This is a genomic window from Aliiroseovarius conchicola, from assembly GCF_041403445.1.
Classification (GTDB): domain Bacteria; phylum Pseudomonadota; class Alphaproteobacteria; order Rhodobacterales; family Rhodobacteraceae; genus Aliiroseovarius; species Aliiroseovarius conchicola.
On record NZ_JBGEHL010000001.1, the window covers coordinates 115343 to 171763 of the forward strand.

The 56421-nt window shown below is 55.7% G+C and carries 60 protein-coding genes, 2 tRNA genes and 1 pseudogene (2 of these 63 only partly in view); 36 read left to right on the plus strand and 27 right to left on the minus strand.

The window, feature by feature from the left end:
* Positions 1–442 carry the 3' portion of an amino acid ABC transporter permease gene (locus V6N04_RS00515; protein ID WP_371168154.1) on the plus strand. It extends 389 nt beyond the left edge of the window, so the window shows 442 of its 831 coding nt (coding positions 390–831); its start codon lies beyond the left edge, outside the window; it ends in the stop codon at positions 440–442.
* Complete coding sequence (locus tag V6N04_RS00520; RefSeq protein ID WP_371168155.1) at positions 442–1170, plus strand: amino acid ABC transporter ATP-binding protein; 729 nt, start codon at positions 442–444, stop codon at positions 1168–1170. The genes V6N04_RS00515 and V6N04_RS00520 overlap by 1 nt, the downstream gene beginning before the upstream one ends.
* An 86-nt stretch (positions 1171–1256) precedes the next feature.
* On the opposite strand, the gene V6N04_RS00525 is transcribed toward V6N04_RS00520, so the two are convergent.
* The 9 genes from V6N04_RS00525 to V6N04_RS00565 form a co-directional block, all read right to left on the minus strand.
* Complete coding sequence (locus tag V6N04_RS00525; RefSeq protein WP_371168157.1) at positions 1257–2546, minus strand: L-fuconate dehydratase; 1290 nt, start codon at positions 2544–2546, stop codon at positions 1257–1259.
* Complete coding sequence (locus tag V6N04_RS00530; RefSeq protein ID WP_371168158.1) at positions 2546–3388, minus strand: fumarylacetoacetate hydrolase family protein; 843 nt, start codon at positions 3386–3388, stop codon at positions 2546–2548. Before V6N04_RS00530 ends, V6N04_RS00525 begins: the two co-directional genes overlap by 1 nt.
* A 20-nt stretch (positions 3389–3408) precedes the next feature.
* Entirely contained in the window at positions 3409–4158 is a 750-nt protein-coding gene (locus V6N04_RS00535) for an SDR family oxidoreductase (protein WP_371168159.1), read from the minus strand.
* A 5-nt stretch (positions 4159–4163) separates the two neighbouring features.
* Positions 4164–4493 carry an L-rhamnose mutarotase gene (locus V6N04_RS00540; protein ID WP_371168160.1) on the minus strand — a complete coding sequence of 110 codons (330 nt, stop codon included), beginning with the start codon at positions 4491–4493 and terminating at the stop codon, positions 4164–4166.
* Positions 4493–5605 carry a mandelate racemase/muconate lactonizing enzyme family protein gene (locus tag V6N04_RS00545; protein WP_371168161.1) on the minus strand — a complete coding sequence of 371 codons (1113 nt, stop codon included), beginning with the start codon at positions 5603–5605 and terminating at the stop codon, positions 4493–4495. Before V6N04_RS00545 ends, V6N04_RS00540 begins: the two co-directional genes overlap by 1 nt.
* 3 nt (positions 5606–5608) lie before the next feature.
* Complete coding sequence (locus tag V6N04_RS00550; RefSeq protein ID WP_371168162.1) at positions 5609–6703, minus strand: ABC transporter ATP-binding protein; 1095 nt, start codon at positions 6701–6703, stop codon at positions 5609–5611.
* Between the two features lie 3 nt (positions 6704–6706).
* Positions 6707–7570 carry a carbohydrate ABC transporter permease gene (locus V6N04_RS00555; RefSeq protein WP_371168163.1) on the minus strand — a complete coding sequence of 288 codons (864 nt, stop codon included), beginning with the start codon at positions 7568–7570 and terminating at the stop codon, positions 6707–6709.
* Positions 7571–7575: 5 nt separating this feature from the next.
* A complete protein-coding gene (locus tag V6N04_RS00560) occupies positions 7576–8469 on the minus strand; it encodes a carbohydrate ABC transporter permease (protein WP_371168164.1) in 894 nt (297 codons plus the stop codon).
* Between the two features lie 67 nt (positions 8470–8536).
* Positions 8537–9859 carry an extracellular solute-binding protein gene (locus tag V6N04_RS00565; RefSeq protein ID WP_371168165.1) on the minus strand — a complete coding sequence of 441 codons (1323 nt, stop codon included), beginning with the start codon at positions 9857–9859 and terminating at the stop codon, positions 8537–8539.
* 148 nt (positions 9860–10007) lie between these two features.
* On the opposite strand from V6N04_RS00565, the gene V6N04_RS00570 reads away from it, so the two are divergent.
* Genes V6N04_RS00570 through V6N04_RS00580 form a run of 3 tightly spaced genes read left to right on the plus strand, consistent with a single transcriptional unit; the run spans position 10008 to position 12686 of the window.
* Positions 10008–10802, plus strand: coding sequence for an IclR family transcriptional regulator (locus V6N04_RS00570; protein ID WP_371168166.1), 795 nt, complete (start codon positions 10008–10010; stop codon positions 10800–10802).
* Between the two features lie 4 nt (positions 10803–10806).
* The gene (locus V6N04_RS00575; protein WP_371168168.1) at positions 10807–11826 is read left to right on the plus strand and encodes an aldo/keto reductase; all 1020 of its coding nucleotides are present in this window, start codon (positions 10807–10809) and stop codon (positions 11824–11826) included.
* Positions 11823–12686, plus strand: coding sequence for an amidohydrolase family protein (locus tag V6N04_RS00580; protein WP_371168169.1), 864 nt, complete (start codon positions 11823–11825; stop codon positions 12684–12686). The genes V6N04_RS00575 and V6N04_RS00580 overlap by 4 nt, the downstream gene beginning before the upstream one ends.
* Before the next feature lie 15 nt (positions 12687–12701).
* On the opposite strand, the gene V6N04_RS00585 is transcribed toward V6N04_RS00580, so the two are convergent.
* Positions 12702–12791 (minus strand) — tRNA-Ser (locus V6N04_RS00585).
* A gap of 198 nt (positions 12792–12989) precedes the next feature.
* Between V6N04_RS00585 and V6N04_RS00590 the strand changes: the two genes are divergently transcribed.
* The 17 genes and pseudogenes from V6N04_RS00590 to V6N04_RS00670 form a co-directional block, all read left to right on the plus strand.
* Positions 12990–13898 (plus strand): SPOR domain-containing protein, encoded by a 909-nt coding sequence (locus V6N04_RS00590; RefSeq protein ID WP_371168170.1) that lies wholly within the window; start codon positions 12990–12992, stop codon positions 13896–13898.
* A gap of 48 nt (positions 13899–13946) precedes the next feature.
* The gene (locus V6N04_RS00595; protein ID WP_371168171.1) at positions 13947–15140 is read left to right on the plus strand and encodes a D-alanyl-D-alanine carboxypeptidase family protein; all 1194 of its coding nucleotides are present in this window, start codon (positions 13947–13949) and stop codon (positions 15138–15140) included.
* Between the two features lie 7 nt (positions 15141–15147).
* Positions 15148–15768 (plus strand): dTMP kinase, encoded by a 621-nt coding sequence (gene tmk / locus V6N04_RS00600; RefSeq protein ID WP_371168172.1) that lies wholly within the window; start codon positions 15148–15150, stop codon positions 15766–15768.
* Entirely contained in the window at positions 15765–16895 is a 1131-nt protein-coding gene (locus V6N04_RS00605) for a DNA polymerase III subunit delta' (protein ID WP_371168173.1), read from the plus strand. The genes tmk and V6N04_RS00605 overlap by 4 nt, the downstream gene beginning before the upstream one ends.
* Before the next feature lie 15 nt (positions 16896–16910).
* Complete coding sequence (locus tag V6N04_RS00610; RefSeq protein WP_371168175.1) at positions 16911–17726, plus strand: TatD family hydrolase; 816 nt, start codon at positions 16911–16913, stop codon at positions 17724–17726.
* Positions 17726–18526: an MBL fold metallo-hydrolase gene (locus V6N04_RS00615; RefSeq protein WP_371168176.1), complete on the plus strand. Its 801-nt coding sequence runs from the start codon at positions 17726–17728 to the stop codon at positions 18524–18526. Before V6N04_RS00610 ends, V6N04_RS00615 begins: the two co-directional genes overlap by 1 nt.
* Entirely contained in the window at positions 18527–19468 is a 942-nt protein-coding gene (locus V6N04_RS00620; protein ID WP_371168177.1) for an AEC family transporter, read from the plus strand.
* 175 nt (positions 19469–19643) lie between these two features.
* Complete coding sequence (gene pcaF / locus V6N04_RS00625) at positions 19644–20846, plus strand: 3-oxoadipyl-CoA thiolase (protein ID WP_371168178.1); 1203 nt, start codon at positions 19644–19646, stop codon at positions 20844–20846.
* A 2-nt stretch (positions 20847–20848) separates the two neighbouring features.
* Positions 20849–21841, plus strand: a complete 993-nt coding sequence (paaA, locus tag V6N04_RS00630; RefSeq protein ID WP_371168179.1) for a 1,2-phenylacetyl-CoA epoxidase subunit PaaA — start codon at positions 20849–20851, stop codon at positions 21839–21841.
* 11 nt (positions 21842–21852) lie between these two features.
* Positions 21853–22137 (plus strand): 1,2-phenylacetyl-CoA epoxidase subunit PaaB, encoded by a 285-nt coding sequence (gene paaB / locus V6N04_RS00635; protein WP_371168180.1) that lies wholly within the window; start codon positions 21853–21855, stop codon positions 22135–22137.
* Positions 22137–22898 (plus strand): 1,2-phenylacetyl-CoA epoxidase subunit PaaC, encoded by a 762-nt coding sequence (paaC, locus tag V6N04_RS00640; RefSeq protein WP_371168181.1) that lies wholly within the window; start codon positions 22137–22139, stop codon positions 22896–22898. The genes paaB and paaC overlap by 1 nt, the downstream gene beginning before the upstream one ends.
* A 1-nt stretch (position 22899) precedes the next feature.
* Positions 22900–23361 (plus strand): 1,2-phenylacetyl-CoA epoxidase subunit PaaD, encoded by a 462-nt coding sequence (paaD, locus tag V6N04_RS00645; protein ID WP_371168182.1) that lies wholly within the window; start codon positions 22900–22902, stop codon positions 23359–23361.
* A gap of 9 nt (positions 23362–23370) precedes the next feature.
* Complete coding sequence (locus tag V6N04_RS00650) at positions 23371–24435, plus strand: 2Fe-2S iron-sulfur cluster-binding protein (RefSeq protein ID WP_371168183.1); 1065 nt, start codon at positions 23371–23373, stop codon at positions 24433–24435.
* Between the two features lie 10 nt (positions 24436–24445).
* Positions 24446–25204: a Phenylacetic acid catabolic protein gene (locus V6N04_RS00655; protein ID WP_371168184.1), complete on the plus strand. Its 759-nt coding sequence runs from the start codon at positions 24446–24448 to the stop codon at positions 25202–25204.
* Positions 25205–25238: 34 nt separating this feature from the next.
* Entirely contained in the window at positions 25239–27266 is a 2028-nt protein-coding gene (gene paaZ, locus V6N04_RS00660; protein WP_371168185.1) for a phenylacetic acid degradation bifunctional protein PaaZ, read from the plus strand.
* Between the two features lie 2 nt (positions 27267–27268).
* Positions 27269–28018, plus strand: coding sequence for a PaaX family transcriptional regulator (locus V6N04_RS00665; RefSeq protein ID WP_371168618.1), 750 nt, complete (start codon positions 27269–27271; stop codon positions 28016–28018).
* Between the two features lie 191 nt (positions 28019–28209).
* Positions 28210–28451, plus strand: a pseudogene (locus V6N04_RS00670) (transposase); the annotation flags it as partial.
* 242 nt (positions 28452–28693) lie between these two features.
* Here the strand turns inward: V6N04_RS00670 and V6N04_RS00675 are convergent.
* Positions 28694–29047, minus strand: coding sequence for a hypothetical protein (locus V6N04_RS00675; RefSeq protein WP_371168186.1), 354 nt, complete (start codon positions 29045–29047; stop codon positions 28694–28696).
* A 14-nt stretch (positions 29048–29061) separates the two neighbouring features.
* On the opposite strand from V6N04_RS00675, the gene V6N04_RS00680 reads away from it, so the two are divergent.
* Positions 29062–29580, plus strand: coding sequence for a histidine phosphatase family protein (locus V6N04_RS00680; protein ID WP_371168187.1), 519 nt, complete (start codon positions 29062–29064; stop codon positions 29578–29580).
* Positions 29581–29692: 112 nt separating this feature from the next.
* Positions 29693–30475, plus strand: coding sequence for an inositol monophosphatase family protein (locus tag V6N04_RS00685; RefSeq protein WP_371168188.1), 783 nt, complete (start codon positions 29693–29695; stop codon positions 30473–30475).
* Here V6N04_RS00685 and V6N04_RS00690 read toward each other — a convergent pair.
* Genes V6N04_RS00690 through V6N04_RS00700 form a run of 3 tightly spaced genes read right to left on the minus strand, consistent with a single transcriptional unit; the run spans position 30472 to position 34790 of the window.
* Positions 30472–31536, minus strand: a complete 1065-nt coding sequence (locus V6N04_RS00690; protein ID WP_371168189.1) for an ABC transporter ATP-binding protein — start codon at positions 31534–31536, stop codon at positions 30472–30474. The genes V6N04_RS00685 and V6N04_RS00690 overlap by 4 nt on opposite strands.
* 12 nt (positions 31537–31548) lie before the next feature.
* Entirely contained in the window at positions 31549–33762 is a 2214-nt protein-coding gene (locus V6N04_RS00695; RefSeq protein WP_371168190.1) for an ABC transporter permease, read from the minus strand.
* Between the two features lie 2 nt (positions 33763–33764).
* Positions 33765–34790 (minus strand): ABC transporter substrate-binding protein, encoded by a 1026-nt coding sequence (locus V6N04_RS00700; RefSeq protein WP_371168191.1) that lies wholly within the window; start codon positions 34788–34790, stop codon positions 33765–33767.
* Positions 34791–35167: 377 nt separating this feature from the next.
* On the opposite strand from V6N04_RS00700, the gene V6N04_RS00705 reads away from it, so the two are divergent.
* Positions 35168–35803 (plus strand): HAD family hydrolase, encoded by a 636-nt coding sequence (locus V6N04_RS00705; RefSeq protein ID WP_371168619.1) that lies wholly within the window; start codon positions 35168–35170, stop codon positions 35801–35803.
* 457 nt (positions 35804–36260) lie between these two features.
* Here the strand turns inward: V6N04_RS00705 and V6N04_RS00710 are convergent.
* Positions 36261–36336, minus strand: a tRNA-Ala gene (locus V6N04_RS00710).
* Positions 36337–36434: 98 nt separating this feature from the next.
* Positions 36435–36758 (minus strand): TIGR02300 family protein, encoded by a 324-nt coding sequence (locus V6N04_RS00715; protein WP_371168192.1) that lies wholly within the window; start codon positions 36756–36758, stop codon positions 36435–36437.
* A 129-nt stretch (positions 36759–36887) separates the two neighbouring features.
* Here V6N04_RS00715 and V6N04_RS00720 point away from each other — a divergent pair, with 129 nt between their 5' ends.
* The 3 genes from V6N04_RS00720 to V6N04_RS00730 all read left to right on the plus strand — a co-directional run bounded on the left by V6N04_RS00720 (position 36888) and on the right by V6N04_RS00730 (position 38847).
* Positions 36888–37619, plus strand: coding sequence for a M48 family metallopeptidase (locus V6N04_RS00720; RefSeq protein ID WP_371168193.1), 732 nt, complete (start codon positions 36888–36890; stop codon positions 37617–37619).
* Between the two features lie 48 nt (positions 37620–37667).
* The gene (locus V6N04_RS00725) at positions 37668–38318 is read left to right on the plus strand and encodes a GntR family transcriptional regulator (RefSeq protein ID WP_371168194.1); all 651 of its coding nucleotides are present in this window, start codon (positions 37668–37670) and stop codon (positions 38316–38318) included.
* Positions 38319–38379: 61 nt separating this feature from the next.
* Positions 38380–38847 carry a hypothetical protein gene (locus tag V6N04_RS00730; RefSeq protein WP_371168195.1) on the plus strand — a complete coding sequence of 156 codons (468 nt, stop codon included), beginning with the start codon at positions 38380–38382 and terminating at the stop codon, positions 38845–38847.
* Positions 38848–38943: 96 nt separating this feature from the next.
* On the opposite strand, the gene V6N04_RS00735 is transcribed toward V6N04_RS00730, so the two are convergent.
* The 10 genes from V6N04_RS00735 to mdh all read right to left on the minus strand — a co-directional run bounded on the left by V6N04_RS00735 (position 38944) and on the right by mdh (position 50035).
* Complete coding sequence (locus V6N04_RS00735; protein WP_371168196.1) at positions 38944–39435, minus strand: GNAT family N-acetyltransferase; 492 nt, start codon at positions 39433–39435, stop codon at positions 38944–38946.
* 84 nt (positions 39436–39519) lie between these two features.
* Entirely contained in the window at positions 39520–40905 is a 1386-nt protein-coding gene (lpdA, locus tag V6N04_RS00740) for a dihydrolipoyl dehydrogenase (protein ID WP_371168197.1), read from the minus strand.
* Positions 40906–40976: 71 nt separating this feature from the next.
* Positions 40977–41315, minus strand: coding sequence for a hypothetical protein (locus tag V6N04_RS00745; protein WP_371168198.1), 339 nt, complete (start codon positions 41313–41315; stop codon positions 40977–40979).
* 11 nt (positions 41316–41326) lie between these two features.
* The gene (gene odhB / locus V6N04_RS00750; RefSeq protein ID WP_371168199.1) at positions 41327–42817 is read right to left on the minus strand and encodes a 2-oxoglutarate dehydrogenase complex dihydrolipoyllysine-residue succinyltransferase; all 1491 of its coding nucleotides are present in this window, start codon (positions 42815–42817) and stop codon (positions 41327–41329) included.
* Positions 42818–42820: 3 nt separating this feature from the next.
* Positions 42821–45787, minus strand: a complete 2967-nt coding sequence (locus V6N04_RS00755; RefSeq protein WP_371168200.1) for a 2-oxoglutarate dehydrogenase E1 component — start codon at positions 45785–45787, stop codon at positions 42821–42823.
* Positions 45784–46242 carry a DUF805 domain-containing protein gene (locus tag V6N04_RS00760; protein ID WP_371168201.1) on the minus strand — a complete coding sequence of 153 codons (459 nt, stop codon included), beginning with the start codon at positions 46240–46242 and terminating at the stop codon, positions 45784–45786. Before V6N04_RS00760 ends, V6N04_RS00755 begins: the two co-directional genes overlap by 4 nt.
* Complete coding sequence (gene sucD / locus V6N04_RS00765; protein ID WP_371168202.1) at positions 46239–47123, minus strand: succinate--CoA ligase subunit alpha; 885 nt, start codon at positions 47121–47123, stop codon at positions 46239–46241. The genes V6N04_RS00760 and sucD overlap by 4 nt, the downstream gene beginning before the upstream one ends.
* A 12-nt stretch (positions 47124–47135) precedes the next feature.
* Entirely contained in the window at positions 47136–47624 is a 489-nt protein-coding gene (locus tag V6N04_RS00770; RefSeq protein WP_371168203.1) for a hypothetical protein, read from the minus strand.
* Complete coding sequence (sucC, locus tag V6N04_RS00775; RefSeq protein ID WP_371168204.1) at positions 47621–48814, minus strand: ADP-forming succinate--CoA ligase subunit beta; 1194 nt, start codon at positions 48812–48814, stop codon at positions 47621–47623. Before sucC ends, V6N04_RS00770 begins: the two co-directional genes overlap by 4 nt.
* A 258-nt stretch (positions 48815–49072) precedes the next feature.
* A complete protein-coding gene (gene mdh / locus V6N04_RS00780; protein ID WP_371168205.1) occupies positions 49073–50035 on the minus strand; it encodes a malate dehydrogenase in 963 nt (320 codons plus the stop codon).
* A gap of 157 nt (positions 50036–50192) precedes the next feature.
* Here mdh and V6N04_RS00785 point away from each other — a divergent pair, with 157 nt between their 5' ends.
* A complete protein-coding gene (locus tag V6N04_RS00785) occupies positions 50193–50951 on the plus strand; it encodes a sulfite exporter TauE/SafE family protein (RefSeq protein ID WP_371168206.1) in 759 nt (252 codons plus the stop codon).
* 17 nt (positions 50952–50968) lie between these two features.
* Here the strand turns inward: V6N04_RS00785 and V6N04_RS00790 are convergent, their stop codons facing one another.
* Positions 50969–51289, minus strand: a complete 321-nt coding sequence (locus tag V6N04_RS00790) for a hypothetical protein (RefSeq protein ID WP_371168207.1) — start codon at positions 51287–51289, stop codon at positions 50969–50971.
* Between the two features lie 244 nt (positions 51290–51533).
* Between V6N04_RS00790 and V6N04_RS00795 the strand changes: the two genes are divergently transcribed.
* The 7 genes from V6N04_RS00795 to sdhA all read left to right on the plus strand — a co-directional run.
* Complete coding sequence (locus V6N04_RS00795) at positions 51534–52394, plus strand: HpcH/HpaI aldolase/citrate lyase family protein (protein ID WP_371168208.1); 861 nt, start codon at positions 51534–51536, stop codon at positions 52392–52394.
* 23 nt (positions 52395–52417) lie between these two features.
* Positions 52418–52966 (plus strand): NnrU family protein, encoded by a 549-nt coding sequence (locus V6N04_RS00800; RefSeq protein WP_371168209.1) that lies wholly within the window; start codon positions 52418–52420, stop codon positions 52964–52966.
* 3 nt (positions 52967–52969) lie between these two features.
* Entirely contained in the window at positions 52970–53173 is a 204-nt protein-coding gene (locus tag V6N04_RS00805) for a DUF1737 domain-containing protein (RefSeq protein WP_371168210.1), read from the plus strand.
* On the plus strand, positions 53173–54216 hold the full coding sequence (locus tag V6N04_RS00810) for a MaoC family dehydratase (RefSeq protein ID WP_371168211.1): 1044 nt from the start codon (positions 53173–53175) through the stop codon (positions 54214–54216). The genes V6N04_RS00805 and V6N04_RS00810 overlap by 1 nt, the downstream gene beginning before the upstream one ends.
* Before the next feature lie 227 nt (positions 54217–54443).
* Positions 54444–54827, plus strand: coding sequence for a succinate dehydrogenase, cytochrome b556 subunit (gene sdhC / locus V6N04_RS00815; protein WP_371168212.1), 384 nt, complete (start codon positions 54444–54446; stop codon positions 54825–54827).
* Positions 54828–54838: 11 nt separating this feature from the next.
* The gene (sdhD, locus tag V6N04_RS00820; RefSeq protein WP_371168213.1) at positions 54839–55210 is read left to right on the plus strand and encodes a succinate dehydrogenase, hydrophobic membrane anchor protein; all 372 of its coding nucleotides are present in this window, start codon (positions 54839–54841) and stop codon (positions 55208–55210) included.
* 18 nt (positions 55211–55228) lie between these two features.
* A protein-coding gene (gene sdhA / locus V6N04_RS00825; RefSeq protein WP_371168214.1) for a succinate dehydrogenase flavoprotein subunit crosses the window boundary here: on the plus strand, positions 55229–56421 show its 5' portion. 613 nt of this gene lie beyond the right edge of the window; the window shows 1193 of its 1806 coding nt (coding positions 1–1193); it begins with the start codon at positions 55229–55231; its stop codon lies off the right edge, out of view.

Sequence of the window (56421 nt, forward strand, 5' to 3'; positions counted from 1 at the left end):
CTTCGGCATTCCCGGCCTCGGTCTTCAACGGCCATGGAACAGCCCCTACATCTGGGGGTCGCTCGCGCTGATCCTGACCTACTCCGCATACGTGGCCGAGATCTTTCGCGCTGGCATCGAAAGCGTACATGAAAGCCAGCGAGCCGCCGCTAAATCGCTTGGTTTATCGCATTTCGACATCATGCGGTATGTGGTTTTGCCGCAAGCCATTCGCCGCGTTGTGCCCGCAAATATGAACATGTTGGTCGCGTTGCAGAAAGACGTAGCCTTGCTGTCCTTCATCGGCCCGGTCGAGTTGTTGCGCCAAGCCGGCGTGCACAAATCCCTTCTGGCAAATTTCACCCCTTATGTCGGAGCAGCGATCATCTTCTTGGCGGTTACGATCCCGGTCACACGCTTTGCTGACTACTTGATCGCCAAACAAAACAAGGCCCGCAGTTGATGTCGATTCTCAAACTCGCGAACATTACAAAATCCTTTGGTGATGCGGATGTGCTGCGCGGCATCGATCTTGAGGTCGAAGAAGGCGAAATGATCTGCTTGATCGGCGCCTCCGGCTCGGGGAAATCCACGCTTCTGCGCACGATCAACCTGCTTGAGCCAATTGACGATGGCGAGATCTGGTTCGAGGGCAGTGATATTTCGCTTCCCGAAGTCGCGCCGCAACCCGTTCGCCGCAAAATAGGGTTGGTGTTTCAAAGCTTCAACTTGTTCCCGCATATGACAGCGCTTGAAAACGTCCTGCTCGCCCCTTCGCGCGTCTTTCGAAAATCCCGCAAATCGCTGCTGCCCGAAATCACGCGGTTGTTTGAGAGGTTCAATCTGGAGCACCGGAGGGACGCCTACCCCGATCAATTGTCAGGCGGCCAACAGCAACGTGTCGCGATCATACGTGCATTGGCGATGCAACCCAAGATTATGCTATTTGACGAAGTGACGTCCGCTCTGGATCCTGAACTGGTCAGCGAAGTGTTGGATGTTTTGTTGAAGCTTAAAGAGCAAAAAATGACCATGATACTCGCCACCCACGAAATGGGCTTCGCCAAAGAAGCCGCCGATCGTGTTTGCGTTCTGGATGGTGGCAATATCATCGAAATGGGCCCACCAGAACAGATATTTAACGCCCCCAAGACCGACCGGGCACGTGCTTTCTTGGCGTCTGTTTTGTAAGGCCCTCGCCTCTGGCGCCTGCCGTGCCTAGCCCCATTGTTGACGTCCAGCACATCCACCCAGACGCGTATCAAGATACCTGTGCATTACTCAGCTGCGACCGATGGATCGAATTGATAGTCTCGGAGAGTGTCAGCTTTCATTTGGATTGAGAACCCTGCCGCGGTGGGAGCTTGATAGACTCCGTGTCGAACAACACATGGATCTACAAAATGCTCATGTAGGTGATCCACGAACTCGATTCTCTTGCTGTTCTTCTCTCCGGTAATCGCGACATAGTCGATCATTGAAAGGTGCTGGACGTATTCACATAATCCAACGCCACCCGCATGGGGCCAGACGGGCAGGTCGAACTTGGCAGCCATCAGCTGAACGGCTAGCACTTCGTTCAAACCGCCCAGTCGACAGCTGTCAATCTGCACAAAGTCGATCGCACTGTTGGCTATGAACTGCTTGAACATAATGCGGTTTTGGCACATTTCGCCCGTGGCGACCTTGATGGGCGCGATGGCATCGCGGATTTTACGATGCCCCATCACGTCGTCAGGACTGGTGGGCTCCTCGATGAACAATGGGCGAGCAAATGCCAATTTACGAACCCAATCAATGGCTTGATCGACCTCCCACACTTGATTGGCGTCGATCATGATATTCATGTCGTCGCCCATTTCCTCGCGAGCAATAGTCAGACGGCGGATGTCGTCATCCAGGCTGCGCCCCACTTTGAATTTTGTATGCGTGAACCCCGCATCGCGCGCCTCTCGGCACAGACGCCGCAGTTTATCGTCGGAATAACCCAACCAGCCTGCCGACGTCGTGTAACACGGATACCCCTCTGCCTTCAGGACAGAAATTCGGTCGGCTTTTCCTGCCTCGCCAGCTTGCAGTATATCCAAAGCCTCTGCTGGCGTCAGAACGTCCGTCATATACCGAAAATCAACCAGCTTGATGATCTCTTCCGGGGGCATTTCGCTCACCAACAACCAGACAGGTTTACCTGCCATTTTTGCCAACACGTCCCAAACAGCGTTGACCACGGCGCCAGTGGCCAGATGGATTGCCCCTTTGTCGGGCCCGATCCAACGTAATTGACTATCGCTTGTAATATGGCGCCAGAAACGTCCCATGTCCTCGCGCACCCAATCCAGATCAACCCCAACTAATAAGTGTTGCATTGCGTTGATTGCCGCTATGCAAATCTCGTTGCCGCGTCCAATGGTGAAGGTCAGGCCATGCCCGTGATGGTTGCTATCCGTTTCCAACACGACGTAGGCAGCAGAGTAATCCGGGTCGGGGTTCATCGCATCAGAGCCATCCAGACTGTCCGACGTTGGAAAGCGAAGATCATAGGTGCGTAGTCCAGTGATTTTAGTCATTAGCCTGCCACCACCTTTTGCCTCTGAACACCCAATCCGGCAATGCCAAGTTCAATCCTGTCACCCGGCTTCAGATAGGTCTCTGGAGTTTGCCCCATGCCGACGCCCGGTGGCGTCCCAGTCGAAATCACATCTCCGGGCTGAAGGCTCATGAACTGCGATAGGTGCGAGACGACGGTCGCAACATCGAAATGCATGGTGCGGCTAGATCCATCCTGGTAACGATGGCCATTGACCTCCAGATACATTGAAAGATCTTGGGGGTCTTGGATCTCGTCCCGGGTCACCAACCACGGACCGATCGGACCGAAAGTATCGCATGATTTTCCCTTCACCCATTGGCCAGAACGATGAAGTTGGAAGTCGCGCTCGCTTAGATCATTGACCACACAATAACCTGCAACATGGTCAAGCGCCTTGTCGACTGACACGTATTTGGCGTGTTTTCCAATGATCACACCCAGCTCGACCTCCCAGTCTGATTTGACCGAGGTCCGAGGGATCTCCACATCATCATTTGGACCCATGATCGACGACGTTGCCTTGAAGAAAATCACCGGTTCTTCCGGCAGCTCCATTCCAGCCTCGGCTGCGTGATCTGCATAATTCAGGCCGATACAGATAAACTTGCCCACTTGTCCTACACAGGCTCCGATACGAGGTTCGCCGCCGACTAAGGGAAGGCTTCTTGGATCAACACCACGTAGTTTTTCAAGGGCTGCATCCCCCAATATGTCACCAGCAATATCCCCGACCTCTGAAGATAGGTCACGAATGTTGCCATCTGCATCTAAAAGACCGGGTTTTTCTGCGCCCAAGGGGCCAAATCGCAAGAGTTTCATTGTTTGGTTCTCCTTGGAATTCAGATTGCCCAGCCGCCATCAATGGCGTGGGTTTGTCCAGTGGTAAAGCCGCTGTCATCGCTGGCAAGATACAAGGCCAGTGCTGCGATTTCCTCCGGTGTGCCGATGCGTCCCATTGGCTGTCGGGCGATGAAGTCAGCGAGGGCTTGTTCATAGTTGCCAGTGGCACGGAGCCGTCCATGCATTGACGGGCTGTCGACCGTGCCCGGACAGATCGCGTTGCAGCGAATGCCGCGAGTCACATAGTCGGCAGCGATAGATTTCGTCATCCCGATGACCGCCGCCTTGGACGCGCAATAGGCAAAGCGGTTCGGCACGCCCTTCAGCGAGGAGGCCACCGACGACATATTGATGATCGACCCGCCCCCGTTTTCCAGCATCGATGGAAGGGTTAGCTTTGTCATTCGATACATCGCCTTGACGTTCAATTCAAAGCTGAAATCCCAATCTTTTTCATCACAATCAAGGATCGAACCGTTGGCCACATATCCTGCGCAATTGAACAAAACATCTAGAGCCCCGAGGTTTGAGGTCGCCGCCTGAACCGCATCACCATCTGTGACATCAAGCTTTAGCGCCGTAATCCCGTCAATGGCATCAAGCTCAGCCAAGGCGTTGTCGTTAATGTCGCTGGCGATAACATGTGCGCCTTCGGCCGCGAACAGCTCGGCGGTCGAACGTCCAATGCCCTGACCAGCAGCGGTGATAAGTGTCTTTTTTCCGGCCAGCCGGCCAAATTTCTGGGTCATGTTTCCTAGTCCGTGTGAAATACTTCTTGCATCATCGACCATTGCTCACCCTCGGCGCGGGTCGCGAGCGGGGATTGACAGGGGTCGGTGTAAGTCCACCAGTCCTGCGTTTTCGGGTCTTTGGCCATACGCGCCATATCGCCCTCAAAATCCGAGCCGTGATACTCCCAATAGCCAAACAGCAGGTTCTCTGGCTCGCGTAGGAAAATCGTGTAATTGCGGATGTTGCTGGTTTTGATCTGGGCCAGAACATCCGGCCAAACGGCGGCATGCAATTTTTTGTATTCGTCGACCATATCGGATTTGATACCGATGAGCATTCCCATTCGTTGCATCATGACCTCCCGGATATCGTTTTGGATACAAGCGACTGTTTAGCGATCACATCCCAATCCCAGTCTATCCCAAGACCAGGCGTGTCGTTGGGTTTGGCAAAACCGTCCGATATTTCAATCGTATCCTTGGTGATGGTATCCAATTGGGGAATGTACTCCAGCCATTTTGCGTTCGGCACGGCACACACCAGCGGCAGATGAAGCTCCATCAGGAAGTGAGGGCAGACCATGATGTTAAACGCCTCGGCCAAATGTGCGACTTTGAGCCATGGTGTGATCCCCCCGATCCGGGCCACGTCGACTTGAACGATGCTGGCCGCACCCGCTTGTAGATAGTCTTTGAACTGGCTTAGCGAATACATGCTTTCGCCTACCGCTATGGGAACTGACGTGCGCCGGGCAAGTTCAGTGTGCCCTGCCACATCGTCGGCTGGCAAAGGCTCTTCGAACCAGCCGATGTTGTGTTCTTCCAATACGCGTGCAAGCCTGATGGCTTCTGACAACGTGAACCCTTGGTTGGCATCCGTCATGATTTCATAACTGTCACCGACCGCGTCGCGCACCGCTTTCAGGCGAGCTGCGTCCTGACTGACGTGGTCCGAGCCGATCTTAATCTTGGACCCCTTGAAACCCTTGCTTTGCATCTCAAGCGCGTCATCAATAAGCACCTGTGTCTCAAGATGCAGCCAACCCCCTTCGGTCGTGTAGAGCGGGATGCGATCGCGCGTCCCTCCAGCAGTTTTCCAAAGAGGGAGCTCAGCCTTTTTGCATTTCATGTCCCAAAGCGCTGTATCAATAGCCGCCAGCGCAAGCGACGTTATCGCCCCGACCGAAGTCGCGTGGGTCAGAAACAACAGATCCCGCCAGATCCCATCAATTCGATCCGGGTCGCGTCCGATCAGTGCGGGGCCCAAAGTGTGTTCCAATAGCGCAATGACCGAAGGTCCACCCGTGCCGATCGTATAGCTGTACCCAGTACCAGTTGCCCCATCACTATCATAGATCGTTACCAACGGTGTTTCTTGACTCACAAATGACTGAATGGCATCGACTCGTTTCACCTTCGGAACCAGATCAATCATTTGGATATCTATACGAGTGATTGTTGCCATGTCTTACCCCCTGATCGCATCGGAGCTTGCCGCATCGAAAACGTGGCATTTATCCAGCATCAGTTGAAATTTTAAGATCTCACCAGGCTGCACGGGGCGCGGGTTCAACATCTTCGCCTGCACTTCGGTGCCCGCGATATCTGTGAACAACACGGTCTCGGTTCCCAGTGGCTCTGTCAGCGTAACTGTCAGGTCCAAGTCCGCTTTTTCACCACCTTCCTGAACGGAGTGGCCAACGGGCATCAAGTTATCTGCACGAAATCCAAACCGGACATCTTGCCCGTCTCTGACCAATCCGCGCACTGTGGCGGGCACTGGGACGTTCAAGCCGCCGTAAAGCTCGATCATATCAGTGCCCACCACTTTGCCGTCGATCAAGTTCATCGGAGGTGACCCAATGAACGTCGCAACGAATGTATTGACGGGGGCGTTAAACAGTTCCAGAGGTGTGCCGACCTGAACGATGTGACCATCGCGCATCAAAACAATGCGATCGGCCAACGTCATGGCTTCCACCTGATCATGGGTGACATAGATGATCGTGTTGCCGACCTTTTGATGCAGCTTTTTGATCTCGACCCGCATTTGCGTCCGGAGCTTGGCGTCAAGGTTCGACAATGGTTCGTCGAACAAAAAAACATCTGGGTGACGGACGATTGCGCGTCCCATGGCAACCCGTTGACGCTGTCCACCTGAAAGCTCCGCTGGTTTGCGATCCATCAGATCGTCCAGACCAAGAATACCTGCGGCATCATCAACGGCTTTGACGATGGCACTGTCTTCGACCTTTGCGATTTTCAACGAAAATCCAAGGTTCTCGCGCACCGTCATATGCGGGTAGAGCGCGTAGTTCTGAAACACCATCGAGATGTTACGTTCACGCGGTGGCAGGTCGTTTACCACCCGTCCGCCGATTTTGATCTCTCCGCCCGATATTCCCTCAAGCCCGGCAATCATTCGCAATGTCGTGGATTTGCCGCAACCCGATGGGCCAACCAGCACAACGAACTCTCCGTCGCGAATGTCCAGATCAAGGCCATGAACCGCTTGGTGCTTGCCATAAAGTTTGATGACGTTTGAAAGGGTAACTTCAGTCATGGTCTATCCTTTGACGCCGCCGAATGTGAGGCCGGCAATCAGATGTTTCTGAACGATAAATGTAAGGATCAATGCGGGGACGATCATAAGAACGGCCAATGCACACATCCCCCCCCAGTTGATGGTGAACTCAGCGGTGAAATCCAAAAGACCGACCGGCATGGTTTTTGACCCAACCGAACGGGTCAGTTGGGATGCCAGTGCAAATTCGTTCCACGACGTGAGGAAGGCAAAGATCGCTGCAGACGCAACACCGGACCGTGCGACCGGGAATTCGACTTGCCAGAACGCCTGCCAACGGGTGCAGCCGTCAATCTCGGCTGCTTCGTGCAGCTCCTTTGGGATTTGGCGGAAGAACCCGTCCGTCAGCCAAATGGTGAACGGCACGTTCATGGCCACATAGGCCAAGATCAATCCGAAATGGGTGTCAATGATACCAACGCGGGCAAAGACAATGAACAGGGGTAGTGAAAGCGCAACGCCCGGCACTGCACGAAACAACATCAAGCCAACAAAGTATCCCGACTTTCCCTTGAACCGGTAGCGGGCAAAAGCGTATCCGCCAGACATTCCGATCAGAATGGCGATTGCGGTCGACGCGACAGACACAATCAACGAGTTACGAAAGTACGAGAACACAGGTACGCCACCTTCGCCAGCACCGCCAAACATTGCACGGTAGTGTTCCAAGGTGAAAGACGGTGTCCAAACAGGTGGTTTGGCCATGATCTCGACCGTGGGTCGGAACGAGTTTAGGACGATCCACAAACCAGGAATGCAGATGATCGACATTGTGACGAATAGAGCGATGAAATGCAGAGTTTTCAGCGCGCGCTTACGATTGCGGTGGGCTTGGTTGCGATCCATTCCGACTACCCCGCCATGCCAAGCTCGGCGCGGGCGGCGCTGAGTTTGCGAAAGAAGTAGATGGTAAACAGGATCGACAGCAGGATCGAAACATAGCCCATCGCGTTGGCCAACCCCATGCGGGCGTCAACGTATCCCGTGCGGCTCATCAAGGTCCACAATAACTCGGTCCTTCGCGCGGGTCCGCCGCCGGTCATGATCTGAACGATGTCATAGGCCCGCGCGACATCAAGCGAGCGAATGGTCATCGCGATGTAGATAAACGGCATCAGAAACGGCAGCGTAATGTGGCGAAAGGTTTGCCAGGCTGTGCAACCATCAACCTTGGCGGCCTCCAACGGATCGCGCGGCATCGCAAACAGCCCCGCAAGGATCAAGATCGCAAAAACAGACGTGCTCATCCAGATTTCTGCAAACATAATCGAGAACATCGCGAGTTTGCCGTCAACCAACCATGGCAGGGCGACATTGAACCCCATCGACTGCAAGGCGTTGTTCACCAATCCAATATTGTCATTGAAAATGAACTTGAATTGAAAACCAACGAGGATAGGAGAGAACATCATGGGAAACATCAAGATGGTCCGCAGCGTACGTTGTCCCCATGTGACTTTGTTCATCAACAGGGCAATACCCAACCCCAACAGCAGCTCCAGATTTAGGACAATGGTTAGGAACAGAACCGTACGACCAAACGCTGCCCAAAACTTCGCATCAGACAGAATTTTTTCATAGTTGTAGGTACCCACCCACTTCCAAAGCGTTGATGGTCGCGTCAGCTTGTAGGGTGTGAAGCTGGAGTAGAGTGAAAAGATTAGCGGGATCAGTACAACTGCGGCAATCACAAAGATTGCGGGCAACAGAAGGACAAACCACTCAGGCAAGCGGCGACGGAACATTGTGCACCTATCGGGTAAATGGGAAGCGATCCAGGCGCAGGTTTTCCCGCGCCCGGATCGGGTTGCGTTAGTAGTAGCCAGACTCTCGCATCAGCTCATCGACCGATGCTGCTGCGTCGTCCAAAGCTTCTTGGACGGATTTATCGCCAACGATGGCCGCCTGAAGTTCTGGGAAGACAATGTTGGTGCTTTCGCCCCATTCTGGGATCGGAGGTACCGCAAATGCGTATTTCGCACCTTCTGCAAAGGCAGCCAGAGCTTCCGCACGGAACGCATCATCACCTGCTTGAGCCGCTGCAACATTTGCATCCCAAACAGCCGATCGCGTGGGCAAAGATCCACCGGCGCTTTCTGCAAGTTGGCTTTCTTCGCTGGTTAGGAACATCACCAAAGACGCAGCGGCTTCTTTGTTGGCGCAGTCATTGGTGACTGAAAACCCGTGATGTCCAGACCAACCGGTGCGAGTGGCTGACCCCATGGGCTGTACAGCAACGCCAACGTTGCCCGCGGCTTTCGACGATTCTGGGTCATTGAAGAACCCAGCCCAGCCTGGCCAATCAAGGTTTAATGCCACAGTACCCGAGGCAAAGCCCTGCCCTAGATCGTCCCAAACATAGCTGGTGGTCCCAGCAGGCACGGCCTTGGCTTCATAAAGATCAACAAACCACTGCAACGCGCGCTGCCCTGCTTCGGAATTGAAAATCGGCTTTTTGTTTTCATCCAGATAATTGCCGCCCTCAGCCACAACCATCTCATAGAAACGACCAACGATCGCCTCGTCTTTACCGGCGTATTGAGTACCGTAAAAGTTGGGTGGGTCAGCAAAGAAGATGGCTTGGTCTTTTACCTGATCCCACGTGTCAGGAACCGCGAGTGGATAGCCATATTCTGCTTCAAAGGCCGCAGATTTTTCCGCGTCTTCGTAGTTTGATTTCAAATAATACAGAACAGAGACATCAAACTGCGCACGGGGCAACATTAGAAGTTCGCCGCCAACGGTTGAGGCATTGATGTTGCCGCCAACAAATTCGGCAACCATCTCAGCAGGGACGTGGTCATTTAGGTCCACATAAAGACCTTCATACTGGGGCGCGAAGGACGAATGATTTGACCCGACACACCAGGATGTTGTCCCGGCGGCCATATCTGATTTGATTTCCTTGTCGATCTCGAAGTGGCTCTTCTTCGAAATGATGTCGACCTTGGCACCGGTAGCAGCCTCCCAATCTGCAATGCGACCGTATAGGCCCTCATATTGCTGACCCCCGATCAACTTTGCTTCGACGGTGACACCGGGAAAGCTCCCCCAATCCTCGGCCGTCGCAGATTCGCTGACCGCCACAAGCGCAGAGCTGGCAAGTAAACCCTTAATAAAAGTCATTCTTTTCATTTTTTCCTCCCATACTGCAATGAAGAACGGAACTTCCATCCATCGCTATATTTGTATGTAAAACATTTATTCATTTGTAAATCAAGCTTGACAATACCAATGAGAGTTGGAGAATTGGCCAAACCATACCGAATGCAAGAAGGACAGAATGGACGACGCCAGTGACAAGTACCGCGCTCCAGCCCTCGAAAAAGGTCTGGATATAATCGAACTGCTAGCAAGCCAGGGCGAAGGTATGTCTCAAGGCGAGGTCGCGCGTGCACTGGAACGGTCACAAAGCGAAATCTACCGGATGCTCTCGACACTGGTCCGCAGAGGCTACGTCATCCGCTCGACCGCTGGGGATCGCTATTCGCTTAGCCTAAAGATGTTTTCTATCAGCCAGCGACATCCACCGATTGGCCGCGTCATCGAAGCCGCGTTGCCACGAATGCGCGCGATCACGCGCAAGGCTTGGCAGTCATGCCATATCGGCATGGAAAGCAACGGGGACATTGTCATCGTCGCATCGGCGGAGTCTCCGGGCAACTGGGGACTAGCACTGAAGACCGGAACGATAATTGGCTTGTGGAACACCGGCACGGGACGCGTATTGGCAGCCTTTCGACCTGACCATGAAGTGGAAGAGTTGATCTCTCAACACAGGCGCGCGATCGGCGAACCAGAGCTTGATCGGGCTGAGTTCGACGGCCATCTGGCCCGAATTCGAAGCTTAGGCTACGAAGAAATGCCATCGGCGACAACAATTGGAGTCACCAACATAGCGTTCCCGATCTTTGGCCCCTCGGGCCATGCAACCGCGGTCCTCAGCTGCCCCTACCTCGAACGAATTGATGATCTTGTTGTCCCATCCCAAGAAGAAATCGTGGCAATGTATCGCGACTTAGCTGATGAGTTGACCGCGATTTATGGTGGCACCAACCCCTTTCAGAACAGGATCTGATCCGATGAAGTTCGCAACCCGCCGCGTCGGCAAAACCTCCCTTGAGCTCCCAACCCTTGGTTTCGGCACAGCGCCGCTCGGGGGATTGTTTGATGCTGTTGACGGTGCAGAAGCTGCACAAACGCTTGCCGAGGCTCTGGATCACGGAATGAGCTATGTCGACACAGCACCCTTTTATGGGTTCGGGCGGTCAGAGCGCCGGGTCGGCGATCAACTTCGCGGGCGAAAACACCAGATTTCAACCAAGGTCGGGCGACTACTTTTGCCCGGTCCTGCACCAGACCCAGCCGCGGTGGGTTGGCCTGACGCTCTGCCGTTTCACCCGGTCTATGACTATGGTTATGATGGGATAATGCGATCGTTTGAAGACTCACTCCAACGGCTTGGCCTTGACCAGATTGACGTCCTCTATGTCCATGACATCGGGGAAATGACACATGGAACAGACAACGTCCGCCATTTCAAAGCACTTGAAGGCGGAGGATATCGTGCCCTAGAGGAACTGCGAATGTCGGGACGATTGAAAGCTATCGGATTGGGCGTAAACGAGACACAGGCCTGCCTTGACGCCTTAAATATCGGCGACTGGGACGTGTTTCTTCTTGCTGGGCGCTACACCCTTCTTGAGCAAACGCCCTTAGATGACCTGTTTCCAAAATGCGTCGAAAGAGGTGTCTCTTTTGTTGTTGGAGGCCCCTATAATTCGGGCATTTTGGTGGGCGGGGACACCTGGAATTATGGCGCCGCTCCAGAAAGCGTAATGAAGCGGGTGGAGCGGGTGTCAGCCATCTGTCAGGACCATAACATTCCAATGCCTGCGGCGGCGTTGCAGTTTCCACTTGGCCACACCGCCGTCACATCTGTCATTCCCGGACTGCGCAACCGATGTGAGCTTTCAGACACCATCAACTGGTGTCGTCACCCAATACCAAGGGAGTTTTGGCAAGCTTTGAAGATCGAAGGATTAATGCACTCGGACGCTCCGATTCCGCCAGCATTACCATTTCTGGCAACATCATCATGACCATCGACACCCACCAACACTTCTGGAAATTGGACCGTGGCGACTATGGATGGTTAACCCCCGACCTCGCGCCGCTTTATCGCGACTTTCTGCCGGGGGATTTGGAACCGCTACTAGCCGCAAACGGGGTAACAGGCACGATCGCTGTACAAGCCGCGGATACCGAAGATGAAACCGAGTACCTGTTGTCCCTTGCAGATCGTTTCGACTGGATCATTGGGGTCGTGGGTTGGGTTGATCTGACAGCCCCTCGTGCACCCGAAACCATTGAACGTTTGGCCCGGCACCCCAAACTGGTGGGCCTGCGCCCAATGATACAGGACATCAAGGATGACGCCTGGATGTTGCGCGACGACCTCGGCCCTGCGATCACCGCGATGATGGACCTTAATCTAACCTTCGATGCGCTGGTCCTGCCGCGCCACCTTTGCCACCTGAATGTGTTCGTTGCGCGCTACTCTCATCTAACGGTCGTCATCGACCACTGCGCGAAGCCCGATATCCGCAATCAGGTATTCGAGCCATGGGCGTCCCAATTCACAGAATTGGCGTCCTCACAAAACACCTACTGCAAACTCTCTGGCCTTGTTACAGAAGCAGGCGAGAACTGGTCCGATGATGATTTGCAACCGTATGTAGAGCATGTATTAGATAACTTCGGCCCGAAACGCTTACTGTTTGGAAGCGATTGGCCGGTGCTAAACATTGCGTCTGAATACAGCCAATGGATCACAATGGCGTGCAAATTCCTCGAAAGTCAGGGCTCGTCGGGCGAAAAATCAGTGCTATCAGAAAACGCGCACGGCGCCTATCCACGCCTTCTGTCGCAAGGTGGAAACATGCAAATTGACCGCTACTAGCAAGCTGAACGGCAATGGCGGAGGAGGTGGGATTCGAACCCACGGTAGACTTTCACCTACGTCGGTTTTCAAGACCGGTGCATTCAACCACTCTGCCACTCCTCCGACAAGGGTGAGATAGCGACTAGATCGCGATTCTAAAAGCAGGTTTTTTCGGGCTGGTTCTCGCCCATCAAAAGATTGCGATGTTCGAGAGCCTTTTCACGAGGCCCAACAGCGGCTAGACTACGCCTCAACCGGGATCAAAACCCGACAAAAGAGCAGTTCAGGGCCCAAGGCCCGCGTGACAATTAGGGGCGAGACATGGCAAGCAAGACCACTCTGACAGTGGCCATGGTGTTGGGCAGCGCATTGTTTCTTACTGGGTGCGACGACACCAAGCTTCCCGCATTTTTGAAAAACTCGGGCAAATCCAGCGCGCCCGGCGAAGTCCAAACCAAGGCCGGTAGCCGCGTCGAGCGCGATGTCGAAGCCCCCGAGATATTCCAAGTTGCCGAAAAAGGTCTGTGGGACGGGCGCCCAAGTCTTGGTGGCGTTTGGGTCGCACACCCCGATGCCAAGGATCCCGAGCGGGTTTTGATCCGCAACACCTCAAACGGTAAAACCGTGGTTGGCGCCCTATTCCGGCGCGAACGTGCCCTTCCCGGACCACGATTTCAAGTTTCCTCCGATGCGGCCAGCGAGCTTGGGATGTTGGCCGGGGCGCCTGCTGATCTTAGCGTAACGGCTTTGAAAAAAGAGGTTATCGTCGAAGAGCCCCCGGCACCAACCGAGGACTTGGAGAAGCCTGAGGGGATCGAACAAACCTCACTCGATGATCCGATCGCAGCGGCGGCGGCAGCGCTTGATAAGACAGAGGCAGCGTCAGCTAGCGCATCAGCAGCCCCGCGACCCAAGCCGGCGTCGCCCAAACCCGCTGCTGCCAAACCGGTTGCCGCGCCCAAGCCTGCGGCTGCGGCTCCTGCATCCTCTGGCACACAGTCCAAACCATTTGTTCAGATTGGCATCTTTTCGGTCGAGGCAAACGCCAACAGCACCGCAAGCAAGATGAAGCAGGCAGGTATGGTTTCTAGCGTGAAACCCGGCCAGTCAAACGGCAAATCATTCTGGCGAGTTATCGTTGGCCCGGCAACAACAAAGGCCGAACGCACAGCGCTGCTTGAAAAAGTCAAAGGGCTCGGCTTTGCTGACGCCTACTTCGTTTCAAACTGATGCCCACGGGTCTCCGTTGGGCGCTTATTGAAAGGTCTCTGATCTGCAATGCCTCTCTGCTTCGTTAAACTGATCGCGGCATTCTCTGCGATTATCGTGTTCATAGGACAGCCTGTTTATGCGTTCGAAACACGTGCCAGCTCGGCTTACGTTCTGGATGTGAACACCGGTACGGTTTTGTTGGAAAAAAATGCAGACGTGCCATTACCCCCGGCGTCGATGTCCAAGTTGATGACCATCAACATGTTGTTTGAGGCCCTGGCAGACGGCCGCGTCACCATGAGCACCCCCTTCGGCGTGTCCGAACGCGCGGCATCCATTGGTGGCTCGACCATGTTTCTTGAGCGCGCAGACCGGCCCACAGTCGAGGACTTGATCCAAGGAATTGTCGTTCAATCCGGCAATGATGCGAGCGTTGTGGTCGCTGAAGGACTGGCGGGAACCGAAGACGCTTTTGCACGGATGATGACAGAACGCGCCCGCGAACTAGGAATGGAGAACGCGAGTTTTGGAAACTCCTCGGGTTGGCCGCACCCAATGCAGCGTATGTCGATGAAAGATCTCGCGATCCTGTCACGCCACATCATCACTGATTTTCCTGACTATTATCATTACTTCGGGCAAAGCGAGTACCACTACAAAGGGCGCGCGCCAGACAATCGTTTCAACCGCAATCCGCTGTTGGAATTGGGTATTGGCGCGGACGGGCTGAAAACCGGCCATACCCAAGAAGCCGGGTACGGCATCGTCGGGTCCGCACGCCAAGGTGATCGGAGGATCATCTTCGTGTTGTCCGGCATGGGGTCCGAAAAAGAACGTGCGGAAGAGGCTGAGGCGATCATCAATTGGGCATTTCGTCAGTTCACAATGAAGACAATGCTAAAAGCCGGGGAACAGGTGGCACAAGCTAACGTATGGCTCGGCGCGCAAGACAAAGTGGGGCTGGTGCCTGCACAGGACGTTGACCTTTTGATGCCCGCGGCGCAACGCAAGGGCGTCAACGCCCAAATCAACTGGAACGGACCGATCCCAGCACCAATCGCACAAGGACAAGAACTGGCCGAGATGGTGATCACTCGTGCAGGGCTTAGCGATACGATCGTGCCACTTTACGCGGAAACCGGCGTCGGCAACGCAGGCTTTGCAAAGCGCCTGACAACGGCCGCAGAGCGGCTGTTTGCTTTGGCCATGGGGAACGACGCACCGCCGGCTGCGATCCAACCTGAACCAGCGAGCAACTGATCCCCTGATGACTGGGTTGTTTATCAGTTTTGAAGGCATCGACGGCTCGGGCAAATCCACCCAGGCGAAACTGCTTGCGCAAGCCCTGCAAGAGAATGGGCAAGACGTCGTCCTAACCCGAGAACCCGGCGGAAGCGCCGGGGCCGAGGAAATCCGCGCGCTGGTGCTAGAGGGCGACCCGGACAGGTGGTCGGCCCAGACTGAACTTTTGTTATTCACCGCCGCACGACGAGATCACTTGGAACGCCTTATCAACCCGTCGCTTGCCGAGGGCAAAATCGTGATCACGGACCGCTTTGCCGACAGCACTCGAATGTATCAAGGCACACGGTCTGGCGACCTGCGCGAGATGGTGGACCAACTGCATGATCTGGTCATCGGGCGCGAACCTGATCTGACATTCCTGATCGACATGGATCCCGATCTTGGCCATGCCCGCGCCAAAGGGCGTGGTGGCACCGAAGAACGGTTCGAAGATTTCGGCGCAGAACTACAACACAAAATGCGTGCTGGTTTTCTTGAGCTTGCCCGCCAAAACCCCAACCGATTTCGCATCATCGACGGCACGCGTGACATAGACGCGGTTGCCGCAGATGTCCTGCACGTCGCGCAAGAGGCCATCGCGTGAGCACGGATTTCGACGACATCCCCGAACCCGACCGGATCGAGGGCGCGCCGCATCCCCGCAATGCCTTGCATCTGATCGGCCAAGACGCAGCCGAGGCCGCGTTTCTGGATGCCTATAATTCCGACCGGATGCACCATGGCTGGCTGATCACTGGGCCGCGCGGCGTTGGCAAAGCCACGTTGGCTTGGCGCATCGCGCGGTTCTTGCTGGCCACACCGCCCGACGATGGTGGAATGTTCACGGCGCCTGCCCCGAACACGCTGGAGATCTCGACAGATCATCCGGTTGCACGTCGCATGCAGGTTTTGTCTGAACCCGGGCTGTTCTTACTGCGCCGCCCGTGGGACGAGAAAAACAAGCGCCTCAAGGGCGAAATCACAGTTGACGAAGTGCGCAAGCTCAAGAATTTCTTTGCTCTATCGTCGGCAGGCGGCGGTCGTCGCGTGGTAATCGTTGATGTCGCAGACGAGATGAACGTCTCGGCGGCCAATGCGCTCTTGAAACTTCTGGAAGAACCGCCCCAGGGGGCCGTTCTATTGCTGATCAGCCACCAGCCATCGCGCCTGTTGCCAACGATCCGTTCGCGGTGTCGCGAACTCCGGTTGGGCCCACTGGCCCCCGAAGCCCTTGCGCAGATCATGGCTGGTCTCGAGGAGACGCCGTCGCCCGAGGACACAATCCGTCTGGGTGAACTCGCTGCCGGGTCTGCCGGGGATGCGCTGCGACTGTTGCACCTCGACGGAATGGCGACGTATGCAAATTTGATCGAGGTCTTCTCGGCAGGCCGAGATTTCGACCGCCCACGTGCGCTGAAACTGGCCGAAAGTGCCGTTGGCAAAGCCAATGCCGACCGGTTTGATCTGATCTTGCGATTGTTCGACTTATTCTTGGCCCGTTTAGCCCGCCACGGCGCTGGTTTCCCGCCCACAGCCGAAGCCGCACCTGGCGAGGCCGCTTGTCTGGCACGTCTGTCTCCCGGACCTGAAGCAGCGCGTGCTTGGGCCAGTCTTCAACAAGAATTGTCCGCCCGCGCCGGGCATGGACGGGCTGTGAACCTTGACCCCGCAGCCCTCATCCTCGATATGGTTTTCAGGATCAACGATACGGCGGCACGCCAAGCTGCCTGAGTCAAGGACGCCCCCATGAGCACGTCGCAAACCACACCCCAAATCACAGACAGCCACTGTCATTTGGACTTCCCGGATTTCGAAGGCGAACTGGACCAGATCATCGCCCGCGCGGCCGAGGCTGGTGTGACGCGCATGGTGTCCATCTGCACAAAGATGGCCAATCTGGATCAGGTGCGGACCATCGCCGAGAACCACGCGCCAGTCTTTTTCGCTGCCGCCACCCATCCGATGAGCGTTGCGTCCGAGCCGATGGTAACGGTTGAGGAGCTGGTCGCCCTAGCAAATCACCCCAAGTTTGTCGGGATCGGCGAAAGTGGCCTTGATTATCACTATACCGCCGACAGTCGCGGCGCGCAGATCGAAAGCCTGCGCATTCATATCGAGGCCGCACGCCAAACCGGCCTACCCTTGATCATCCATTCGCGCGACGCGGATGAAGATATGGCACGTATTCTGACCGAAGAACACGCAAGCGGGACCTATTCTTGTGTCATGCATTGCTTCAGTTCCGGCCCAGAGCTTGCCCGCGCAGCACTCGATCTGGGTTTCTACCTGTCGATGTCGGGCATCGCGACCTTCCCACGCAGCCAAGAGGTGCGTGATATATTTTCTCACGCGCCGGTGGACCGTATTCTCGTCGAAACAGACGCGCCCTATCTTGCCCCCCCGCCCCATCGCGGGCGACGCAATGAACCCGCTTACACCGCGCATACGGCTCAGGTGGGTGCAGACCTATACGGCCTGTCATACGAGGATTTCGCCGCACAAACGCAGCAAAATTTCGACCGCTTGTTCAGTAAGGCCGCGACTTACGAGGCCACATCCTAATGGCGCAGATTGAATTCACCATATTGGGATGCGGGTCATCTGGTGGTGTACCCCGTCTTGGTGGCAATTGGGGCGACTGTGATCCTGACAACCCCAAGAACAACCGCACGCGTTGCTCAGCCCTTGTGACCCGCACCGGCGATGACGGTGGTGTAACGCGGGTGTTGATCGACACCTCGCCTGATATGCGCCAACAGCTGTTACGGGCTGGGATCGGGACACTGGACGCTGTTGTCTATACCCACGGACACGCCGATCACATGCACGGGATCGATGATTTGCGTCAGGTCGTGTTCAATAATAACGAACGCTTGCCTGTTTGGGCTGATGGCCCCACGCAGGAAATCTTGCTTTCGAATTTCAGCTACGCCTTTGTCCAGCCAGAGGGATCGAGCTATCCACCTATTCTGAACCTTCACACGATTGATGGTGACGTGGTGATCGGTGGTGCGGGCGGCGACATTTGCCTGACCCCGTTCAAGGTCCCGCATGGCAGAATCGACGCACTTGGGTTTCGGATCTGCGACTTAGCGTATCTGCCCGACGTCAACGAAATCCCCGATCATGTTCTACCCGTACTGGAAGGGTTGGATATCTTCGTTCTGGACGCATTGCGCCGCATGCCGCACCCGACCCATTTCCACTTGGATCAAGCGCTTGAATGGATCGACAGAGTCCATGCCAAACGGGGTATCTTGACCAATATGCATATCGATTTGGATTACGAGACCCTCAGGGACGAAACGGCCGATCACATCATGCCAGCCTATGATGGCCTGACCCTTAATATCGCCGTCTGAATGAGCACGCTCGTCAACATCGTCCTGCCTGTCTTTCTGGTGATTGGGCTGGGGTATCTGGTGCGTTGGCGAAAATTGCTTAGCGATGAAGCCTTTGACGGGCTAATGAAATTCGCTCAGTCCATCGCTATCCCATGTTTGCTGTTTCTAGCCATTGCCCGGCTAGACCTGAGCGCCGAGTTCGACCTGTCTTTGCTGGGTAGCTTTTACACCGGAGCCCTTGCTGGGTTCATTGCGGGATTGTTGGGTGCGCGGCTGTTGTTTGGGCGACCATGGCCGGATGCTGTGGCCTTCGGTTTTGTCTCGTTGTTTTCGAACACGCTATTACTGGGCCTACCCATAACCGAGCGCGCTTTTGGTCAAAATGCGCTGGCGGGGAACTACGCGATTATCTCGCTGCATGCACCGTTCTGCTATGCCATTGGCATCACCGCGATGGAAATTGCGCGCGCCAGCGGAGCCGGATGGAAGGACACATTGCGTCAGATCATTCGATCCATGACCCGCAACATGTTGGTGTTGGCAATCGCGGCTGGTTTTGTTGTGAACCTGCTTCACGTCGCATTGCCGGACGTGTTGGTCCAAGCCTTGAACTTGCTTGGTCGCGCGGCTCTGCCAACTGCCCTTTTTGCTTTGGGCGGTGTGCTCTACTTGTATAGGCCAGAGGGTGATCTTCGCATCGTCAGCTACCTTTGTTTCGTATCTTTGGTCATGCACCCGACCATCACATGGGTATTGGGGCGGTCATTCGGTCTGGACGTTGACCAGTTCAGATCAGCTGTCGTGACAGCGGCCTGCGCCCCGGGCATCAACGCGTATATATTCTCAAACATCTATGGCGTCGGAAAACGCGTGGCCGCAACGACTGTTCTGGTGGCCACGGGGCTATCTATCCTTACGGTTTGGGGTTGGTTGGCACTGTTGGGGGCACCCGGCGGATAGTTCTGCGCTGAACGAAGGGCGGAATTTGCCCCTCTATACCTCAATACGTTACAGAAAACCAAAAGCTAGGCCATTCATGTAACATATCACTTGCTTCGAATCATTTTCCACCACATTATCGACCAAACGGTCAGCTTTACTGAGAGGGCGACATCCCTCTCAATCAGGAGGGAACATGGAAGCACTGATCTGCGACGGGGTGCGGACGCCAATCGGACGCTATGGTGGTGCGCTGTCTGGTGTGCGGACGGATGATCTCGCGGCCCTGCCGATCGAGGCATTGATAGCCAGAAACCCAGATATCGATTGGACGACGATTGACGACGTCATCTATGGGTCTGCCAACCAGGCCGGTGAAGACAATCGCAACGTCGCACGCATGGCCGCCCTTTTGGCGGGTCTTCCAGTTGAAGTTCCGGGCACGACAATTAACCGCCTATGCGCTTCCGGCATGGACGCGGTCGGCATGGCCGCTCGCGGGATTAAGGCCGGCGACTACGACCTGTGCATCGCCGGTGGTGTCGAAAGCATGAGCCGTGCGCCCTTCGTCATGCCAAAGGCAACCAGTGCCTTCACCCGTGCCAATGCGGTGTACGACACCACCATCGGCTGGCGCTTCGTTAACCCCAAGATGAAGGCACAATATGGCATCGATTCCATGCCTCAAACCGCAGACAATGTAGCTGAAGACTACGCTATCAGTCGCGAGGATCAGGACGCTTTCGCTGCTCGTAGCCAAGCGCGTTGGGCCGCAGCGCATGACGCGGGTAACTTCGCGGATGAGATCATTCCGGTCACCATCCCGCAGCGCAAAGGCGACCCGATAGTGGTCGACACAGACGAACACCCGCGCCCCGGCACAACGGCTGAAAAGCTGTCGGGTCTGCGTGGCGTGAATGGCCCCGACCTTACGGTCACTGCTGGCAATGCGTCCGGCGTGAACGATGGTGCTGCCGCGATGCTGATCGCGTCAGAAGCTGCCGCCAATGCCAACAACCTAACGCCCATGGCCCGCGTGGTGTCCATGCAGGCCGCCGGTGTTGCCCCGCGCGTGATGGGCATTGGCCCCGTCCCAGCCTGCCGCAAGGCACTGGCAAAGGCTGGACTGACCATCGATCAAATTGACGTGATCGAACTGAACGAGGCGTTCGCCTCCCAAGGTCTTGCCACCCTGCGCGAGTTGGGTGTGGCCGATGATGATCCACGCGTAAACCCCAATGGTGGGGCAATTGCTCTTGGCCACCCGCTTGGCATGTCCGGGGCGCGTCTTGTCCTGACCGCCGCCTACCACCTGAAACGCACTCGTGGGCGCTATGCGCTATGCACCATGTGCGTGGGGGTCGGACAGGGCGTCGCCCTTATTCTGGAAAGGATCTGACGATGTATGCACAGTTGGTGAAAACCGCAGGTTCCGGTGTGAAAACCCGCGAGGAAATGTCTGACGAGGAACGAGAATTTCAAGATCGCGTCGATCGCGACGAAAAGATCGAACCCAAGGACTGGATGCCGGACGATTATCGCGCCACGCTGATCCGTCAGATCGGTCAGCACGCCCATTCCGAAATCGTAGGCCAACTGCCCGAGGGCAACTGGATTACCCGCGCGCCCACGTTAGAGCGAAAAGCAATTCTGCTTGCTAAGGTGCAGGACGAAGCCGGTCACGGTCTTTATCTTTACTGCGCCGCCGAAACACTGGGTGTCACGCGTGACGAACTGACCGAGGAACTGCTGTCGGGCCGCATGAAGTATTCCTCGATCTTCAACTACCCCACGCTGAACTGGGCCGATATTGGCGCGGTCGGGTGGCTGGTGGATGGCGCAGCGATCATGAACCAGGTGCCGCTGCAGCGGACATCCTACGGCCCCTATAGCCGCGCGATGATCCGCATCTGTAAGGAAGAAAGCTTCCACCAGCGCCAAGGCTACGACATCATGATGAAGATGGCCCAAGGCTCCGAGGCCCAGCGCCGTATGGCTCAGGATGCGTTGAACCGCTTCTGGTATCCATCGTTGATGATGTTTGGACCGTCAGACAAAGACAGTGTTCATTCGGCGCAATCGTTGGCGTGGAAAATCAAGATCGACACCAATGACGAGCTGCGTCAGCGCTTTGTCGATCAGACCGTGCCGCAAGCCAAGTATCTTGGCCTCACCATCCCCGACGAGAACCTGAAATGGAATGAGGAACGCGGTGCACATGATTTCTCGGAACCTGATTGGACCGAGTTTTTCAACGTTATCAAAGGCAAAGGCCCCTGCAACATAGAGCGCATGGAAGCGCGTGTGAATGCTTGGGAAGACGGCGCGTGGGTACGTGATGGCCTTCTGGCCCATGCCCGCAAGAAATCCGCAGCCCGCACAGCCGCCGAATAAGGAGAGATCAGATGTCGAAAGAATGGCCCCTCTGGGAAGTTTTCATCCGCGGTCAGCATGGTCTGAGCCACCGTCATGTGGGCAGCCTGCACGCGCCGGACGCTGAAATGGCAATCAAGAACGCCCGTGACGTCTATACGCGTCGCAACGAAGGCGTGTCGATCTGGGTGGTCGAGGCCATGCATATCGCGGCCTCAAGCCCGGAAGAAAAAGGGCCGCTCTACGAGCCGTCAAACTCAAAAGTTTATCGCCACCCAACCTTCTTCGACATTCCTGACGACGTGGGGCACATGTGATGGCGGATCAGAAAGCTCTTTTCGAGTTCCTGCTGAGAATGGGCGACAACAGCCTGATCCTTGGCCACCGCGTCAGCGAATGGTGCGGCGTCGCGCCAGTCCTGGAGGAGGACATCGCACTGGCCAACACTGCGCTTGACCTGATCGGCCAGACACAGTTTTGGCTGGGTCTTGCGGGCGAAGTCGAAGGCAAGGGCCGCACGGCAGATGACCTCGCGTTCCTGCGCGACGCGTGGGATTTCCGTAATGTGCTTCTGTGCGAGCTTCCAAACGGCGATTTCGGTCGAACTTTGATGCGTCAGTTCCTCTTTGATGCTTGGTCGTCGGTGATGCTTGGCCGGCTCATGACTTCGTCGGATGAGCGTATCGCGGCGATCGCCGCCAAGGCTTCCAAGGAAGTCGCCTATCATGTGGAGCGCTCGGGCGACACGGTGGTCGGCCTTGGCGACGGAACCGAGGAGAGCCATGCCCGCATGCAGACAGCACTCGATTACCTCTGGCCATATGTGGGCGAGATGTTTGACGGAGACGAGGTCGACGCGGCCATGGTCAAGGCAGGCATTACCCCCGACCCCGCCAGCTTGCGCGACGAATACGACGCTCTGGTGGGAAAGGTTCTGGGCCAAGCAACCCTGACCATCCCGACGGACACGTTCCACCACACAGGCGGGCGGACAGGCTATATGCACACCGAGCATCTGGGCCACCTTCTGTGCACCATGCAATGGTTGCAGCGCGCGTATCCAGGCGCGACGTGGTAAGATGGGTCAACCGTCAGTTGATACGATCTGGGATTGGCTGGATCAGGTGCCCGACCCCGAAATCCCAGTGATCTCGCTGGTCGATCTTGGCATCATCCGAGATGTTCGATGGCAGGGCAACGAGCTGACTGTCGCCGTCACGCCCACGTATTCCGGTTGCCCGGCCACCTCTGTGATCAACATCGACATCGAAACCGCGTTGCGCGACCGCGGGATCGAAAAACTGACGCTTACACAGCAATTGTCCCCCCCGTGGACCACTGATTGGCTGTCGGACAAAGGCAAAGCGGCGTTAGAGCAATTTGGCATCGCCCCGCCTTCGCCCAAGGGCGAACCAGAACGCTGCCCCAATTGCGGTCGCCATGATCTGGAACGCACCAGCCAGTTTGGCTCGACGCCCTGCAAGGCACTCTGGCGCTGCCGCGACTGCCTTGAACCGTTTGATTATTTCAAGTGCATCTAGGAGAGAACTATGGCGCGCTTCCACAACCTGACCGTGACCGATATCCAGAAAACCATCCGAGACGCCGTTGTTGTGACGCTCACCCCAGACGAGCCACACGCATTTGACTACACTCAAGGCCAATACATCACGTTCCGCCGTGATTTCGAAGGACAGGAACTGCGCCGGTCATACTCGATCTGTTCGGGTCTGGATGACGGCAAGTTGCAAGTTGGCATCAAGCGGGTCGATGGTGGGGCGTTTTCCACATGGGCCAATGAGGACCTGAAACAAGGCGACACGATCGAAGCCATGTCTCCGATGGGCAATTTCTTCGTGCCGATCGCCCCGGACACTGACCGCCACTATTTGGGTTTTGCCGGTGGGTCGGGCATCACGCCTGTACTTTCTATCATCAAGACCACGCTTGCGCGCGAACCAGATGCCCAGTTCACACTGGTCTATGCCAACAAGGCCGTTACGACGATCATGTTCCGCGAGGAGCTGGAAGACCTCAAGAACCGCCACATAGGCCGCTTCAACGTAATCCATATTCTGGAAAGCGACGCACAGGACATTGATCTGTTCACAGGATTGGTGGACGAGGCGAAATGCGCGCAGCTGTTCAATAGCTGGATCGATATTAAATCAGTAGATACAGCCTTCATCTGCGGGCCAGAGCCGATGATACTGGGCATCGCCAAAGCGCTGCGTAACCACGGATTGACTGATGCGCAGATCAAATTTGAACTGTTTGCTTCTTCGCAACCCGGCCGGGCGACAAAGAAAGCAACCCGCACATCGACCGCAACAAAAGACGGCGTCGAAGCCGTGATCTCGATGGATGGCGCCAGCCGCACTATCAGCATGGATGGCGAGACCTCGATCCTTGACGCGGCCCTCGCCAACGATATGGATGCGCCTTTCGCCTGCAAAGCCGGCGTCTGTTCGACCTGTCGCTGCAAGGTGATCGAGGGCGACGTTGACATGATCGCCAACCACGCACTTGAAGATTACGAGGTCGAGAAGGGCTATGTCCTGTCCTGCCAGTCCTATGTCCGTTCGGGCAAAGTCATCGTCGACTACGACCAATAGGGAGCCCACCATGACCGAGATGAGTATCACTGACTATCTCGCCCAAGGGGGCGTGCTGACCAATCCCGAAAACGTTCCGGCGCGATACCGCGCAGAACTGATGCGCCTGATGGCCACTTTCGTGGACAGCGCCTTGGCTGGGGCCGCAGGCTTCGCTGATATCATCAACGAAGGCCCGGGCATCAAGGAACGCATCGCAGCGGCCAAGATCGTGTTGGAAAAGACGGACAACGCCGACAAAGTTCTGTCGATCATGGGCGATTTCGGCGCCAACACTGTGCGCTATGCCAACCACCACCCGTGGACAGATCGTCTGGACCGCGACGCCGATATCGGCACCTCGCGCACGGATACGGACATGCGTCTGTCGGTCTTCAACTACCCCATACTGGGTTGGGCGGATGCTGTGGTCATGAACCTGCTTATGGGGCTGGCTGTGGGCGTGCAAATGAGCGAATTCAAACGCGTGTCCTATGCGCCTTTGGCCGAGGCCTTCCGCGCCATCGCACCGGTCGAGGCCCGCCACGCCGAACTTGCTGTCGAAGGTATTGAGCGGTTGATCGAAACGGGTATCGACAAAGCCGAGTTGCAAGCCAGCATCCTTTATTGGTGGCCGCGGGTTGCCGCGAGTTTCGGAAAAGACATCTCAACCCGCGCAGGTCACTTAAAGGCGTTTGGGTTGCGTCATTCAACCAACGCGGAGCTGCGCGAGGAATGGGAAGCCATTGCAGCCGCTACGCTGAACAAACTGGGTCTGAGCGCGCCGTAAACGCAGCCCCACCGTATTCGATTAAGGACAGAGTATGACCGTGATGAAAGTCTCCAGTTTTGCCGCAGGCCGATGGGTCGCTCCCGGTAAAAACGCCCGCCCCATCGCCTCGGCCATAACAGGTGCACAGATAGCCGAAGCTGGCGGCGCGGATCTGGATATGCAGGCGATGATCAACTACGCGCGCAATGTGGGCGGACCTGCCTTGCGCAAGATGGGCTTTCACGATCGCGCCAAGATGCTGAAGGCATTGGCGATGGATTTGGGGCAGCACAAACAGGCGCTTTATGACCTCAGCTTCAACACGGGCGCCACGCAATCGGACCATGTGATCGACATTGATGGCGGTGTGGGCACGATGTTCGTCTTCGCCTCCAAAGGTCGTCGTGAGATGCCGGATGGTAAGGTCTATATTGATGGCGAGATTGAGCAGCTCAGCCGCAATGGCACCTTCCTTGGCATGCACATCGCAACGCCGCTGCAGGGCGTAGCCGTACATATCAATGCGTTCAACTTCCCGGTTTGGGGAATGCTCGAAAAGCTCGCGCCGACGTTACTGGCTGGGGTGCCGGCCATCGTAAAACCCGCCACCGCGACCAGTTATGTAACCGAAGCCGCCGTACGGATCATGCTGGACAGCGGCATACTTCCGGAAGGCGCGTTGCAACTGATTTCCGGCGGCACGGGCGACCTTTTGGACCGACTTGGCCCGCAGGACATCGTCAGCTTCACAGGCTCGGCGCAGACCGCGTCAACACTGCGCTCGAACCCGAATATCCTGAAGAACTCCGTGCGTTTCGTAGCTGAGCAGGACAGCCTTAACGCGTCGATCTTGGGGCCGGATGTGACCCCGGACGCCCCGGAATTTGATCTCTTCATCAAAGAGATACACTGCGAAATGACCACGAAGGCCGGTCAGAAATGTACCGCTATCCGCCGCATTATCGCACCCGAGGCTCAGGTCGCAAACGTGATCAAGACGCTCTCGGCCCGGTTGGACAAGACGGTCATCGGTGACCCGCGTACTGACGGAGTGCAAATGGGCGCGCTCGTCTCGGCTGGTCAAAAAGCGGATGTGTTGGAAAAAGCCGCCGCGATTGGAACCGAAAGCACGCTGGTTTACGGCAACCCTGACGACAGCGACTTCGCGGGTGACGTGGATCTGGGCGCCTTCGTAAAACCCATGCTGTTCCACTGCGAAACACCCGACACCGCCACCATCGTACATGCAACGGAAGCCTTCGGACCCGTCTCGACCATCATGGGATATCGCGACATCGCCCACGCCATCGAACTTGCGAACAAAGGCGAAGGCTCGCTGGTCGCCTCGGTCATCACAGGTTCAGGCGACGTGGCCCGCGAAGTTGCCATGGGCGCAGGCGCGTTCCACGGGCGGCTATACTTCAACAACGCCACGTCGATGAAGGAAAGCACTGGCCACGGCTCGCCCCTGCCCCACATGGTCCATGGCGGCCCCGGTCGAGCTGGCGGTGGCGAGGAAATGGGCGGCGTGCGCGGCGTTCTGCATTATATGCAACGCACCGCCATTCAAGGCAGCCCAGACATCTTGACCTCGATCAGCGATCGCTGGGTGCCCGGCGCGGCCGAGATCGAAGCTTCTGCACATCCGTTCACGCGCAAATTTGGCGAGCTGTCGATTGGCGAGACGCTACACACATCATCGCGCGAAATCACCTTGGACGACATCGAGAAGTTCGCCCATTTCACCGGCGACACATTTTACGCCCACATGGATAGCGAAGCCGCGAAACGGAACCCGTTCTTCCCGGACCGCGTGGCCCACGGCTATCTGCTGCTGTCCTTCGCAGCTGGTCTTTTCGTAGAACCAAACGAAGGACCGGTTCTGGCCAATACTGGGTTGGACAACCTGCGCTTCATGAAACCCGTCGAGGCTGGCGATACGATAAGCGTTCGCCTGACCGTCAAAGCCAAAACCCGCCGCACGGACGACTATGGCGAGGTGCGCTGGCACGTGACACTGACCAATCAAGACGCCGAACTGGTCGCGGAGTATGAACTTTTGACAATGAACGCCTATTGACGATGGATAGCCAGGCAGCCTCCGAGGATGCGCAAGCATTCATCAATCGCCTGAAGGGCGCCGGAGACCTGCGTGTCTGGTCAGTGATCGTCACAATCATGGGCGATATGGCGCGCGCGCCCGGAGAAACCGTATCCGGCACCACGCTCGGCGCTCTGATGGGGGCTATGGGCATCCGACCCGAGGCCACCCGCGTGGCCCTGCACCGGCTTCGCAAGGACGGATGGATCACCAGCGAACGTGTCGGGCGCGGATCGCACCACGCCCTGACGGACTACGGTCGCGAACAGACTCTTGCGGTGGTGGATCGGGTTTACGGTCCCGACGTCCCGGTGCCCGCCAAATGGTATCTGGTAATTTCAGTCCCCGGCGGACCGTCGTGTATGCCGACTGAGTTGACCGACGAGGGCTTCATTCAGATCGCTCCCAACACGTTTCTAGGGGCCACACCGCCTGATCCAACCCGCGACCTAGTCTGTTTTTCAGATGCAACGCCGCGGATCCCTGACTGGATCTGTGCAAAAATACTTCAGCCTGAATTGCAGCAAGACATCTTGGACCTATCCGCCGCGCTAGACGAGTTCAGCCAGCTTGACACTGCGAACGAACCGTCCCTTATCCGTGCTGCCCTCCGTTCGCTCATCGTACATCGTTGGAGGCGTATAGCATTGAAGTTACCAAAATTGCCGTTGAGTATACTAAAACCAGGCGCATACCTGCATACCCAAATCAATGAGTTTCTCGTGAGGTGACGAGTAATGCCACGGACAATGGCTAGAACACGCACGGCCCCATTATGTAATGCGTGCTGGAGGTCGTGAACTATCCTTCATTGTCAAACAGTATGTGGAGAGCGTTATGCACGCCACTGTCGGAATTCTGTCCTGAGCCTCTGAATTTCCTCCAGTTCTGTGTCGATTCCGGCTAAAATCAAGACGGACCAATGAAGACTAGATTCACTGACGAACAGATCATCCAGATGATCAAAGAGTAGGAAGCTGGCGGGAAGACGGCTGACGTGTTCGGGCGCTTGGGGGTCAGCCAAAGGACCTTCTGCAAAGACAAGAGCAAATATGGTGGGATGGAACCGGCGGCTGGGAAGAAGCTCCGGGCGCTCGCGCCGAAAACGCAAAGCTAAAGAAGCTGCTGGCCGAGCAAATGCTCGACAGTGCAATGCTTCGAGATGAATCCGTGGACAAAACACTCTTCGGCTCATTAGCAGCAGCCCGATCAACGCCGGAAAAATGGCGCGAGGACTACAACACCAACTGGCCGCCGAGGGCCATCAAACCAACCCCAGGAATTCTCCGTGAGGTGCGGGGGGGTGGGGCTCAGGTCAGCGGGTGCAGCTCTGTGCCGTCCTCGACTCACGTCAACACTTCTTCGGCTTCACTCCGGAAGAACGCGTCGCTCTCTCCGCGGGCATACTAATACCCGATCACGACTATTAGATCGTCGTTCAGCTCTACAACCCCATCGAATGACTTAGCCGCGTTGTTCCCAACAATCGCATCCACGCGTATCTCTTGATCTTCTTCCAACAGGTGGCGGTAGTACACGTCATGGACGAGCTTCAGTTGCTCGGGGGTAAGCTCTTGCTGCGCTGGGCCCCGTTGCTGTCGTCTGTGTTGTTCAGACCTCCGAACAACTTCGGCAGCTGCAATCCCAACGGCGCGCACTGCTTCACCGTAATCATTCGTCTTGAGCCAGAAGGTATCTTCGCTCTTGGGATACAATACGCTTACAGGCGGCCGAAAGGCTTTCTTGTTTTGCCTGTACATGGAACACTACTGGCATGCTGCAGAGAATTAGGTACCTTTCGCATCCGCAAGTGCAGATCGACCCTGCCAAAGATATAACCGACTGGTCGCTGAGCGATTTGGGGCAACGTCGCGTGACTACACTTGCTCGTTCCAATGCTCTGGTTGGCACCACGACCATCATCAGCAGTGGTGAGACCAAAGCGATTGAAACAGCTCGGCCTTTGGCGGATGCCCTTGGTTGCAAACTGACGGTGCGCGAATTGATGCATGAAAATGATCGCAGTTCGACCGGATACTTGCCGCGCGGAGAATTCGAAGCCGTTGCTGATCAGTTTTTTGCCCGCCCCAGTGAAAGCGTCCGTGGGTGGGAAACTGCGCTAGCTGCGCAGGCTCGAATTGTAAACGAAGTCGACACGTGCCTGAGTGGGCACTCGCTTGGCGATGTGTTTTTTGTAGGACACGGCGCTGTGGGTACATTATTGTTCTGTCACTTGTCTGGTCTGGCGATCGACAGAAAGTTTGATCAAGACCCCGGCGGCGGAGGATGCTAGTTTGAATTCAACAGCCTGGAACGCCGACCCGTAAACGGTTGGCGCCCGATGGAAATGTTGGTCGAACGTCGACCACTCTAGGAATATGAGACTGAATAAGACGAGGGTTAAATTGGACGATAGATCAAAGTGCGCCGCAGAGATCGCTAAGAGCGGAGGAGAACTAGCGCTGGATTACTTCCGTCGTGTGGGCAGCCTGGAAGTTGTCGACAAAGGCCTGCAGGATTTTGTCTCTGAAGCGGATCAGAATGTTGAATTGCACATTCGCAAGCTTATTGAGGAAACCTTTCCCGAAGATGGCATCATTGGCGAAGAACATGCGCCAAAGCCCAGCAAATCCGGTTTCAATTGGGTGATTGATCCCATTGATGGGACCACAAACTTCGTAAATGCGATCCCAGCTTGGTGTGTTGTGATTGCCATCGTTAAGGATGATCAGGCACAGATTGGCGTCATCTATGACCCTATTCACGATGAAACTTATCAGGCGGTATTGGGCAACGGTGCAACATTAAATGATCAACCACTGATCTGCCCTGCAGATACGTCGATCGATCGTGGCAGCATTGGAACCGGGTATTGCAATCGCGCCAGCAAAACCAACACGATGACACTGATCTCTATGGTTTTGGAGCGGGACGGTGTCTTTCACCGCAACGCATCTGGTGCGCTTTCACTGGCATATACGGCTGCTGGAAGGTTAATCGGATATATAGAAGAACACATGAATGCGTGGGACTGCCTTGCAGGGCAGCTTATCATTTCAGAGGCTGGTGGACGAGTTGAAAAACAGTCTGCGGATCATATGATTTCGCAAGGCGGGCGGGTTGTTGCGGGAAGTTCCGGCATTTTTAACGAGCTGGTACACATGGCGGACACCGCCTTCGACGCCTAATCTGCCGGCAACAAAACCGGACCAACGGTATCCAGTCCTACAAGCACATTTGCACCCGCAGATAACGGGTTATCAACGTCTTCGCTCACAACAAAAATTTGACCAAAGCCAGCTTCCAATGTGTATTCCATCCGGCTACCAACATAGGTCGCTTTCGCCACATTCATTGCCAAACCCTCTGAAACACCGAGCTTAAACCGCGTCGGGCGCACCGCAAGGTTCGCAGGGCCAAGAGGCAGTCCGCGTGCGGGTAGCTGATGCGCCAGATCGCCCAACCGGATATGTGCGACGTCGCCTTGAATGCTGGTAATCTCGCAAGGAAGAATGTTTGCCTCACCAATGAAATCTGCAACGAACCGGTCGGCTGGCGCGTCATAAAGCTCGCGTGGGTGGCCCACCTGCGCGATAGACGCATTTCGCATGACGACAATCTCGTCCGAAACCGCCAATGCTTCTTCCTGATCATGTGTGACGTAAACGACGGTCAAACCAAGGTTTTGTTGTATGTCGCGAATGTCTTCGCGAACCTGCCGACGCAACTTCGCATCGAGGTTTGACAATGGTTCATCAAACAGTAGCACCTGAGGTTCCAACACAAGCGCTCTCGCGACAGCCACGCGCTGTTGTTGTCCGCCTGACAGTTCAGAAGGGAGGCGATCGCCAAAGCCTTTCAACCCAACAAGATCGAGCCCGTTTTGCGCGCGGTCTCGGGTCTCGGATTTGTCAAAGCCTGAAAATTCCAGCCCGTAGGACACGTTCTCCATTACGCTCATATGTGGAAACAATGCGTAGGATTGAAACACCATCGAGACATCGCGATCCGTCGCGGGCAACAACGTTACATCCTGATCTCCGATAAAAATCGATCCGCGGGTGGCAATCTCAAGCCCCGCGATCATTCGCAAGGTTGTCGTCTTCCCGCAGCCTGACGGGCCCAGCAACGTGACCAGTTTGCCCGCCGCAATTTCAAGGTTGATGTCGTCAACGGCGACGACGTCTTTGCCGTAAACTTTGGTGACATTGCGGAAACTGACGGGCGCCGCTTTTGCATTGATGCTCATGTCTTTGTTTCCCTAAACATTGGTGCGAGACTGCGTCATACGCCGCCCGATCTTTGTTCGGCCAACGATAAGCTGCATCGCCAGAACAACACACAACATGACAAAAATCAGCGTGGTCGAATAGGCAATCGCTAGGCCGTAGTCGTTATTTTCCACCCGGCCAATGATATAGCTCGTCGCCATATTGTATTCAGCGGAGACGAGGAAAATCACAGCTGAAATCGCCGTCATTGCCCGGACGAAACTGTAAACCAACGCAGCAAGTATGGCTGGGCGCAGAAGTGGGATAATCACGCGACGGAAAGTTTGCCAGGAGTTTGCGCCAAGAGTCAGCGAACTTTCGTCCAGTGATTTGTCTAACTGGGACATGCTGGCAATACCCGCCCGCACGCCGACGGGCATGTTGCGGAATATGAAACTGACGACAAGGATGATGCCGGTGCCTGTGATCTCAATCGGCGGGACGTTGAACGCCAGAATGTAACTCACGCCGATAACTGTGCCAGGGATGGCAAAAGATAGCATGGTCCCAAACTCAAACGCATTTTTGCCGGCAAAGGTCTGACGCGTCAGCAAATAGGCCGTGATAAGACCGACAACAGCGGTCAGAGGCGCTGCGATCCCGGCGATTTTAAGCGTGGTCCAGAAGCTATCCCATGCCGAACCGGTCCAGCGGATGCCTTCTTCCTCAAATCGAAGCGAAAATGCCGTACCATAGTGCTTGAGAGTGAGGGTGTTGTTCACGCCCCAAAGTTCAACAACCGAGCCATAAAAGATCATCAGATAAATCACGACGGTGAACGCAGCCCAGATCATCGCAATAGCCAGTACCGGTACAGAAAGTGCTGTTGGCATATTTGGATGTACGCCGCTGTCGCCTTTCCCGGAAACCGTGGTGTAACTTTTTTTGCCCAGCCAGCGGCGCTGTGCATAGAACGCTCCGAGCGTGAAAAACAGCAAAACCATCGCCAGTACAGCCGCCTGACCTTGGTCGTACTGCGCACCGACGATGGCAAAGAAAATCTCTGTCGAAAGCACATCATAGTTGCCGCCCAGCACCAGCGGGTTGCCGAAATCCGCCATGCTTTCAATGAAGCCCAGCAAGAATGCATTGGCCAATCCCGGGCGCATGAGCGGCAGAGAAACGGTTTTAAAGACTTGCCACTTGGATGCGCGCAGCGTCTGCGCGGCCTCTTCCATTGACGGCGAAACGCCTTCAACCACGCCAATCAAAACCAAAAAGGCGATCGGTGTGAAAGCTAATGTTTGGGCTATTAGAATACCCGGCAACCCATAAAGCCAGCGCGTCGGTTGTATGCCCAAAAGATCAGAGACCCAGACGGTTACCGTCCCGGATAGACCGAACAGCAAGATCAACGCCAAGCCGATCACAAACGGCGGCGTGATGATCGGCAGAACAGTCAGAGCACGCAAACCACGTTTGAAGCGGAACCCGGAACGGGTCACGACCAAAGCAAAAATCAGCCCAAGGACGGTTGTGATAAAGCCAACGCACACGGCAAGGAATAAGGAATTCCATGCAACGCCACATCGCCCGCCAGAAAGGCAGGCGAGGCCCCACAACCGGTCATCAAAAAACTTGGAAAAGAAGACCCCAGCAGAATAGCCACCATCTTGCGTGATGAATGCGGCGGTTAGCATCTTCGCAATTGGAAAGAACACAAAGGCCGTGACAATCACCACGACCCCACCGATTGAGCTTACAACAAATACATCGCCATTGATGGCCCCCCTGGCAGCAAGGCCCTGTGTAAAGACGAAAAGGAAGGCTGCGGCACAAACCATCGCGCCGTAGCCCATGCCAAATTGCCGATCACCCAAATCGCCAAACAACGCCGCCGCCCATTCGAAATTCCAGCCGCGAATACCAATGGCAAAGCCTTGCAGAGCCAACCAACCAAAACCGATTGCCCCAGAAAGGATCAGAACCTTTGCATAGATCGGGTCTGACTTGCGGTTATTAAGAACGGCGAATGGGGCGAGCAACGGGGCGATCAGAGGAGCCAGCCATAGCTTCTCCCCTTGCCCGATCAGGAAGAGACCAGGAGCGTAATCGTCGTCGAATGGGTAACCGTCGACCAACCATTCAAAACTGAAAAAATCCTCAATCCCATACCAGGGAAGGACCAAGAAGCCGACCAACCCGGCAATGATCCAAAAGATCAGAACCGGGTTAGCCGTTTTATCAGATGTAGCCTGACGCATGTTTACTGAGGCAGTACTGACACCTCATCATCCCACTTTTTCAAGAGACGCTGACGCGTGTCAGACGATCCGTAGGTGCGGAAATCATAGTCGATCAACTTGATCGCGCTCATATCCGGCGCGCTTTCGGATGTTTTCGCATTTACATTCGATGGCACTTGAAACGCATTGACCTCCAGAGCGAGGTTTTGAGCCTCTGGTGACAGCGCCCAATCGTAAAACGCTTTTGCGCTTTCCATGTTCCGAGCGCCTTCGATGATCGACATGGACCCGATTTCGTACCCAGTGCCTTCGCATGGTGCAACCACATTAACCGGGAACCCGCTGACGGCTTGCTTGACCGCATCATGCATAAACACAATACCAACCGTATTTTCCCCTCGGCCAGCGGCCTTGATTGGGGCCGACCCAGACTTGGTGTATTGATTGATGTTGGCATGAAGATCGGCCATGAACTTAAATCCCTCTTCCTCACCAAACAGCTGAACCATCGTCGCAAGAGTTGTGTATGCGGTGCCCGATGAGTTCGGATTGGCCATCTGAACATGGCCTTTGAATTCAGGCTTCAGAAGATCCTTCCAGCACTCCGGTGTCGGCAAATTGTTGGCCGCCAGCAGGTCTGAGTTGTATCCGTACCCAAGCGCACCAGAATAAATTCCGATAGTTTTGTTGCCAGCACTTTCCGCTTGACTAATCGCCCAGGGATGCAACTGGTCGCGCATCGGTGAAATGTACTCTGCTGTCAAACCCTCTTCCGCTGCTTGCAGATGGGGGTCACCGGTTCCGCCCCACCACACGTCGCCACGCGGGTTCGAGCTTTCCGCTTTAATTTGTGCAAAGGTTTCGCCGGATGATTTGCGTGTCATTGCGACGTCGATACCGGTTGCGTCTTCAAAACTGTTCGCCATCAACTGGCACCAATCCTCTTGCGCAGAACAATAGAATGTCAGGTCATCGGCGGATGCCGCGCCCGCCGCCACGACTACTGAAAGTGCTGATGCGCTGGCCCAATTACTGAATTTGATCATTATGTTAGTCCCCCCAAACAATTGGTTATAGAGGGTGATGATAGCTTCGGTTTTTCAGTTTAGCCTAGCAAAAAGATAATTTACCTCCCTTCGGAATTGATGATTCCCCCATAGGCCGTTGTAAAGGCGTGCCTTTTATAATGCTTTCCTGGCGTCACTGGCACTACAATTCCTAATCAGCACCGAGCAACTTTTCCCATTCAGACCACTTTGAGGATCGTCTCTGCATCTTGACGTGCTATGCTTGAGATGACCGATTGCAGCGGTGCAACCCTGCTTGCTTACTGTCCGCCAGCAACTTGAACTGCGTTTCAAAAGGAAGACCGCGTGCCAGACCAGCCTGATCCACTCTTTGTTCCTCCAGCGCGCCAAAAGTGATGGAAAGTGTCTTCCACACGAATGGCACGCAGCGTTCGCTGCCATCGAAAAGTTGGTTCCAAGAGATCACGGCGGGTGGTTATCGAGCCCTTATTCTTGATTGCGACGGCACGCTCGTCGAAAGCAGTGAAGTACATCTTACGTCCTTTCAGGCTGCGGTTCGTGCACAAGGTCAGGACATGCAACGCGATTGGTACTTCGCGCGGACCGGACTGGACCGACGATCGCTCTTCACGGCTTTTTCGGCCGAGATATCAAATGGGTTCGATGTTGAACGCGCGATCAAGAATAGCATTCAGAATTTCATTGAGCTAAGTCCTGCAGTCACCTCGATCGACGAAACCGCCGAACTGGTTCAAGCACTTGAAAAAACACATCCGATGGCTGTCGCAACAAACGCTGAGTTAGAAGTTGCAACAGCGTCGCTCTCTGCGACCAACTTGCTGGGCTATTTTGGTTTTATCGCCTCAATCTCTGACAACGTTGCGGCGAAACCAGCGCCAGATATCTACGTGTTGGCTGCAGAGCGTTTGGGGTTTCAGACGAATGACACCCTGGTTTTTGAGGATTCAAAGGAAGGAGTTAGGGCCGCGCTTGATGCTGGCCTCGATGTCATTCAAATAATTCACGACTGACAATCCGGCGAAAGCTGCGAACAGGTATTAAGCCGCCAACTCAAGCACCCTTCTTACGCTCGTCAGCTGCTCCAGTGGCCCAACATCCAGAGCGCAAGACGAAAACGTACTTAATGCAGCGAATGCTGCTTCCAAACCGGCCCTTCTGCCCTCAATCGGTGCAGGTGGGATGGGTGGGAACATCGCTCGACGTCCGTTCGCAACCCCGTTGGTAATACAGCCATAACAGTTAGGATTGTTACGCCCCGAGCAACCAACTATTCTGCTAACACCCATATGCGAAGGCAGAGGGCGCAACAAAACCCAACGGGACCGCAGCACGATGATAATAGGTGGTTTTTCAGAAGTATAATCTGGGGTGGCCGAGCATCTGTCTCAAAGCCGCCGCTGTAACGGCCACTCATCTAAGCCCCTCATATACAAGGACTTTGTTCAATATCAATGAGATAGAGAGGGATGGTGGAGCCTAGCGGGGTCGAACCGCTGACCTCTTGCATGCCATGCAAGCGCTCTACCAACTGAGCTAAGGCCCCATTCCGCCAGCGTTTCCGCCGTCAATGCGCGGTATTTAGGCAAAGGCGCGTATGGGTTCAAGTCCAAAAACGCGCCTCGTACCAAAATTCGTCGATGCTTAGTCGTCGTCTTCTGCAGCGACGTCTGCGATCTCATCCAGCGAGACATCGTCGTCGTCGTCATCGTCAAGAACGTCATCGCCCAGATCGACATCCGTCGTATCATCATCGTCTTCAAGAACGGCGTCTGCGTCTTCGACCAGATCGTCCTTCATAACGGCCTTGTCTTCTTTGTCCGCAACCATCGTCCGCGAAGCTTTGCCGGTATCGAGGTTCACAACCTCGCCCGTGTATGGGCTGACCACCGGGTTAGCATTCAGGTCATAGAAACGTTTACCGGTTGTCGGGCAGACGCGCTTGACGCCCCATTCTTCCTTGGGCATGTAAAACCCTTTCCGTTCTTTGTAAGTCGTGCGAGATTTGCCGCCAACTGCCATATGTATGCCGGGGTGTCAAAGGCTTTTCCTGTTCCACACAGAACCGGCGGCATCTACGCAAGGTAAAGGGGCGATATGTTCTGGTCAAATAAGAAGAATGCCTTAACAGCGGTAGAGCAGGTAAACCTTCGCGCAGCACCTGAAATCGCGGTCTCGCTGCGTCCGTCACAACGCGCGCGCCGCATGTCTTTGCGAGTGTCCAAGTTGGATGGGCGGGTGACGTTGACGATCCCTTACGGCGCCTCTCGGCGAGAGGCGCTGGAATTTGCCGAGGCGCGGGCGGATTGGATCCGCGGCCACCTGTCGGACACCGCGCCTACACTGTGTCCCTCAATCGGAGACAGCATCCCATATCTTGGGCGGTTGCATCCCATCGTCGCGGCCCCTGTTCGTGCCCCCCGCATCGTGGACGCTCAAATTCTGGTTCCATCATCTGATCCAGCCCGTACCGCGGCCCGGTTGGAGGCCTTCTTGAAGCGCGCAGCGCGGGATCAACTGGCGCAGGCCAGCGATAAATACGCTGCACAGGTCAATCGCTCGTTCGGGCGCCTCACACTACGTGATACGCGGTCGCGCTGGGGGTCCTGCAGTTCCGAGGGCAACCTGATGTATTCTTGGCGCTTGATTTTGGCCCCTGCCGAGGTGCTGGACTACGTCGCGGCACATGAGGTCGCGCATTTGGTCCACATGGACCACTCGCCCGCCTTCTGGTCACAGGTCAATGCCATTTACCCCGGTTACGAGGCCCCGCGAAAGTGGCTTCGTGATCACGGAACACAACTTCATCGCTATCGGTTTCGTGAGTAAGCATAAGGGGTTGTTGACCTCCGCCCAATTTGTGATCACAGTTTAGATATGCAAGCCCAACCACGACAACCCGACAACACCAGCGCACACGAGCGTGTCTATCGTAGCCTGCGCGCCCGGATCATGCACGGAGAGCTTGACCCCGGCCAAAGTCTAACCATCCGCGGGATTGGCAAAGAATACGACGTCTCTATGACCCCAGCGCGTGAAGCCGTTCGCCGACTAGCCGCAGAGGGGGCTTTGACGCTGTCAAGCTCGGGGCGCGTCTCGGCCCCCGACCTGACGCCAGAACGGATCGAGGAGCTGGCCGCCCTGCGCGCGCTGTTGGAGCCCGAGCTGGCTGCCCGCGCCCTGCCCCGCGCGCATATGGCGCTAATCGACCGCCTCAGGTCCATTAATGCACGCGTGTCCGAACATGTCGCCAAACAGGATGCCGTGGGATATCTGCGCACAAATCTAGAGTTTCACCGCACCCTGTACCTGCGCGCACAGGCCCCCGCGATACTCGCCGTGGCGGAAACCGTTTGGCTTCAGCTCGGCCCTACCATGCGCGCCCTCTACGCCCGCCGCCATCGCACTGACCTGCAACGTCACCACCGTATGATCTTATCCGCGCTATCCGCAGGAGATGAACCCGCCCTGCGCCTGGCGGTACGCACAGATGTGACACAGGGATTGAAGATGCTGGTGGCGGATTGAATAGTGGTATGAAATGGACTTAGTCCCAAGTAACGATGCCAGTCGATCGAAAGGGCAAGGCGTGAGCATCTTTAGCCGACTTAAAACTCTATTCCGATATGGCTCATTGTCCTGTTCCAAACTGCCCGCTGGAAACTACGCATTTTTTCATCGTGTTGACCGACAATCCCCTCAAGTCAACTTCTTGTTCGGTGAAGTGAAAATTCCCGATGCAGATCTAGCCACTCAAATCGGCGTGTTGGTACAAACAACTCTTTCTGGGCAAGATTCAACCGTCAACGCAGGTGCCCCGATTGGTGAGGCTGAAACATTCTTGTCACCGCTGAATGTTGGCGGCTCAGAATATCGCAAAGAAATGAGGGCGCTCACTTTCCCGGCAGCTGAGGCCGCAAGTTTTTCGCTATCGCCATGGTCTTCTGAATGGACCTACCGCGACACACATCACTTCGAAAGCTGGCTGATCACGCTAGACACGTGCGATGCCGCTATTGCTACTGGTCGCAAGTGGGTAACCGACAAAACAAATTAACCTATAGCGAAATGATTATCGCGCCAACACACAGATCTGTTGGTTTGCCAGAGACCAGATGCTTTCCAGAAATCCGATCGCATCGAGTTTTTTAGCTTACCCAGCCTCAAACCGATAGTAGGTCATTTCATGTTCCCCGTAGGGCTCATCAGAGACTTGAACGGTGGACCGCGCGATATCTTCGATTGTCACCCTCCAAAACGCCTGCGCAGCGATGTTCTGGACCAGCACCCTGACCTGCCATTTACCTGGATGCGCGGCGACGGTTTGGCGAAAAAGTTCCTTGCCCAGCCCTTTTCCCTGGAAAGCGCGGGTCACAAAGAACTGCCCCATATCCAACGTGCCCTTGGCATTGGGGGCCACGCGAACCAACGAGAAGCCGATCAAGTTGTCGTCTGAGTATGCAAAATATGGCCAATGATCCGTGTTATCCCAGTAGGGAGGCAACAAGCCATCAGGCAGCGCGAACATCCCATCCGCGCCTACGCTCCATCCCAAAAACTCGGACATGTCATGCAGGTACAGTTGAAACATCCGCTCTAAAACGGGGCGTTGTGAGGTCGGAATGAGTTCCAATTTAATGGCCAAGACGATACCCTTTTTTGATTGCCCATACCGACAAATGAAAAAGCACGCCCGAAAGCGTGCCTTTTGATGTCTTGTTTCACGCTTTTACGAGTGGATTGGCCCGTCTCCGCACGCCAGGGCCGCCTCGCGAACAGCCTCCGAGAACGTGGGGTGCGCGTGGCAGGTGCGAGCCAGATCCTCGGCAGAGCCGCCAAACTCCATCAGCACACAGGCTTCATGGATCAACTCACCTGCCGCCGGGCCCATGATATGGACGCCAAGCACACGGTCAGTTTCCTTGTCGGCAAGGATTTTGACAAAACCTTCACCTTGGAACACAGCCTTCGCGCGGCCATTGCCCATGAAGCTGAACTTGCCAACCTTATAGGCGCGGCCTTCTTCCTTCAGTTGCTCTTCGGTCTTACCGACCGTGGCAACCTCGGGCGCGGTATAGACCACACCGGGGATAACATCGTAGTTCACATGGCCTGCTTGACCGGCGATGGATTCCGCCACCGCCATGCCCTCGTCTTCGGCCTTGTGGGCCAGCATCGGGCCTTCGGTCACATCGCCAATAGCCCAGACGCCCGGAACAGAGGTTTTCCAATGATTGGTGGCGACCTGACCACGCTCGGTCATCTTGAGGCCAAGCGCGTCCAGCCCAAGACCTTCGACATAAGGACGGCGGCCCGTGGCAACCAACACCACGTCTGCATCCAGCATCTCCTCGGCGTCATTCTTGCGCAGCTTGTAATGCACCTTAGCCTTGGTCTTGGTCGCTTCGACCTTCTGAACCGCCGCGCCCATAACAAACTTAAGCCCTTGTTTTTTCAGCGAACGCTGGAAGGTCTTGGCAAGGTCTTTGTCCATCCCCGGCGTGATCATGTCGAGGAATTCGACCACCGTCACCTCTGACCCCAGACGCGCATAGACCGAGCCCATTTCAAGCCCGATAACGCCCGCACCGATGACAACCATCTTCTTTGGAACCTTCGACAGCTCAAGCGCGCCGGTCGAGGTCACGACGACCTTCTCGTCCACCTCAACACCCGGCAGACTCGACGGTTCGGACCCTGACGCGATCACGATGTTCTTCGCGTTGTGAACTTCGTCGCCCACCTTCACCTGACCAGCCGCCGGGATCGAGGCCCAACCCTTGATCCAATCGATCTTGTTCTTTTTGAACAAAAACTCGACACCCTTGGTGTTCTGGCCGATGACGTCGTCTTTGTAGGCCAACATCTGCTTCCAATCGACCGAGGGACTTTTGCCCTTCAGGCCCATCTTGGCGAAGTTGTGCTCGGCCTCATGCAGGCTGTGGCTCGCATGCAGCAGCGCTTTCGAGGGGATACAGCCGACGTTCAGGCAGGTGCCGCCCAACGTCTCGCGCCCTTCGACGCACGCGGTTTTCAGGCCAAGCTGGGCGCAACGGATCGCACATACATAGCCGCCCGGGCCGCCGCCGATGATGATTACGTCATAGTCTGCCATGGGTAGGTTTCCTTATTACTTTCGACTTCGACTGCCGATCTCGCATCACTAATGAAGAATACTGCAACACATTACTCACCCGGTGAAAGGGCTAGATCATCGCACAAATCTCTTCCTGCAATTCCATTGTATCTTTCGACAACCAGTGTAGCTGTGGTTGGGTCATGTTTTTGCAAATCAAGAAGGTTGCGTCGACAATCGGCAAGTCCGGAACGTACACCTTTAGCTAATTGCGAATAGGTATGCGTCTTCTTATGTACCATTTCCAGATATTCGATCCGCGAAACCATTTGCTCTTTCTTGCAACCCGCAGTGGCACCAAGAGCTGGTGCCTCCGCATCGACATATGCCTCCAATATATCATAGAGACGATGGAATTCTTCAGCGACTTCCTCGGTGGATCTCCGCATCTAGAGCTCCCTTACAAATCCATCAACAACCGACGTGGATCCTCAAGCGCTTCTTTCACGCGCACAAGGAAGGTCACAGCGCCTTTGCCGTCAACGATACGGTGGTCATAGCTCAGCGCCAGATACATCATCGGGCGGATCACAACCTCTCCGTTGATCGCCATCGGGCGGTCTTGGATTTTGTGCATACCAAGGATACCAGATTGCGGCGGGTTCAGGATCGGCGAGGACATGAGCGAGCCGTAGACACCACCGTTTGAGATGGTGAATGTGCCGCCCTGCATTTCGTCCATCGACAGCTTGCCGTCTCGGGCTTTGCGGCCTTTTTCAGCAATCGCTTTCTCGATCTCGGCGAACGACATTGCGTCGGCATCGTTGATCACCGGCACCACAAGACCAGTTGGCGTACCAGCGGCAACGCCCATGTTCACATAGTTTTTGTAAACGATGTCAGTGCCGTCGATTTCGGCGTTCACTTCGGGCACTTCTTTCAGCGCATGACAGCAAGCCTTGGTGAAGAACGACATGAAGCCCAGACGCGCGCCGTGTTTCTTCTCAAACTCGGCTTTATATTCGTTGCGCAGTGCCATCACCTCGGTCATGTCCACCTCGTTATAGGTGGTCAGCATGGCGGCAGTGTTTTGGCTGTCTTTCAGACGGCGCGCGATGGTCTGACGCAAGCGGGTCATCTTCACCCGCTCTTCGCGTGACGCATCCCCAGCGGCACGTGGCGCGGCCGGAGTGGCCGCTGGTGCAGGAGCCGCAGCCCTAGGTGCAGCAGCAGCCGCAGCCACGTCGTGTTTCATCACACGACCATCACGGCCCGTGCCTTGAACGTCGGCGGGGTTCAATCCAGCTTCGGCCATCGCTTTCTTGGCCGATGGTGCGTCTTCCACGTCCTTACCAGCCGTCGCAGGAGCAGCGGCTGCGGCAGGGGCCGAGGCTGGCGCGGCGGCAACCGAGCCGCCAGAGGACAGCACCGCCAGTTTGGCCGACGCATCAACAGTCGCACCCTCAGCGGCTAGGATTTCGGACAGAACGCCCGCAGCAGGCGCGGGCACTTCGACCGAGACCTTGTCTGTCTCAAGTTCACACAGCATTTCATCCTGAGCGACCGCGTCGCCCACCTTTTTGAACCAGCTGGAAACGGTCGCTTCGGTCACACTCTCGCCAAGGCTTGGCACCATCACGTCTACAGCCTGACTGTCGCTCGCAGCAGGCGCAGCAGCTGGAGCAGCGGCGGCCGGCGCGGGAGCCGCCCCTTCGCCTTCCCCGATCGTCGCGAGCAGCGCGTCAACACCAACGGTTTCGCCTTCTGCAGCGACGATTTCGCCCATCGTGCCAGCGGCGGGCGATGGCACCTCAACTGTTACCTTGTCGGTTTCCAGCTCGCACAGCATTTCGTCCACTGCGACCGCATCACCCGGTTTTTTGAACCATGTGGCAACGGTGGCTTCTGTCACGCTTTCGCCCAGTGTGGGCACCCGTACTTCAATGCTCATGGCTTATTTCCCTTCCATGGTCAGCGCGGCATCCACCAGCGCTGCTTGTTGTGCTTTGTGAGATGAGGCCAGACCCGTCGCCGGAGAGGCAGCCGCCTGCCGCCCAACATATTCGGGCCGTGTATGTTTGGCCCCGATCCGGGTCAGCACCCATTCGATATTCGGTTCAACGAAGGACCAGGCACCCTGGTTCTTGGGTTCTTCCTGACACCAGACGATCTCGGCGTTTTTGAAGCGTTCAAGTTCCTTCACGCAAGACATGGCTGGGAAAGGATAGAATTGCTCCAAACGCATCAAATAAACATCTGTGATGCCACGTTTGTCACGTTCTTCCAGCAGGTCAAAATAGACCTTGCCCGAACACATTACCACGCGCTTGATCTTGTCATCCTTCACCAGCTTGGTGTCGGAATTGCCTTTCTGCGCGTCATCCCAAAGCACGCGGTGGAAGCTCGATCCTTCGGTGAAATCCTCGGTGGTCGAAACGCAAAGCTTGTGACGCAACAGCGATTTTGGCGTCATCATGATCAGCGGTTTGCGATACCCACGATGCAGCTGACGGCGCAGGATGTGGAAATAGTTCGCAGGCGTCGTACAGTTCGCCACGATCCAGTTGTCGCCGCCACACATCTGCAAGAAGCGCTCCAACCGGGCCGAGCTGTGTTCCGGCCCCTGCCCTTCAAACCCGTGCGGCAGCAGGCAAACAAGGCCTGACATGCGCAGCCATTTGCTTTCGCCAGACGAAATGAACTGGTCGAACATGATCTGCGCACCGTTGGCAAAGTCGCCAAACTGCGCTTCCCACATGACCAGCGCATTGGGCTCTGCTAGCGAATAGCCATACTCAAACCCAAGTACCGCGTATTCCGACAACATCGAGTCGATGACTTCGTACTGGGCTTGCCCTGCACGAATGTTGTTCAGCGGATAGTAACGCTCTTCCGTTTCCTGATTGATCAGACCGGAGTGACGTTGGCTGAACGTACCGCGCGTACAGTCCTGACCGGACAGACGTACCGGGAAACCCTCGGTCAGCAACGAGCCGAACGCCAGCGCCTCGCCCGTCGCCCAATCGAACCCTTTCCCGGTTTCGAACATTTTGGCCTTCGCATCCAGCAGACGACCCACAGTTTTGTGCAGAGGCACGCCGTCCGGCGCGGTCGACAGCGCCTTGCCCACCTCATCAAAGCTCTCTTTTTTGATGGCAGTCTGGCCGCGCTGATATTCTTCGGCTTTTTTGTCGAGATGCGACCAACGGCCATCAAGCCAATCAGCCTTGTTTGGCTTATAGTCTTTGCCAGCCTCAAACTCATCGTTCATCCGCGCTTGGAAGGAGGCTTTCAGGTCCTCGATTTCCCCAGCGGGGATCAATCCATCTTTGACCAGACGTTCCGTATAAATCTGAAGCGTTGTTGGGTGTTTCTTGATCCGCTTGTACATCAAGGGGTTGGTGAACATCGGTTCGTCCCCCTCGTTATGGCCAAAGCGACGGTAGCAGAAAATATCCAGCACAACGTCCTTGTGGAACTTCTGGCGGAATTCAGTCGCAACACGCGCGGCGTGGACTACGGCTTCGGGATCGTCGCCATTTACGTGGAAAATCGGCGCTTCCACCATCAAGGCGATATCCGTTGGATATGGCGACGAGCGCGAGAAGTGTGGCGCTGTCGTAAACCCGATTTGGTTGTTGACCACGATATGCATCGTGCCGCCGGTCTTGTGACCCGTTAGACCCGACAGACCGAACCCTTCTGCAACCACACCCTGCCCCGCAAATGCTGCATCACCGTGCAATAGGATTGGCAAAACTTGATCGCGATTCACATCGCCCAATTGCTCTTGTTTGGCGCGCGCCTTGCCTAGGACCACGGGGTTCACGGCCTCAAGGTGCGACGGGTTGGCCGTCAGCGACAGGTGAACTGTGTTGCCATCAAACTCGCGGTCTGAACTGGCGCCTAAGTGGTACTTCACGTCGCCCGAACCGTCGACATCTTCGGGTTTGAAGCTGCCGCCCTGAAACTCGTTGAAGATCGCTTGATAGGGTTTTTGCATCACATTCGCGAGCACGGACAGACGCCCGCGGTGTGGCATCCCGATGATGATGTCTTTGACGCCCAGCGCGCCGCCGCGCTTGATGATCTGCTCCATCGCGGGGATCAGGCTTTCTCCGCCGTCCAGACCAAACCGTTTGGTGCCCATGTATTTCACATGCAGGAATTTCTCGAAGCCCTCGGCCTCGACCAGTTTATTCAGAATGGCTTTTCGACCTTCCCGCGTAAAACGGATTTCCTTGTCGAACCCTTCGATACGTTCTTTCAGCCAGCCAGCTTCTTCCGGGTTTGAGATATGCATGTATTGCAGCGCAAACGTGCCGCAATAAGTCCGCTTCACGATCTCGAGGATTTGCCGGATCGAGGCGATTTCCAGCCCCAGCACGTTATCAATGAAAATCGGGCGATCCATGTCGGCTTCGGTGAACCCATAAGACGCAGGGTCCAACTCTGGATGCGCGCTTTTCTCTGCGATCCCCAGCGGGTCCAGATCAGCGGCCAGATGCCCCCGGATCCGATAGGCCCGGATGATCATCAGTGCGCGGATGCTGTCCAGAACGGCACGCTTGATGGCTTCGTCCGACACTTGCACACCAGTTTCGGCAGCTTTTGTCGCAATCTTCTTGCCTGCCGCTTTGGCCTCGACCTCTGGCTCTTCTGGCCACTGACCATCCAGCCCGTGAACCCGATCACCACTCGGCATCGGAGGCCAATCAGAGCGTGCCCAGGACGGCCCAGCGGCCTCGGCGGTCACATCAGAACCATTATCCCCAAGCTCGGCAAAAAACGCCTGCCACGCGGCATCCACCGCGTTGGGGTCACGCGCATACTGCGCATAAAGCTGCTCCAGATACTCGGCATTGTGGCCCTGCATGAAGCTGGAGGCGTGGAAAAGGTTGTTTGGGGATTGTTCCGTCATTTTGAAACCTCAAGTGTGCTTTTTGATTTGGACGGGGCCGAAAGAACAAAGCTGATAGTGATCAAGCCGCCAACCGATGAGAAAATCATCACTGGCACCATCCAGTACAGGCCGTCGCGTTGGGCAATGTTGTTCCAGAACGTGTACAGAACGGGTCCGGCTAACAATCCAGACAACCCCCAGCCCACATAGCTAGCTCTACTCTTCATTGTGCCGCTGTCGAACAGTCTCCGAACCGCTGCCGTGAACACAGGAACGTTCACGACAAAATACACATACATCAAGAGCTTCTGACTCCCGGTCTCAAAGAACCGGGAGCCAAAAATATAGAGAAAGCTCATGGAGATGAACCACGGCACAGCAAAAAACCAAAACTCAGACCTTGTCGCCCGCTCTCGGATAACGAAGGTCTTGGCGAGACCTGTCGTAATGGCTTTTGCTGGCCGCATCATCATTTACCAATCGCTTCCAGCACGGCCTCGCCCAGCGTGGCGGGGCTGTCGGCAACGACAATGTCTGCGGCACGCATGGCTTCGATCTTGTCCTCGGCACCGCCTTTGCCACCAGCGACAATCGCCCCCGCGTGGCCCATGCGACGTCCGGGAGGCGCCGTGCGGCCCGCGATGAAGCCAGCAACCGGCTTCCAGCGACCTTTTTTCTTCTGATCCGCAAGGAATTCAGCGGCTTCTTCTTCGGCAGAGCCACCGATCTCGCCGATCATGATGATGCTTTCAGTCTCGTCATCATCAAGGAACATGTCCAGCACGTCGATATGCTCGGTGCCTTTGATGGGGTCGCCGCCGATGCCGACAGCGGTCGACTGGCCCAGACCGATATCGGTAGTCTGTTTCACAGCCTCATATGTCAACGTACCCGAGCGGGACACAACGCCCACGCTGCCGCGCTGGTGGATGTGACCGGGCATGATGCCGATTTTACAGGCACCGGGTGTGATGACACCGGGGCAATTCGGGCCAACAAGGCGCGATGCCGTGCCTTCTAGTGCGCGTTGAACACGCATCATGTCGAGCACCGGAATACCCTCGGTGATGCAAACGATCAGTTCCATCTCGGCGTCGATCGCTTCAAGGATCGAGTCCGCTGCGAAGGGCGGCGGAACATAGATCACGGACGCATTGGCTTCGGTGACGTGCTTGGCTTCGTGAACCGAGTTGAAGACCGGAAGGTCCAAATGCGTCTGCCCACCTTTGCCCGGCGTCACACCGCCGACCATCTTGGTGCCATAAGCAATGGCCTGTTCCGTATGAAATGTGCCCTGCGAGCCGGTGAGGCCCTGACAGATCACTTTGGTATTTTCGTCGATAAGGACTGCCATGTGGTAGTCTCCTTAGTTTTTGAATATGGTCAGGGAGGCGACCTTAGATCTGCCGTTGGATAGGTTGCTGACAACAACTTTTGCTCCGATTCCACCTTTGGAAAAGGCAGCTGTTGATTTGGAGCCTTTGGTAGCTTTCACTGCCAACCCCTGAACTTTTTGACGTTGAAGAAGATTAGCGAGTCCTTGGGCCATGCCCTTAGCATCGGTTTTTTGACGGGTGACAATACACGCCGTCCCACCACCTGAAAGCTCAACAGCCGGGTTAACGAATTCACCGTCAGAGGACACCCAGCCGTTCTTGCTTTTTTCAAAGCCTTCTTTCGCTAGTATTGCGTCTACTTTCTCGAAGTTTGGAAATGCCCTTAGACATGACTTCTCAAACAACAACAGAGCACGAGATTGTGCTTCTGCCGCAGTCTCAGCAACCGAAACAGAAGGTGAAGCAAAATACCCAAGCATCGCCACAAGTCCCAATTTGAAGAAAATGGAACGCATCAACCTTTAACCGCCTTCACGATCTTCTCAGCACCGTCCGACAGGTTGTCAGCAGCGATAACATCAACGTCGGAGTTGTTGATGATGTCTTTGCCAGCTTCCACATTGGTACCTTCCAGCCGCACGACCAGTGGCACTTGCAGGCCCACTTCTTTCACTGCCGCAACCACGCCCTCGGCGATGACGTCACAGCGCATGATGCCTCCGAAGATGTTCACAAGGATGCCCTTCACGTTGGGGTCCGAGGTGATGATCTTGAAGGCTTCGGTCACTTTCTCTTTGGTCGCGCCACCGCCCACATCAAGGAAGTTGGCCGGTTCAGCACCGTAAAGCTTGATGATGTCCATTGTGGCCATCGCAAGACCCGCACCGTTCACCATGCAACCAATCTCGCCATCCAGAGCGATGTAGTTCAGGTCGTATTTCGACGCTTCCAGCTCTTTCGAGTCTTCTTCGGTGGTGTCGCGCAGTTCAGCGATATCCGGGTGGCGATAGACAGCGTTGCCGTCAAAGCCGACCTTTGCATCCAGCACTTTCAGGTCACCGCTGTCAGATACGATCAGCGGGTTGATCTCCAGCATCTCCATGTCTTTTTCAGTGAACGCTTTGTAAAGCTTGGCCATCAAAGCCACACATTGTTTGATCTGCGCGCCTTCAAGGCCCAGCGCAAAGGCAATACGGCGGCCATGGAAGGCCTGATAACCCGTCGCCGGATCAACCGAGAAGCTAAGGATCTTCTCAGGTGTCGCTGCGGCGACCTCTTCAATATCCATCCCGCCTTCGGTCGAACAAACAAACGAGATGCGCGATGTTTGGCGGTCTACAAGCAGTGCAAGGTACAACTCACGCTCGATGCCTGCTCCGGCTTCGATGTAGATGCGGTTCACTTGTTTGCCGACAGGTCCGGTTTGGTGGGTCACAAGGGTGCGGCCCAGCATCTTTTTGGCTTCTTCAGCGGCCTCTTGCACCGACTTGGTCAGGCGAACACCGCCTTTTTCGCCAGCGTCAGCTTCCTTGAAGGAGCCTTTGCCGCGTCCACCTGCGTGAATTTGCGCTTTGACCACCCAAAGTGGGCCGTCGAGTTCACCTGCGGCGGTCTTAGCGTCTTCTGCCTTTAGAACGACACGTCCGTCAGAAACGGGTGCGCCGTAGGACTTAAGAAGGGCCTTCGCCTGGTATTCATGAATGTTCATGAAATCATCCTATCCAATTGATCCAATGGGTCTTGGACACCATGCACAACTGGAAACCGGGCTGAAATTGTTTTTTGCGAAAAAGGGGGATTTTTGCGCTAACTGCGCGAATTTGTGATCACACCGAAAAATCCGTGATCACAAAACACTTCACATGCACAGAATCTCTGGAATCAGGTGATTCAAAATGACATTCCGTCGAAAATGAAGAAGGCGCCCTTCGCGAAGGGCGCCCTGTAAAACTTGTCGTACGGTGGATCAGGCCAGCGAACTGTCGATGCCCTTACAAGCCTCGACCAGGCCTTTTACGGCGTCGACCGATTTATCAAACATGGCTTGTTCGTCTTTGCTCAGCTTGATGTCGATGACCTTTTCAATGCCGTTCGCACCGATCACAGTCGGAACGCCAACGTAGAAACCGTCGAGGCCATAGGCGCCGTCCACATATGCCGCACAAGGCAGGACACGCTTCTGGTCATTGAGGTAAGCCTGAGCCATTTCAATCGCCGAGGCGGCCGGCGCGTAGTAAGCAGAGCCAGTTTTCAACAGGCCAACAATCTCGGCACCGCCATCGCGGGTGCGTTGAACAATCGCGTCCAGTTTTTCTTGGCTGGTCCAGCCCATTTCAACGAGGTCAGGCAAAGGAATGCCGCCAACAGTCGAATAACGGGGCAGCGGCACCATGGTGTCGCCGTGTCCGCCCAGAACAAAAGCGTTCACGTCACGCATGGACACGTCAAATTCAACCGACAAGAAGTGACGGAAGCGCGCGGAGTCCAGAACGCCTGCCATACCGACCACTTTCTGATGCGGCAGGCCCGAAAATTCACGCAGCGCCCAAACCATGGCATCCAGCGGGTTGGTGATGCAGATCACAAACGCGTTTGGCGCATGCTCTTTGATGCCCTCGCCAACCGACTTCATGACTTTCAGGTTAATACCCAACAGGTCATCGCGGCTCATGCCCGGTTTGCGTGGAACGCCAGCGGTCACGATGCAGACGTCAGCGCCAGCAATACCTTCGTAAGATGTGGTGCCCGAAAGTGTCGCGTCGAAGCCTTCGACTGGTCCGCTTTCAGCGATATCCAGGGCCTTGCCCTGAGGAATTCCGTCAGCGATGTCAAAAAGGACGACGTCGCCCATTTCTTTCAGTGCAGCGAGGTGAGCAAGGGTGCCACCGATCATGCCGCTACCGATAAGGGCTATCTTGGGTCTGGCCATGAGTTTGATCTCCGATCAGTTGATTTCGGGCGCATGCGTAGTCCTTATATCCCGCTGGTGCAAGAGTGCCGCGCTGCGGCATGGCGAAGCGCTTGCGCCGAACTGCGTGACGCGATAGCGCTAAAGCACTCGTTTTCCAGCGGTTTGAGGATATCCTATGCCCGAGGCACTTGACCTCACATTCTTTATGTTCGCGATCCCTGCCGTGATTTTCGCGGGTATTTCCAAGGGCGGTTTCGGATCGGGTGCGGCCTTTGCGGCCACGCCACTGCTGGCTTTGATTCTGGAGCCTGGCGCTGCGATTGGTCTGATGCTGCCGCTTTTAATGCTGATGGATGTAACTGCGTTGAAACCCTACTGGCGTAAGTGGGATACGCCGTCCGCGAAAGCTCTGATCTTGGGCGCCATTCCAGGTGTCGCGGTGGGCGCGCTTCTCTACTCCATTGCCGATCCAGATATTTTCCGTCTGCTCATCGGCCTGATCGCTGTCGGCTTTGTTGCTTTTCAAGCGGCCCGCACGCGCGGATTAATACAGCCGGCCGCCAAGCCCATGTCCGGCAAAGCCGGTGGTTTCTGGGGCTTGATTGCGGGATTTACCAGCTTCATTAGCCATGCAGGCGGCCCCCCCGCGGCCGTATTCTTGTTATCACGACGCTTGGACAAAACCACGTTTCAGGGAACGACGGTGATCAGCTTCTGGGCAATCAACCTTCTAAAGTTCATTCCCTATTTCGCTTTGGGGATCTTTTCTTGGCAAACCGCAAAAGCAGATCTCTACCTTATTCCCTTTGCGGTCGTAGGTGTCTGGATCGGCGTCGTTTTGCATCGAAGCATTTCCGAACGGATGTTCTTTGCCTTCACCTATCTATTCCTGCTGATCACCGGCACGAAGTTGATTTGGGAAGCCTTGACCTAAAAGCCATATGGTGGCTTTCAGACCGGCTTCCCCAACATTGCAGGCGTTGGTACTTCGTTCAGAGTCTCAAAACTGCGACCGTTAGCAACAAGGCAAGTGATGCCCTGTGGGGTAGTTACGGTGATCGTCCATGTACCGCTTTCGCTTGAGGCAAACACCTCGACCATCGTGTTGTTGGCCGCCAATCCAATAGACCGTCTTGTTTCGCCGTATGCCTCGGCCAATCGCTCAATCAAGGCGTTGCGCGGCGCACAATTGAGACGCTCCGCATGGGCGTTCTGCACTGAAAAAAGCACGGCACCTGTGATCATACCAAAGGCCAGTATGTGGTGTTTCATGGGTCTTCCCTTTCCTCCGCGACGCTGGCGCTTCTATCGCTCAGCAGATAGGTGAAGACTGTGTTTCAACATCAAAGAACTGGTTAACGCACCGTCCTGGGTTGAGAAGCCGCTGCGCCATCTAAAGCGTCACGCGCGCGCACGGCCTCGCAAGGCTAAATATTCTGCATCGCAGCAATTTGCCCTTGCGAAAAGCTGCGCAATCGCGATGCTACGCGCAAGATTGTTGCGGAGACTTAGAATCATGACGCCTACCCCGGATACGCGCCCCTATCGCTCTGTCCTCTATATTCCCGGTTCGAAAGAACGCGCATTGGACAAGGCGCGCGGGTTGCCCGCAGATGCTATTATCTTCGATCTGGAGGACGCGGTTGCGCCCGATGCCAAGATCGACGCGCGCACCACGTTAAAGGCAGAGCTTGCGAAAGGCGGTTACGGAAACCGCGCCAAGATCGTGCGCATCAACGGGTTTGACACCGAATGGGGCAAAGACGACGTGGCAGCGTTTGTTGATGCTGATATTGACGCCATCCTGATGCCGAAAGTTGGATCGGCGGCTCAGCTCGACGAACTGGCCACACTTATCCCGGATGTCGATCTTTGGGCGATGATGGAAACGCCGCTGGGAATGCTGAATGCAGCTGAAATCGCCGCCCATCCGCGCCTGAAGGGTTTTGTCATGGGCACCAATGATCTGGCGAAAGAGCTGAACACCCGCTTCCGGGCGGATCGGCTGCCCATGATGGGCGGTTTGCATATGTGCCTCGTTGCGGCGAAGGCATTTGGGGTAGTGATCATCGACGGCGTTTACAACGCCTTCAAGGACGATGACGGGCTGAAAGCGGAATGCGATCAGGGCCGCGATTTGGGGATGGACGGAAAAACCCTGATCCACCCCGCGCAATTGGCGATTGCCAACACGGCCTTTGCACCGTCAGAGGCCGAGATTGATTTGGCCCAACGTCAAATCACCGCCTTTGAGGCGGCAGAAACCTCGGGGCAAGGGGTTGCAGTTGTGGATGGTAAAATCGTCGAGAATCTGCATGTTGTGACGGCACAAGGCATCCTCGCCAAAGCCTCTGCCATCGCGGTGATGGAGGGCTAGGCCCTTAATTTAGGAGACCCAACATGCCCATCCTCATCCTCGGTCTTGCCCTGTGGTATGCAGGCCACTTTTGGAAACGCGTCGTGCCCGCCCATCACGCTGCAATGGGCAGCAAAGCAAGAGGTATATCGGCACTGGTTATCCTTGTCAGTGTCGTGGTGATGGTTATCGGATTTAAGCTGGTCGATAGCCCCGATCTGTTGCTTTACCCGGCTTATTTCAAACCACTCAACAACATTGCGATCGTGTTTGCGTTCTATCTTGTCAGCCCGGGCCCATCGAAAGGTGCCCTGTTTTACAAGATGCGCCACCCGATGCTGACCGGGTTTATCGTCTGGGCCGTCGCTCATATCATCGTGAACCCAGACCTTGGATCAATGGTGCTGTTCGGCGGTCTTACGATTTGGGCCGTGGCTGAGATCATCGTCATCAATCGTGCCGAACCAGATTGGCAGCCAAACCCCAAAGGCGCGATCAAGAAAGACGCAATATTCTTTGGCGCAGCAATTGTATTGACCCTTGTGGTCGGCACGATCCACGACCTTGTCGGCCCGTCGCCTTTTGGGATGTAACGCATGAAACTCTATCGATTGCTGACCGAAGATGACACCTCGGCCTTCTGCCACAAGGTGACAAACGCGATGAACAAGGGGTGGGACCTGCACGGTTCCCCCGCTTATGCACACGACCCAACCACTGGAAAAATGCGCTGTGCCCAAGCGGTGGTAAAAGACGCACCCGGCACCTACACGCCTGACACCAAACTTGGAGAACACTGATGGCCCCCACCGCCAAGACCAATCCTGGCCATTTTTTCGAGGACTACACACTGGGCGATGTGATCCACCATGCCGTGCCGCGTACAGTGGCCGAGGGCGAGCGCGCGCTCTATCACGCGCTCTATCCCGCGCGTCATGCCCTGTATTCCTCGGACGAATTTGCGGGCAATTCGGGGCTTGAAGGCTCTCCGATAGACGATCTGATCGCCTTTCACGTGGTGTTTGGCAAAACCGTACCCGATATTTCGCTGAACGCGGTGGCCAATCTTGGTTACGCTGAAGGACGCTGGCTAAAGCCAGTCTATCCGGGCGACACATTGCGGTCTGTGTCCGAAGTCATCGGATTGAAACAGAACTCCAATGGCAAATCCGGTGTCGTCTGGGTGCGCACACGTGGTTTCGACCAAGTGGGTGAGCCTGTGTTGGAATACGTCCGCTGGGTTATGGTGCGCAAAAACAATCTGGATGCGCCAGCGCCGGAAACTGTAATCCCCGAGCTGAAAGGCGTGTTGGATGCTGGTGACCTAGTCATTCCTGAAGCGCTGAACTTTGAGGATTATGATTTTACACTCGCAGGTGAACCGCACCGTTGGGGCGACTACGAGATTGGCGAAAAGATCGACCATGTTGACGGAGTCACCGTCGAAGAAGCCGAACACATGATGGCCACGCGTTTGTGGCAGAACACTGCTAAAGTCCATTTCGATGCCACCTTCCGACCAGACGGGCAACGGCTGATCTATGGCGGTCACGTCATTTCGATGGCGCGGGCATTGTCGTTCAACGGACTGGCCAACGCCCAGATGATCGTGGGCCTAAACGGCGGCGCGCATGCCAACCCTTGCTTCTCGGGCGACACGATCCGCGCCTGGTCCGAGGTCTTGGATAAGGCCGACACGGACGCACCGGGTGTCGGCGCAATACGCTTGCGCTTGGTTGCAGTGAAACATGGCGCGCCAGAGTTCGCACTGAAGGGCGACGACGGGAAATACTTGCCAGAAGTGATGCTGGACCTCGACTACTGGGCCTTGATGCCGAAGTAGCGAGGTCTGGTGGCGTACCGCAAACTGCACCGCATCTTCCGACTATTTCAGTCGGAAATGACGCTGATTTACTTGTGATCACATCGTTAAAAATTGTGATCACAAGAATGTCAAATCGCCCTTGTTAGCGCAATTTCTCTGTGTTTTCCTGTCCATAAGACGTGACTCCGCCCCACAAATGGCGCTATTGCTGTCTCAACAGTCGAAATTGACGAAAGGAGACCGCCATGGCCGACGTGAATAGGGGCGATCGCCCGCTATCTCCGCACCTGCAAGTTTACCGCCCGCAGCTGACCTCCATCACCTCGATCTTTGCTCGAATTACGGGCGTTGCCCTGCTGGGTGCCGCGGTCTTGGTTGTGGCGTGGTTCTTTGCAGCGGCGGTGGGTCCAGAATGTTACGCAGTTGTGAACGGATTGATGACATCGTTCCTTGGTGACGTGATCATGTTTCTGGCCCTCTGGGCGCTGTGCTACCACGCGCTGTCCGGTCTACGACATCTGATTTGGGATATCGGACTGGGGCTCGAGGTCGAGACCGCCGAGAAAATGGGCATTGGCGTCATCATTGGCTCTGTTGTTCTGGCGATCATCGTCGCCATTATCGTGTGAAGGAGCGGGACATGCATTATCTAACCGACCGCAAGCGCGCTGAGGGCAAAGGATCGTCCCATTCGGGAACCGAACATTTCTGGGGCCAGGCGATTTCGGCTGTGGGCCTATTGATCCTGATGCCGCTTTTCGCGCTGACCTTTGGTCGCGCCCTTGGCTTGCCTTACGAGGAAGCCATTGCCTATTACCAGCGTCCATTCCCCGCCATCATCGCGGCCATGACGCTTGTGGTTTCCATGGTCCACTTCCGCCACGGCATTCAAGTGGTGATCGAGGATTACTCGCGTGGTGTCACCAAGAAGGTCCTCGTGATCGTCTGCACTGCACTCGCGTACACCGTTTTGGCAGTTGGCCTTTATGGCCTCGGCCGCATCGCCTTTTAAGACCGGAGAGCAACCCAAATGGCAGCTTACGAATACGAAACACACGATTATGACGTGGTCGTGGTCGGTGCCGGTGGCGCCGGTCTGCGCGCGACCTTGGGCATGGCCGAACAAGGCCTGCGGACCGCTTGCGTGACCAAGGTTTTCCCAACTCGCTCGCATACTGTGGCAGCGCAAGGTGGCATCGCCGCGTCCCTCTCCAATATGGGCCCCGATAATTGGCAGTGGCACATGTATGACACCGTCAAGGGCTCGGACTGGCTGGGCGATACAGACGCCATGGAGTATCTGACCCGTGAAGCGCCCAAAGCGGTTTACGAGCTGGAGCATTACGGCGTCCCCTTCTCGCGCACCGAAGAAGGCAAGATCTATCAGCGTCCCTTTGGTGGCCACACAACCGAGTTCGGCGAAGGCCCCGCCGTGCAGCGCACCTGTGCCGCCGCTGACCGCACCGGTCACGCGATCCTGCACACGCTTTACGGCCAATCTTTGAAGAACAATGCGGAATTCTATGTCGAATACTTCGCCATTGACCTGATCATGTCCGAAGACGGGCAATGTCAGGGCGTCGTCTGCTGGAAGCTCGACGATGGCACGATGCATGTGTTCAACGCCAAGATGGTCGTTCTGGCCACCGGCGGTTATGGACGCGCCTTCTTCTCGGCCACCTCGGCCCACACCTGCACCGGCGACGGTGGCGGTATGGTGGCGCGCGCAGGTTTGGCGCTGCAAGATATGGAGTTCGTTCAGTTCCACCCGACCGGCATCTACGGATCAGGCTGTCTGATCACCGAAGGGGCACGCGGCGAAGGCGGCTATCTGGTGAACTCCGAAGGCGAACGGTTTATGGAGCGCTATGCGCCCCAGTATAAAGACCTCGCCCCGCGCGACTACGTGTCTCGCTCCATGACAATGGAAATCCGTGAAGGGCGCGGTGTTGGTGCAGAAGGGGATCATATCTTCTTGCATCTTGACCACCTGCCCGCAGAAGCGCTGCACGAACGCCTGCCCGGCATCTCGGAAAGCGCCAAGATTTTTGCAGGCGTGGACGTGACCAAGGAACCAATCCCGGTACTGCCTACCGTTCACTACAACATGGGCGGCATTCCGACGAACTATTGGGGCGAAGTGCTCAACCCAACAGCCAAAGACCCCACCGCCGTGGTTCCCGGCCTGATGGCCGTGGGCGAAGCGGGCTGCGCAAGCGTGCA

Coding starts and splice junctions, on each gene's coding strand:
- V6N04_RS00565 (WP_371168165.1), bottom strand. CDS start 9,859: ATGAAAAGAATGACTTTTATTAAGGGTTTACTTGCCAGCTCTGCGCTT.
- V6N04_RS00805 (WP_371168210.1), top strand. CDS start 52,970: ATGAAACTCTATCGATTGCTGACCGAAGATGACACCTCGGCCTTCTGC.
- V6N04_RS00700 (WP_371168191.1), bottom strand. CDS start 34,790: ATGATCAAATTCAGTAATTGGGCCAGCGCATCAGCACTTTCAGTAGTC.
- V6N04_RS00705 (WP_371168619.1), top strand. CDS start 35,168: ATGGAAAGTGTCTTCCACACGAATGGCACGCAGCGTTCGCTGCCATCG.
- V6N04_RS00555 (WP_371168163.1), bottom strand. CDS start 7,570: ATGGATCGCAACCAAGCCCACCGCAATCGTAAGCGCGCGCTGAAAACT.
- V6N04_RS00715 (WP_371168192.1), bottom strand. CDS start 36,758: ATGCCCAAGGAAGAATGGGGCGTCAAGCGCGTCTGCCCGACAACCGGT.
- V6N04_RS00745 (WP_371168198.1), bottom strand. CDS start 41,315: ATGCGGAGATCCACCGAGGAAGTCGCTGAAGAATTCCATCGTCTCTAT.
- sucC (WP_371168204.1), bottom strand. CDS start 48,814: ATGAACATTCATGAATACCAGGCGAAGGCCCTTCTTAAGTCCTACGGC.
- V6N04_RS00695 (WP_371168190.1), bottom strand. CDS start 33,762: ATGCGTCAGGCTACATCTGATAAAACGGCTAACCCGGTTCTGATCTTT.
- V6N04_RS00580 (WP_371168169.1), top strand. CDS start 11,823: ATGACCATCGACACCCACCAACACTTCTGGAAATTGGACCGTGGCGAC.
- V6N04_RS00595 (WP_371168171.1), top strand. CDS start 13,947: ATGCCTCTCTGCTTCGTTAAACTGATCGCGGCATTCTCTGCGATTATC.
- paaA (WP_371168179.1), top strand. CDS start 20,849: ATGTATGCACAGTTGGTGAAAACCGCAGGTTCCGGTGTGAAAACCCGC.
- V6N04_RS00610 (WP_371168175.1), top strand. CDS start 16,911: ATGAGCACGTCGCAAACCACACCCCAAATCACAGACAGCCACTGTCAT.
- tmk (WP_371168172.1), top strand. CDS start 15,148: ATGACTGGGTTGTTTATCAGTTTTGAAGGCATCGACGGCTCGGGCAAA.
- paaZ (WP_371168185.1), top strand. CDS start 25,239: ATGACCGTGATGAAAGTCTCCAGTTTTGCCGCAGGCCGATGGGTCGCT.
- V6N04_RS00655 (WP_371168184.1), top strand. CDS start 24,446: ATGACCGAGATGAGTATCACTGACTATCTCGCCCAAGGGGGCGTGCTG.
- V6N04_RS00680 (WP_371168187.1), top strand. CDS start 29,062: ATGCTGCAGAGAATTAGGTACCTTTCGCATCCGCAAGTGCAGATCGAC.
- V6N04_RS00590 (WP_371168170.1), top strand. CDS start 12,990: ATGGCAAGCAAGACCACTCTGACAGTGGCCATGGTGTTGGGCAGCGCA.
- paaB (WP_371168180.1), top strand. CDS start 21,853: ATGTCGAAAGAATGGCCCCTCTGGGAAGTTTTCATCCGCGGTCAGCAT.
- V6N04_RS00520 (WP_371168155.1), top strand. CDS start 442: ATGTCGATTCTCAAACTCGCGAACATTACAAAATCCTTTGGTGATGCG.
- V6N04_RS00550 (WP_371168162.1), bottom strand. CDS start 6,703: ATGACTGAAGTTACCCTTTCAAACGTCATCAAACTTTATGGCAAGCAC.
- V6N04_RS00665 (WP_371168618.1), top strand. CDS start 27,269: ATGGATAGCCAGGCAGCCTCCGAGGATGCGCAAGCATTCATCAATCGC.
- odhB (WP_371168199.1), bottom strand. CDS start 42,817: ATGAGCATTGAAGTACGGGTGCCCACACTGGGCGAAAGCGTGACAGAA.
- V6N04_RS00790 (WP_371168207.1), bottom strand. CDS start 51,289: ATGAAACACCACATACTGGCCTTTGGTATGATCACAGGTGCCGTGCTT.
- paaD (WP_371168182.1), top strand. CDS start 22,900: ATGGGTCAACCGTCAGTTGATACGATCTGGGATTGGCTGGATCAGGTG.
- V6N04_RS00795 (WP_371168208.1), top strand. CDS start 51,534: ATGACGCCTACCCCGGATACGCGCCCCTATCGCTCTGTCCTCTATATT.
- mdh (WP_371168205.1), bottom strand. CDS start 50,035: ATGGCCAGACCCAAGATAGCCCTTATCGGTAGCGGCATGATCGGTGGC.
- V6N04_RS00530 (WP_371168158.1), bottom strand. CDS start 3,388: ATGAAACTCTTGCGATTTGGCCCCTTGGGCGCAGAAAAACCCGGTCTT.
- lpdA (WP_371168197.1), bottom strand. CDS start 40,905: ATGGCAGACTATGACGTAATCATCATCGGCGGCGGCCCGGGCGGCTAT.
- sucD (WP_371168202.1), bottom strand. CDS start 47,123: ATGGCAGTCCTTATCGACGAAAATACCAAAGTGATCTGTCAGGGCCTC.
- V6N04_RS00760 (WP_371168201.1), bottom strand. CDS start 46,242: ATGATGATGCGGCCAGCAAAAGCCATTACGACAGGTCTCGCCAAGACC.
- V6N04_RS00525 (WP_371168157.1), bottom strand. CDS start 2,546: ATGACTAAAATCACTGGACTACGCACCTATGATCTTCGCTTTCCAACG.
- V6N04_RS00785 (WP_371168206.1), top strand. CDS start 50,193: ATGCCCGAGGCACTTGACCTCACATTCTTTATGTTCGCGATCCCTGCC.
- V6N04_RS00720 (WP_371168193.1), top strand. CDS start 36,888: ATGTTCTGGTCAAATAAGAAGAATGCCTTAACAGCGGTAGAGCAGGTA.
- V6N04_RS00560 (WP_371168164.1), bottom strand. CDS start 8,469: ATGTTCCGTCGCCGCTTGCCTGAGTGGTTTGTCCTTCTGTTGCCCGCA.
- sdhD (WP_371168213.1), top strand. CDS start 54,839: ATGCATTATCTAACCGACCGCAAGCGCGCTGAGGGCAAAGGATCGTCC.
- paaC (WP_371168181.1), top strand. CDS start 22,137: ATGGCGGATCAGAAAGCTCTTTTCGAGTTCCTGCTGAGAATGGGCGAC.
- V6N04_RS00650 (WP_371168183.1), top strand. CDS start 23,371: ATGGCGCGCTTCCACAACCTGACCGTGACCGATATCCAGAAAACCATC.
- V6N04_RS00725 (WP_371168194.1), top strand. CDS start 37,668: ATGCAAGCCCAACCACGACAACCCGACAACACCAGCGCACACGAGCGT.
- V6N04_RS00810 (WP_371168211.1), top strand. CDS start 53,173: ATGGCCCCCACCGCCAAGACCAATCCTGGCCATTTTTTCGAGGACTAC.
- V6N04_RS00570 (WP_371168166.1), top strand. CDS start 10,008: ATGGACGACGCCAGTGACAAGTACCGCGCTCCAGCCCTCGAAAAAGGT.
- V6N04_RS00535 (WP_371168159.1), bottom strand. CDS start 4,158: ATGACCCAGAAATTTGGCCGGCTGGCCGGAAAAAAGACACTTATCACC.
- pcaF (WP_371168178.1), top strand. CDS start 19,644: ATGGAAGCACTGATCTGCGACGGGGTGCGGACGCCAATCGGACGCTAT.
- V6N04_RS00615 (WP_371168176.1), top strand. CDS start 17,726: ATGGCGCAGATTGAATTCACCATATTGGGATGCGGGTCATCTGGTGGT.
- V6N04_RS00620 (WP_371168177.1), top strand. CDS start 18,527: ATGAGCACGCTCGTCAACATCGTCCTGCCTGTCTTTCTGGTGATTGGG.
- V6N04_RS00675 (WP_371168186.1), bottom strand. CDS start 29,047: ATGTACAGGCAAAACAAGAAAGCCTTTCGGCCGCCTGTAAGCGTATTG.
- V6N04_RS00755 (WP_371168200.1), bottom strand. CDS start 45,787: ATGACGGAACAATCCCCAAACAACCTTTTCCACGCCTCCAGCTTCATG.
- V6N04_RS00575 (WP_371168168.1), top strand. CDS start 10,807: ATGAAGTTCGCAACCCGCCGCGTCGGCAAAACCTCCCTTGAGCTCCCA.
- V6N04_RS00545 (WP_371168161.1), bottom strand. CDS start 5,605: ATGGCAACAATCACTCGTATAGATATCCAAATGATTGATCTGGTTCCG.
- sdhC (WP_371168212.1), top strand. CDS start 54,444: ATGGCCGACGTGAATAGGGGCGATCGCCCGCTATCTCCGCACCTGCAA.
- V6N04_RS00540 (WP_371168160.1), bottom strand. CDS start 4,493: ATGCAACGAATGGGAATGCTCATCGGTATCAAATCCGATATGGTCGAC.
- V6N04_RS00800 (WP_371168209.1), top strand. CDS start 52,418: ATGCCCATCCTCATCCTCGGTCTTGCCCTGTGGTATGCAGGCCACTTT.
- V6N04_RS00690 (WP_371168189.1), bottom strand. CDS start 31,536: ATGAGCATCAATGCAAAAGCGGCGCCCGTCAGTTTCCGCAATGTCACC.